Source organism: Lentzea sp. NPDC092896 (assembly GCF_044754905.1).
Lineage (GTDB): Bacteria > Actinomycetota > Actinomycetes > Mycobacteriales > Pseudonocardiaceae > Lentzea.
This window is the reverse complement of the sequence record NZ_JBIVPX010000013.1, coordinates 55,736-111,551: the sequence shown is the minus strand read 5'-3', so window position 1 is coordinate 111,551 and position 55,816 is coordinate 55,736. Positions and strand designations below refer to the sequence as shown.

At 68.3% G+C, this 55,816-nt stretch carries 56 protein-coding genes (2 of these 56 cut by a window edge); 20 read left to right on the top strand and 36 right to left on the bottom strand.

Annotation, left to right across the window (positions count from 1 at the left end; genetic code table 11):
* A protein-coding gene (locus ACIQF0_RS42785) for an ADP-ribosylglycohydrolase family protein (protein WP_401039866.1) crosses the window boundary here: on the bottom strand, positions 1 to 182 show its beginning. 715 nt of this gene lie to the left of the window's left edge; only the first 182 of its 897 coding nucleotides appear in the window; the start codon lies at positions 180 to 182; its stop codon lies beyond the left edge, outside the window.
* A 37-nt stretch (positions 183 to 219) separates the two neighbouring features.
* On the opposite strand from ACIQF0_RS42785, the gene ACIQF0_RS42780 reads away from it, so the two are divergent.
* Positions 220 to 1,020 (top strand): LysR family transcriptional regulator, encoded by an 801-nt coding sequence (locus tag ACIQF0_RS42780; protein ID WP_401039863.1) that lies wholly within the window; start codon positions 220 to 222, stop codon positions 1,018 to 1,020.
* On the opposite strand, the gene ACIQF0_RS42775 is transcribed toward ACIQF0_RS42780, so the two are convergent.
* Positions 995 to 1,546: a hypothetical protein gene (locus ACIQF0_RS42775; RefSeq protein ID WP_360043321.1), complete on the bottom strand. Its 552-nt coding sequence runs from the start codon at positions 1,544 to 1,546 to the stop codon at positions 995 to 997. The two genes, ACIQF0_RS42780 and ACIQF0_RS42775, sit on opposite strands and share 26 nt — an antisense overlap.
* A 99-nt stretch (positions 1,547 to 1,645) precedes the next feature.
* Here ACIQF0_RS42775 and ACIQF0_RS42770 point away from each other — a divergent pair, with 99 nt between their 5' ends.
* Positions 1,646 to 2,167, top strand: a complete 522-nt coding sequence (locus ACIQF0_RS42770; RefSeq protein ID WP_401039860.1) for an HNH endonuclease — start codon at positions 1,646 to 1,648, stop codon at positions 2,165 to 2,167.
* A gap of 44 nt (positions 2,168 to 2,211) precedes the next feature.
* Here the strand turns inward: ACIQF0_RS42770 and ACIQF0_RS42765 are convergent, their stop codons facing one another.
* The 3 genes from ACIQF0_RS42765 to ACIQF0_RS42755 all read right to left on the bottom strand — a co-directional run bounded on the left by ACIQF0_RS42765 (position 2,212) and on the right by ACIQF0_RS42755 (position 6,121).
* Positions 2,212 to 5,040, bottom strand: a complete 2,829-nt coding sequence (locus tag ACIQF0_RS42765; protein ID WP_360043315.1) for a vitamin B12-dependent ribonucleotide reductase — start codon at positions 5,038 to 5,040, stop codon at positions 2,212 to 2,214.
* Positions 5,041 to 5,105: 65 nt separating this feature from the next.
* The gene (nrdR, locus tag ACIQF0_RS42760) at positions 5,106 to 5,576 is read right to left on the bottom strand and encodes a transcriptional regulator NrdR (protein ID WP_030464916.1); all 471 of its coding nucleotides are present in this window, start codon (positions 5,574 to 5,576) and stop codon (positions 5,106 to 5,108) included.
* 272 nt (positions 5,577 to 5,848) lie between these two features.
* Positions 5,849 to 6,121: a hypothetical protein gene (locus ACIQF0_RS42755; RefSeq protein ID WP_401039857.1), complete on the bottom strand. Its 273-nt coding sequence runs from the start codon at positions 6,119 to 6,121 to the stop codon at positions 5,849 to 5,851.
* Positions 6,122 to 6,355: 234 nt separating this feature from the next.
* Between ACIQF0_RS42755 and lexA the strand changes: the two genes are divergently transcribed.
* A complete protein-coding gene (gene lexA, locus ACIQF0_RS42750; RefSeq protein WP_401040044.1) occupies positions 6,356 to 7,033 on the top strand; it encodes a transcriptional repressor LexA in 678 nt (225 codons plus the stop codon).
* Here the strand turns inward: lexA and ACIQF0_RS42745 are convergent.
* The gene (locus ACIQF0_RS42745; RefSeq protein ID WP_401039855.1) at positions 7,017 to 7,757 is read right to left on the bottom strand and encodes a helix-turn-helix domain-containing protein; all 741 of its coding nucleotides are present in this window, start codon (positions 7,755 to 7,757) and stop codon (positions 7,017 to 7,019) included. The genes lexA and ACIQF0_RS42745 overlap by 17 nt on opposite strands.
* Before the next feature lie 108 nt (positions 7,758 to 7,865).
* On the opposite strand from ACIQF0_RS42745, the gene ACIQF0_RS42740 reads away from it, so the two are divergent.
* Complete coding sequence (locus ACIQF0_RS42740; protein ID WP_401039852.1) at positions 7,866 to 8,996, top strand: cytochrome P450; 1,131 nt, start codon at positions 7,866 to 7,868, stop codon at positions 8,994 to 8,996.
* 40 nt (positions 8,997 to 9,036) lie between these two features.
* Here the strand turns inward: ACIQF0_RS42740 and ACIQF0_RS42735 are convergent, their stop codons facing one another.
* Genes ACIQF0_RS42735 through ACIQF0_RS42725 form a run of 3 tightly spaced genes read right to left on the bottom strand, consistent with a single transcriptional unit; the run spans position 9,037 to position 11,973 of the window.
* Entirely contained in the window at positions 9,037 to 9,951 is a 915-nt protein-coding gene (locus ACIQF0_RS42735; protein WP_360043303.1) for a hypothetical protein, read from the bottom strand.
* A gap of 35 nt (positions 9,952 to 9,986) precedes the next feature.
* Positions 9,987 to 11,447: a GTPase HflX gene (gene hflX / locus ACIQF0_RS42730; protein ID WP_401039849.1), complete on the bottom strand. Its 1,461-nt coding sequence runs from the start codon at positions 11,445 to 11,447 to the stop codon at positions 9,987 to 9,989.
* Positions 11,448 to 11,472: 25 nt separating this feature from the next.
* Positions 11,473 to 11,973, bottom strand: coding sequence for an ArsR/SmtB family transcription factor (locus tag ACIQF0_RS42725; RefSeq protein ID WP_401039846.1), 501 nt, complete (start codon positions 11,971 to 11,973; stop codon positions 11,473 to 11,475).
* Positions 11,974 to 12,027: 54 nt separating this feature from the next.
* Between ACIQF0_RS42725 and ACIQF0_RS42720 the strand changes: the two genes are divergently transcribed.
* Positions 12,028 to 13,269, top strand: a complete 1,242-nt coding sequence (locus tag ACIQF0_RS42720; protein WP_401039844.1) for an MFS transporter — start codon at positions 12,028 to 12,030, stop codon at positions 13,267 to 13,269.
* On the top strand, positions 13,262 to 14,155 hold the full coding sequence (locus ACIQF0_RS42715) for an SMP-30/gluconolactonase/LRE family protein (RefSeq protein WP_401039841.1): 894 nt from the start codon (positions 13,262 to 13,264) through the stop codon (positions 14,153 to 14,155). The genes ACIQF0_RS42720 and ACIQF0_RS42715 overlap by 8 nt, the downstream gene beginning before the upstream one ends.
* Positions 14,156 to 14,189: 34 nt before the next feature.
* Here ACIQF0_RS42715 and dapF read toward each other — a convergent pair whose 3' ends face one another.
* The 3 genes from dapF to ACIQF0_RS42700 are packed head-to-tail and all read right to left on the bottom strand — an operon-like array spanning position 14,190 to position 16,251.
* Positions 14,190 to 14,984, bottom strand: coding sequence for a diaminopimelate epimerase (dapF, locus tag ACIQF0_RS42710; RefSeq protein ID WP_401039838.1), 795 nt, complete (start codon positions 14,982 to 14,984; stop codon positions 14,190 to 14,192).
* On the bottom strand, positions 14,972 to 15,880 hold the full coding sequence (gene miaA, locus ACIQF0_RS42705) for a tRNA (adenosine(37)-N6)-dimethylallyltransferase MiaA (protein ID WP_401039836.1): 909 nt from the start codon (positions 15,878 to 15,880) through the stop codon (positions 14,972 to 14,974). The genes dapF and miaA overlap by 13 nt, the downstream gene beginning before the upstream one ends.
* Positions 15,877 to 16,251, bottom strand: a complete 375-nt coding sequence (locus tag ACIQF0_RS42700; RefSeq protein ID WP_401039834.1) for a hypothetical protein — start codon at positions 16,249 to 16,251, stop codon at positions 15,877 to 15,879. Before ACIQF0_RS42700 ends, miaA begins: the two co-directional genes overlap by 4 nt.
* Before the next feature lie 479 nt (positions 16,252 to 16,730).
* Between ACIQF0_RS42700 and ACIQF0_RS42695 the strand changes: the two genes are divergently transcribed.
* Entirely contained in the window at positions 16,731 to 18,080 is a 1,350-nt protein-coding gene (locus tag ACIQF0_RS42695) for a DUF349 domain-containing protein (protein WP_401039831.1), read from the top strand.
* 75 nt (positions 18,081 to 18,155) lie between these two features.
* Here ACIQF0_RS42695 and ACIQF0_RS42690 read toward each other — a convergent pair whose 3' ends face one another.
* Entirely contained in the window at positions 18,156 to 18,605 is a 450-nt protein-coding gene (locus tag ACIQF0_RS42690) for a hypothetical protein (RefSeq protein ID WP_360043276.1), read from the bottom strand.
* Positions 18,606 to 18,619: 14 nt separating this feature from the next.
* Positions 18,620 to 20,101, bottom strand: a complete 1,482-nt coding sequence (miaB, locus tag ACIQF0_RS42685) for a tRNA (N6-isopentenyl adenosine(37)-C2)-methylthiotransferase MiaB (RefSeq protein WP_401039828.1) — start codon at positions 20,099 to 20,101, stop codon at positions 18,620 to 18,622.
* Positions 20,102 to 20,231: 130 nt separating this feature from the next.
* On the opposite strand from miaB, the gene ACIQF0_RS42680 reads away from it, so the two are divergent.
* Positions 20,232 to 21,146, top strand: coding sequence for a TAXI family TRAP transporter solute-binding subunit (locus tag ACIQF0_RS42680; protein WP_401039825.1), 915 nt, complete (start codon positions 20,232 to 20,234; stop codon positions 21,144 to 21,146).
* A gap of 10 nt (positions 21,147 to 21,156) precedes the next feature.
* Here the strand turns inward: ACIQF0_RS42680 and ACIQF0_RS42675 are convergent, their stop codons facing one another.
* Positions 21,157 to 22,542, bottom strand: coding sequence for a sensor histidine kinase (locus ACIQF0_RS42675; protein WP_401039823.1), 1,386 nt, complete (start codon positions 22,540 to 22,542; stop codon positions 21,157 to 21,159).
* A 57-nt stretch (positions 22,543 to 22,599) separates the two neighbouring features.
* Positions 22,600 to 23,274: a response regulator transcription factor gene (locus ACIQF0_RS42670; RefSeq protein WP_319964593.1), complete on the bottom strand. Its 675-nt coding sequence runs from the start codon at positions 23,272 to 23,274 to the stop codon at positions 22,600 to 22,602.
* A gap of 159 nt (positions 23,275 to 23,433) precedes the next feature.
* Between ACIQF0_RS42670 and ACIQF0_RS42665 the strand changes: the two genes are divergently transcribed.
* The 4 genes from ACIQF0_RS42665 to ACIQF0_RS42650 all read left to right on the top strand — a co-directional run bounded on the left by ACIQF0_RS42665 (position 23,434) and on the right by ACIQF0_RS42650 (position 26,690).
* Positions 23,434 to 24,162, top strand: a complete 729-nt coding sequence (locus ACIQF0_RS42665) for an amino acid ABC transporter ATP-binding protein (RefSeq protein ID WP_319978680.1) — start codon at positions 23,434 to 23,436, stop codon at positions 24,160 to 24,162.
* 39 nt (positions 24,163 to 24,201) lie between these two features.
* A complete protein-coding gene (locus tag ACIQF0_RS42660) occupies positions 24,202 to 25,092 on the top strand; it encodes a glutamate ABC transporter substrate-binding protein (RefSeq protein ID WP_360043265.1) in 891 nt (296 codons plus the stop codon).
* A 78-nt stretch (positions 25,093 to 25,170) separates the two neighbouring features.
* Positions 25,171 to 25,818: an amino acid ABC transporter permease gene (locus tag ACIQF0_RS42655; RefSeq protein ID WP_401039820.1), complete on the top strand. Its 648-nt coding sequence runs from the start codon at positions 25,171 to 25,173 to the stop codon at positions 25,816 to 25,818.
* Complete coding sequence (locus ACIQF0_RS42650) at positions 25,815 to 26,690, top strand: amino acid ABC transporter permease (protein ID WP_401039817.1); 876 nt, start codon at positions 25,815 to 25,817, stop codon at positions 26,688 to 26,690. Before ACIQF0_RS42655 ends, ACIQF0_RS42650 begins: the two co-directional genes overlap by 4 nt.
* Before the next feature lie 49 nt (positions 26,691 to 26,739).
* On the opposite strand, the gene ACIQF0_RS42645 is transcribed toward ACIQF0_RS42650, so the two are convergent.
* Genes ACIQF0_RS42645 through ACIQF0_RS42635 form a run of 3 tightly spaced genes read right to left on the bottom strand, consistent with a single transcriptional unit; the run spans position 26,740 to position 27,849 of the window.
* Positions 26,740 to 27,204, bottom strand: coding sequence for a hypothetical protein (locus ACIQF0_RS42645; RefSeq protein ID WP_401039814.1), 465 nt, complete (start codon positions 27,202 to 27,204; stop codon positions 26,740 to 26,742).
* Positions 27,189 to 27,554, bottom strand: a complete 366-nt coding sequence (locus tag ACIQF0_RS42640) for a hypothetical protein (RefSeq protein WP_093599744.1) — start codon at positions 27,552 to 27,554, stop codon at positions 27,189 to 27,191. Before ACIQF0_RS42640 ends, ACIQF0_RS42645 begins: the two co-directional genes overlap by 16 nt.
* Before the next feature lie 19 nt (positions 27,555 to 27,573).
* Entirely contained in the window at positions 27,574 to 27,849 is a 276-nt protein-coding gene (locus ACIQF0_RS42635) for a hypothetical protein (protein WP_360043252.1), read from the bottom strand.
* 124 nt (positions 27,850 to 27,973) lie between these two features.
* Between ACIQF0_RS42635 and ACIQF0_RS42630 the strand changes: the two genes are divergently transcribed.
* Positions 27,974 to 28,630, top strand: a complete 657-nt coding sequence (locus ACIQF0_RS42630) for a LuxR C-terminal-related transcriptional regulator (protein WP_401039812.1) — start codon at positions 27,974 to 27,976, stop codon at positions 28,628 to 28,630.
* On the opposite strand, the gene ACIQF0_RS42625 is transcribed toward ACIQF0_RS42630, so the two are convergent.
* The 4 genes from ACIQF0_RS42625 to ACIQF0_RS42610 form a co-directional block, all read right to left on the bottom strand.
* Positions 28,617 to 29,366, bottom strand: coding sequence for a succinate dehydrogenase/fumarate reductase iron-sulfur subunit (locus ACIQF0_RS42625; protein ID WP_360043246.1), 750 nt, complete (start codon positions 29,364 to 29,366; stop codon positions 28,617 to 28,619). The two genes, ACIQF0_RS42630 and ACIQF0_RS42625, sit on opposite strands and share 14 nt — an antisense overlap.
* Positions 29,363 to 31,231, bottom strand: a complete 1,869-nt coding sequence (locus ACIQF0_RS42620; RefSeq protein ID WP_401039809.1) for a fumarate reductase/succinate dehydrogenase flavoprotein subunit — start codon at positions 31,229 to 31,231, stop codon at positions 29,363 to 29,365. The genes ACIQF0_RS42625 and ACIQF0_RS42620 overlap by 4 nt, the downstream gene beginning before the upstream one ends.
* A 9-nt stretch (positions 31,232 to 31,240) precedes the next feature.
* Positions 31,241 to 32,005, bottom strand: a complete 765-nt coding sequence (locus ACIQF0_RS42615; RefSeq protein ID WP_360043241.1) for a hypothetical protein — start codon at positions 32,003 to 32,005, stop codon at positions 31,241 to 31,243.
* Positions 32,006 to 32,089: 84 nt separating this feature from the next.
* Positions 32,090 to 32,380, bottom strand: coding sequence for a hypothetical protein (locus ACIQF0_RS42610; RefSeq protein WP_360043238.1), 291 nt, complete (start codon positions 32,378 to 32,380; stop codon positions 32,090 to 32,092).
* Between the two features lie 227 nt (positions 32,381 to 32,607).
* Between ACIQF0_RS42610 and edd the strand changes: the two genes are divergently transcribed.
* The 4 genes from edd (at position 32,608) to ACIQF0_RS42590 (ending at position 38,867) form a co-directional block, all read left to right on the top strand.
* Entirely contained in the window at positions 32,608 to 34,464 is a 1,857-nt protein-coding gene (gene edd, locus ACIQF0_RS42605; RefSeq protein ID WP_360043235.1) for a phosphogluconate dehydratase, read from the top strand.
* Between the two features lie 365 nt (positions 34,465 to 34,829).
* Positions 34,830 to 35,453 carry a bifunctional 4-hydroxy-2-oxoglutarate aldolase/2-dehydro-3-deoxy-phosphogluconate aldolase gene (eda, locus tag ACIQF0_RS42600; RefSeq protein ID WP_401040040.1) on the top strand — a complete coding sequence of 208 codons (624 nt, stop codon included), beginning with the start codon at positions 34,830 to 34,832 and terminating at the stop codon, positions 35,451 to 35,453.
* Between the two features lie 265 nt (positions 35,454 to 35,718).
* On the top strand, positions 35,719 to 37,632 hold the full coding sequence (locus ACIQF0_RS42595; RefSeq protein ID WP_360043232.1) for a PEP/pyruvate-binding domain-containing protein: 1,914 nt from the start codon (positions 35,719 to 35,721) through the stop codon (positions 37,630 to 37,632).
* Complete coding sequence (locus ACIQF0_RS42590) at positions 37,632 to 38,867, top strand: MFS transporter (protein ID WP_401039804.1); 1,236 nt, start codon at positions 37,632 to 37,634, stop codon at positions 38,865 to 38,867. Before ACIQF0_RS42595 ends, ACIQF0_RS42590 begins: the two co-directional genes overlap by 1 nt.
* Here ACIQF0_RS42590 and ACIQF0_RS42585 read toward each other — a convergent pair.
* The 3 genes from ACIQF0_RS42585 to ACIQF0_RS42575 all read right to left on the bottom strand — a co-directional run bounded on the left by ACIQF0_RS42585 (position 38,827) and on the right by ACIQF0_RS42575 (position 42,585).
* Positions 38,827 to 41,367, bottom strand: a complete 2,541-nt coding sequence (locus ACIQF0_RS42585) for a LuxR C-terminal-related transcriptional regulator (protein ID WP_401039802.1) — start codon at positions 41,365 to 41,367, stop codon at positions 38,827 to 38,829. The two genes, ACIQF0_RS42590 and ACIQF0_RS42585, sit on opposite strands and share 41 nt — an antisense overlap.
* 247 nt (positions 41,368 to 41,614) lie before the next feature.
* The gene (locus ACIQF0_RS42580) at positions 41,615 to 42,055 is read right to left on the bottom strand and encodes a zf-HC2 domain-containing protein (protein ID WP_401039800.1); all 441 of its coding nucleotides are present in this window, start codon (positions 42,053 to 42,055) and stop codon (positions 41,615 to 41,617) included.
* Between the two features lie 2 nt (positions 42,056 to 42,057).
* Positions 42,058 to 42,585 carry a sigma-70 family RNA polymerase sigma factor gene (locus tag ACIQF0_RS42575; protein WP_093599776.1) on the bottom strand — a complete coding sequence of 176 codons (528 nt, stop codon included), beginning with the start codon at positions 42,583 to 42,585 and terminating at the stop codon, positions 42,058 to 42,060.
* Between the two features lie 260 nt (positions 42,586 to 42,845).
* Between ACIQF0_RS42575 and ACIQF0_RS42570 the strand changes: the two genes are divergently transcribed.
* A complete protein-coding gene (locus ACIQF0_RS42570; RefSeq protein ID WP_401039798.1) occupies positions 42,846 to 44,075 on the top strand; it encodes a DUF4142 domain-containing protein in 1,230 nt (409 codons plus the stop codon).
* A 259-nt stretch (positions 44,076 to 44,334) separates the two neighbouring features.
* On the opposite strand, the gene ACIQF0_RS42565 is transcribed toward ACIQF0_RS42570, so the two are convergent.
* Genes ACIQF0_RS42565 through ACIQF0_RS42555 form a run of 3 tightly spaced genes read right to left on the bottom strand, consistent with a single transcriptional unit; the run spans position 44,335 to position 47,032 of the window.
* Positions 44,335 to 45,468, bottom strand: a complete 1,134-nt coding sequence (locus ACIQF0_RS42565) for an AAA family ATPase (protein WP_401039795.1) — start codon at positions 45,466 to 45,468, stop codon at positions 44,335 to 44,337.
* On the bottom strand, positions 45,461 to 46,228 hold the full coding sequence (locus tag ACIQF0_RS42560) for an RNA ligase family protein (protein WP_401039793.1): 768 nt from the start codon (positions 46,226 to 46,228) through the stop codon (positions 45,461 to 45,463). The genes ACIQF0_RS42565 and ACIQF0_RS42560 overlap by 8 nt, the downstream gene beginning before the upstream one ends.
* 42 nt (positions 46,229 to 46,270) lie before the next feature.
* On the bottom strand, positions 46,271 to 47,032 hold the full coding sequence (locus ACIQF0_RS42555; RefSeq protein WP_401039790.1) for a hypothetical protein: 762 nt from the start codon (positions 47,030 to 47,032) through the stop codon (positions 46,271 to 46,273).
* Positions 47,033 to 47,218: 186 nt separating this feature from the next.
* Between ACIQF0_RS42555 and ACIQF0_RS42550 the strand changes: the two genes are divergently transcribed.
* Positions 47,219 to 48,019, top strand: a complete 801-nt coding sequence (locus tag ACIQF0_RS42550; RefSeq protein WP_360043208.1) for a serine protease — start codon at positions 47,219 to 47,221, stop codon at positions 48,017 to 48,019.
* 58 nt (positions 48,020 to 48,077) lie between these two features.
* Here ACIQF0_RS42550 and ACIQF0_RS42545 read toward each other — a convergent pair whose 3' ends face one another.
* From ACIQF0_RS42545 to ACIQF0_RS42515, 7 genes are all read right to left on the bottom strand, one after another.
* The gene (locus ACIQF0_RS42545) at positions 48,078 to 48,878 is read right to left on the bottom strand and encodes an alpha/beta fold hydrolase (protein WP_401039787.1); all 801 of its coding nucleotides are present in this window, start codon (positions 48,876 to 48,878) and stop codon (positions 48,078 to 48,080) included.
* Between the two features lie 110 nt (positions 48,879 to 48,988).
* Complete coding sequence (locus ACIQF0_RS42540) at positions 48,989 to 49,444, bottom strand: MarR family transcriptional regulator (protein WP_360043202.1); 456 nt, start codon at positions 49,442 to 49,444, stop codon at positions 48,989 to 48,991.
* Positions 49,445 to 49,531: 87 nt separating this feature from the next.
* A complete protein-coding gene (locus ACIQF0_RS42535) occupies positions 49,532 to 50,041 on the bottom strand; it encodes a regulatory protein RecX (RefSeq protein WP_360043199.1) in 510 nt (169 codons plus the stop codon).
* Positions 50,042 to 50,052: 11 nt separating this feature from the next.
* Positions 50,053 to 51,099, bottom strand: coding sequence for a recombinase RecA (gene recA, locus ACIQF0_RS42530; RefSeq protein WP_090073224.1), 1,047 nt, complete (start codon positions 51,097 to 51,099; stop codon positions 50,053 to 50,055).
* 147 nt (positions 51,100 to 51,246) lie between these two features.
* On the bottom strand, positions 51,247 to 51,441 hold the full coding sequence (locus ACIQF0_RS42525) for a DUF3046 domain-containing protein (protein WP_360043196.1): 195 nt from the start codon (positions 51,439 to 51,441) through the stop codon (positions 51,247 to 51,249).
* A gap of 9 nt (positions 51,442 to 51,450) precedes the next feature.
* Positions 51,451 to 52,713, bottom strand: a complete 1,263-nt coding sequence (locus tag ACIQF0_RS42520) for an MFS transporter (protein WP_401039783.1) — start codon at positions 52,711 to 52,713, stop codon at positions 51,451 to 51,453.
* A gap of 53 nt (positions 52,714 to 52,766) precedes the next feature.
* Positions 52,767 to 54,629 carry an Hsp70 family protein gene (locus ACIQF0_RS42515; RefSeq protein ID WP_401039782.1) on the bottom strand — a complete coding sequence of 621 codons (1,863 nt, stop codon included), beginning with the start codon at positions 54,627 to 54,629 and terminating at the stop codon, positions 52,767 to 52,769.
* Between the two features lie 109 nt (positions 54,630 to 54,738).
* Here ACIQF0_RS42515 and ACIQF0_RS42510 point away from each other — a divergent pair, with 109 nt between their 5' ends.
* Positions 54,739 to 55,816: the 5' portion of an ATP-dependent helicase gene (locus tag ACIQF0_RS42510; RefSeq protein WP_401040038.1), read on the top strand. 3,467 nt of this gene lie beyond the right edge of the window; only the first 1,078 of its 4,545 coding nucleotides appear in the window; the start codon lies at positions 54,739 to 54,741; its stop codon lies beyond the right edge, outside the window.

Below are 55,816 nucleotides of genomic sequence, written 5' to 3'. Positions count from 1 at the left end.
CAGGCCATTTCGGTGTCGTCGGTCCACTCCCACGGGCCTCGTGGCGGCTTGCCGGCCACGAGGTCGGGCAACGAGCGGCCGACCATGAAGAACTGTGCGCCCAGAGCGTCGCCGACGGAGAGCCCGTCGAGCGAGGCGTATGCGAGGTCCAGGCGCGCACGAGTGTGCAGAACTATGCGCATCACCTGCGATTTTACCGGTTTGGCCTACCCTGGGCACATGGATTTGGACCTGCGGAAGCTGCGGTACTTCGTGGCGGTCGCGGAGCATCTGAACTTCGGCCGCGCCGCCGAGGCCCTGCACATCGCGCAGCCGGTGCTGTCGCGGCAGATCCGCGCGCTGGAGACCGAGCTCAAGGTGCGGCTGTTCGATCGTTCCTCGAAAGGGACGGCGCTGACGCCTGGTGGCGAACAGCTCTTGAGCGACGCACGGCCGTTGCTCACTCAGGCTTCGGCGCTGCTGCGGCGCGTGGGAGTGGCGGACACGTTCACCGTCGGGTTCATGCCGGGACTGATCGTCACGCCCGCCGCGCGGCTGCTGGCGTCGCGGCACCCCGGTCTGCGGGTCGACGTGCGGCGCACGACGTGGGACGACCAGGTCGAGGTGATCCACGACGGACGCGTCGACGCCGGCTACGTGCGGCTGCCGGTGCCGGCGGACGGGCTGAGGATCGTGCCGTTGTTCGAGGAGCCGCGCGTCGCCGTGCTGCCGGCGACGCATCGGTTGGCGGGCAAGGAAAGCGTGCTGGAGGCAGACCTGTCCGGCGAGCGGCGCGTGCAGCACGCGAACACGCCGGGGATCCGGTCCGTCGAGGAGAAGCTGGAGCACGTCGCGTTGCACGGCGGGGTGGCGATCCTGCCGTTGTCGACGGCGACGTTCTACTCGCGCGAGGATCTCGTGCACGTGCCGATCGAGGACATCGCGCCGAACGAGGTCGCGCTGGCGTGGTCCGCGCACCGGCACACGCCGCTCATCGCCGAGTTCGCGGACATCGTCAGCGCGACAGCCCCGCAGGGGTGAAGACGAAGCTGTCGCGGAAGCCGCCGTCGCCGCGCCGGGTCGCCATCAGCCGCATCTCCGGCATGAAGTGGAAGAACACCAGCGACCCCGACCGGTCCGGGTAGCCGAGCGTCTTCGAGTACTTGGGATTCGTGCCGCCCAGCCACAACGGCGGCTCGCCGTACTCGGCGATCACGTCGTCGAGCAGGCAGTCCCGCTCGCCCAGCACACCGGGGATGCGGCTGTCGGCGTCGAGCGACAGCCAGCCCTGGCGGTGCGCGAGATCCGCGTACACCGACGCCATGACGTCCTCGCTGCGGTGCCCGAGCGCCTCGTGCACCGCGCCGCTGACCATCGCCGCGTTCGCCGCGCCGCGCTTCACCAGCGCGTCCAGCTCGATCTGCCACCGGTCCGTGCGGTCGTCGGCGAACGCCAGCGCGTCCAGCAGGGTGAGGATCACCGCCTCACCGCCGTACATGCCGGGACGCCGGACAGCGGCGTTGAGCTGACCGAGCAGGTAGCGGCGTAAGTCGTCGAACGAACGCATCTCTCCCCCTTAATGCGAGATGTTCTATCAGTTGCGGGTAGGCGAAACGGAATCGCCTTCATGACCGACAGGGGAGTCAAAGACTGGGGAGAGGACCACATGAGCATCAGCAACCGGCAGATCGTCGCGTACTGGGTCGAGCACGAGGTCGAACTCAGCCTCGACTGGAGCACCGCCCACGAACGCTGCTGGCGCTGCGGTTACAGGTCCTCACTGGAGCAACACCTTGTCGTGCCTGCGTCAATGGGTGGCAGTCGCACCACGGACAACGTGGTGCTGCTGTGCGGGCGCTGCGTCGGCGAGTCGCCGAGCCACGTCGATCCGCAGTACCTGTGGCGGTGGCTGCGCGCGACGTCCACGTCGTCCAGCGACACGTACTGGACGCTGCGCGGCTGGGAGGAGTTCGAGACGATCTTCGGCCGCAAGCCGCTGGAGTGCTTCAAGGAGGCGGAGGTCGACCACCGCTCGTTGAACGCCGAATGCCGGGCGCTGGCGGCGGACGAGTTCGCGAAGACCGTCGTTCGCTTCGGGGAGGGCCGGCTCAACCCGTCGACGATCGCGTGCGTGATCGCGGAGATCGAGAAGAAGCTGGCGGACCGTCACGGCATCAAGCTGCCGTGACGGTCCGTCGCATCAGTTACTGGTTCTAGCTCCAGCTACAGCGATCAGCTGCAGCCGGACGTGCTGCCGCAGCCCTCGCACAGGTAGCACGAGCCGGCCGGACGCATCTTCGTGCCGCAGGTCATGCACAGCGGCGCGTCAGCAGCCTTGCCCAGGTGCAGTTCCAGCAGCTCAGTGGAGCTACCGACGTGCTTCGGCGTCTCGACGGCGGCCTCGACCTGCTTCGGAGCGGCCTCCACCGATCCACGCAGACCCTCGAGGTCCACGTCGGACGACACGGGCGCGCCGTACTCGCCGGCCACCTGCGCCGAACGCTCGTCGGCGGTGAAGATGCCGAGCTGCGCGCGCTTGTCGTAGGACAGGTAGTCCAGCGCCAGGCGGCGGAACAGGTAGTCCAGCACCGACGTCGCGATGCGCACGTCCGGGTCGTCGGTCATGCCCGCCGGCTCGAAGCGCAGGTTCTGGAACTTCGAGACGTAGAACTCCAGCGGGATGCCGTACTGCAGACCCACCGAGATGGACATCGAGAACGCGTCCATCACGCCGGCCAGCGTGGAGCCCTGCTTGCCCAGCTTGACGAAGATCTCGCCCAGGCCGTTGTCCGGGTAGGAACCGGCGTGCAGGTAGCCCTCGGCGCCACCGACCGTGAACGACACGGTCTGCGACGGGCGCTTCTTCGGCAGGCGCTTGCGGACCGGGCGGTACTCGACGACCGTTTCCGCGGCCTTCGCCTCGGCGCCCTTGTTCGCGCCCTTGCCGGCCGACAGCGGCTGGCCGACCTTGCAGTTGTCGCGGTAGATCGCGAGCGCCTTCAGGCCGAGCTTCCAGCCCTGGTAGTAGATCTCCTCGACGTCGGCGATCGTCGCCGCCTCGGGCATGTTGACCGTCTTGGAGATCGCGCCGGACAGGAACGGCTGCGTGGCCGCCATCATCCGCACGTGGCCCATGGGCGCGATCGAACGCTCGCCCATGGCGCAGTCGAAGACCTCGTAGTGCTCGCGGCGCAGGCCCGGCGCGTCGACGACGTGGCCGTGCTCGCCGATGAACTCGACGATCGCCTCGACCTGCTCGTCCAGGTAGCCCAGGGACTTGAGCGCGCGCGGCACCGTCTGGTTGACGATCTGCATCGAGCCGCCGCCGACGAGCTTCTTGAACTTGACCAGGGCCAGGTCCGGCTCGATACCGGTGGTGTCGCAGTCCATCATCAGGCCGATGGTGCCGGTCGGGGCCAGCACGGACGCCTGGGCGTTGCGCCAGCCGTTCTTCGCGCCGATCTCGAGCGACTGCTGCCACGCCTCGGTCGCGACCTTGTGCGTCGCCGAGTCGTTGCCGCCGTAGGTGCGGATCAGGTCGTTGGCCGCGGCGTGCTTGCGCATGACGCGCTGGTGCGCCGTGGCGTTGCGCTTGTAACCGTCGTACGCGCCGACCATGCCCGCGAGCTCAGCGGAACGACGGTACGAGACACCGGTCATCAGCGAGGTGATGGTCGCGGCGAGCGCGCGGCCGCCCTCGGAGTCGTACGCGTGGCCGGTGGCCATGAGCAGCGCGCCGAGGTTGGCGTAGCCGATGCCGAGCTGGCGGAACTTGCGGGTGGTGTCCGCGATCGGCTCGGTCGGGAAGTCCGCGAAGCAGATCGAGATGTCCATCGCGGTGATGATCAGCTCGACGGCCTTGGCGAACGTGACGGCGTCGAACTTGCCGTCGTCGCTCAGGAACTTCATCAGGTTCAGCGACGCGAGGTTGCAGCTCGAGTTGTCGAGGTGCATGTACTCCGAGCACGGGTTGGACGCGGTGATGCGGCCCGACTCGGGGCAGGTGTGCCAGTCGTTGATCGTGTCGTCGTACTGGATGCCGGGGTCGGCGCACTCCCACGCGGCCTTCGCGAGCTTGCCGAACAGCTCCTTGGCGTCGACGCGCTCGATGACCTCGCCGGTCTGACGGCCGCGCAGACCGAAGTCGTTGCCGCTCTCGTAGGCGTGCATGAACTCGTCCGACACGCGGATCGAGTTGTTCGCGTTCTGGTACTGCACCGACACGATGTCCGCGCCGCCGAGGTCCATGTCGAACCCGGCGTCCCGCAGCGCGCGGATCTTGTCCTCTTCGCGCGCCTTGGTCTCGATGAACTCCACGACGTCCGGGTGGTCGACGTCGAGGACGACCATCTTGGCCGCGCGGCGAGTGGCGCCACCGGACTTGATGGTGCCCGCGGACGCGTCGGCGCCGCGCATGAACGACACCGGGCCCGACGCGGTGCCGCCGGAGGACAGCAGCTCCTTCGAGGAACGGATGCGCGACAGGTTCAGGCCGGCACCGGAGCCGCCCTTGAAGATCAGGCCCTCCTCGCGGTACCAGTTGAGGATCGACTCCATCGTGTCGTCGACCGCGAGGATGAAGCACGCGCTGACCTGCTGCGGCGAGCTGGTGCCGACGTTGAACCACACCGGCGAGTTGAAGCTGAACACCTGGTGCAGAAGCATGTAGGTGAGCTCGTGCTCGAAGATCTCGGCGTCCTGCTCACCGGTGAAGTAGCCGTGCTCGCGGCCGGCACCCACGTAGGTCTTCACGACGCGGTCGATCAGCTGGCGCAGCGACTGCTCGCGCTTCTCGCTGCCGACGGCACCGCGGAAGTACTTGCTGGTGACGATGTTGGTGGCGTTCACCGACCAGAACTCGGGGAACTCGACACCGCGCTGCTCGAAGTTCACCGAGCCGTCGCGCCAGTTCGTCATGACGACGTCGCGGCGCTCCCAGGTGACCTCGTCATAGGGGTGGCGGCCTTCGGTGGTGTAGACGCGCTGAATCTTCAGCGCGGCAGGCTTCGCAGCCGCCCGTGCGGCTGTCTTCTTGGCTGAGCCGCCGACGGTCTCGGTCACGGTGGATCTCCCTCGTGCTGGTGCTTAGAAAAGATGGTTGTCTCACGCGCTCTGGTGCGCGTGGATCACTGCTCGGCCGGTGCTTCCTCGGCTCTCGCAGTGCGAAGATCAAGAATTTCCTTCTCGAAGTCCTCTACGGACGAGAAGGACCTGTAAACGCTCGCGAAGCGCAGATAAGCGACCTCGTCGAGCTCACGCAGGGGGCCGAGAATGGCGAGGCCTACCTCGTGACTGGCGATTTCCGCGCATCCCGTCGACCGGATCGACTCTTCCACCCGCTGGGCGAGTTGCTGGAACGCGTCCTCGTCGACCGGGCGGCCCTGGCACGCCCTGCGCACACCGACGACCACCTTGTCGCGGCTGAACGGCTCCGTCACGCCGGAGCGCTTGACCACGGCGAGAACCGCTTCTTCGACCGTGGTGAACCTGCGGCTGCAGCTGTTGCAGGAGCGGCGACGACGGATCACCTGTCCCTCGTCGACCTCACGGGAGTCGACCACCCGCGAGTCCGAATGACGGCAGAACGGACACCGCACGCCACCTCACCCCTTCCCAGCGCAGCACTCACCGCAGCAGCCACACTGGTCGGGTTACCCACAACCTGTGGACTACTTGCAACGGTGGAACCACTAGATGTAGGGGTAGAACCTAGATCGCAGCGGACGCCGACGCAACTCGACACGGCGCGTCGCGTGTCACTCTGTTGGAGGAACCGCGAGCGATCAGCGGTGATTACGCAACGACGCCCGCACATGACGGAGCGAACACGTCACGCCGGGCGCCGGAAACACAAGATGTAGGGGCAGGCCTACGGGGCGACCCCCGCCTGCTGTAGGTAGAGCACGCCGAGCGCGACGACCGTCAGAGCGCTCAGCACGCCGACCGCGATGAGTTCGAACACCGACTCGCGCTTCGGCCGGACCTCACACGAACTCGACTCGCGCGACACGGGAACAGCGACCGGGCGCGGCTTGGTCGCGGGCCTGCGCGGCATGACGCGGGGACCCGAACGGAGTGGACGTCCCGCTGCGACGTCCGCGTCTTCGACTACCCGCATCCGCTTCTCGACGAGAACCGCCATCACGACCTCCATCGCAGGTCAACCACCATGATCGAACAGGGGTTCGATCGAACGTCCGTGCGAATTTCTACCAGACCGACTCTCCGAACGCCACAACACGCGCCCAAATACCTCGAACAGGTGTTTGATCTGTGCAGCAAACACGACTACCGTCGACCACGAAGATCGACGGAGGCCGGATTCCCATTCGAACTGGGGGCGGCGAGGAGGACAGCGACCGTGGCAGGCAAGACGATCGACCCGGATCCCGCTCTTGTGGACACACAGGTGGCCGAGATCGCGGGAAACGCCGGCCTGACTCTGCGTCAGCGCAAGGTGCTCGACGTGATCCGCGATTGGGTCGACCGTTTCGGCTACCCGCCGAGCGTGCGCGAGATCGGTGAGGCCGTGGGTCTCACGTCGACCTCGTCGGTCGCCTATCAACTGCGCGCGCTGGAGCGAAAAGGTTTCCTGCGCCGCGACCCGAACCGCCCGCGCGCGGTAGGGATGCTGCCCAACGAGATCGACGCCGGTCTCGACCCGATGTCCAAGCCGACGCCCGCCTACGTGCCGATGCTCGGCCGGATCGCGGCCGGTGGCCCGATCCTGGCCGAGGAGTCGATCGAGGACGTGTTCCCGCTGCCACGCGAGATCGTCGGTGAGGGTGAGCTGTTCCTGCTGCGCGTCGTCGGTGACTCGATGATCGACGCCGCGATCACCGACGGCGACTGGGTCGTGATCCGCAAGCAGCCCACCGCCGACCAGGGCGAGATCGTCGCCGCCATGATCGACGGCGAGGCGACCGTGAAGACGTTCAAGCGCAAGGACGGCCACGTGTGGCTGATGCCGCACAACACGGCCTACCAGCCGATCAACGGCGACGAGGCCACCATCCTGGGCAAGGTCGTGACCGTGCTCAGGCGTCTTCCGTAACCTCGCCGCGGGCCCGCTTCTTCTTCTCGAAGAAGTCGAGCCACTTCTGCCGGGTGGACTCCATGTCCACCACTACGAACGCGAAGAACTGGCCCATGTCCTTGAGACGGGCTCCCACCGGGGTGCCGAGACCGAAGATCTCGGCACCCTCCAGTCCTGTGTGCGCCCAGACCGAGTTGCGCTGCGCGCTCGACAGCCACGCCCGGTACCAGAGGTCGTCGCCCAGGAAGTAGCGCACGCGCTTGCCGTCGCGCTCGCTGTGCAGCAGGTCGATCTCCTGCAGGTAGCTCGTCGACCGCGAGACGGTCGCCGGGCTCACCGACAGCCGCAGCACCAGTTCCGTCGCGGACAGGCTGCCCTTGTCGGTCATGAAGATCTCCGCGAGGATCCGCGCCGCCGTGAGCGTCAGCCCGGTCTGCCGGAACACCCCGACCAGCCTCAGGTGGAACTCCTGCACCTCCCCCGGACTGCGGTCGAACGAGTACGCCTCATCATCGACGTCGAGATCGTCGACGGCAGGCATCCGGCGCATCGCCCGTTCACTCGCCGCCCGGTGCGCGGCACCCGGCCGGTAGTTGTTGTGGCCGCCGTTGCGGGTCACCTCGCGCTGGATCGTCGAGGCAGGCCTTTGCAACCGCCTCCCGATCTCGGAGTACCCCAGCCCGTCCCAGAGGAACTGGGCGATGAGCTGCCGTTCTTCTTCATCTAGGCGCTTACCAGGCACAACACCATGGTGCCTTGCACCTCAAGCCATTGCAATGAGTCTTTTGACTTCGTCCGCAAACGTTTTTAGCTTGCAGGGAGGGGAAAGACCTCGTTGCAAGGGGGAGCAATGGCCTTGAGTCCGATGACGTACCCGGACGGGCATGTCGGCTGGCGCGCGCACGACCACGCGACTGTGCGCGCGGTGCTCGCGGACGGTCGGTTCAGCATCCGGCCGGATCTGATGCACAACCCGTTCGGGCCGGGGAGTCCCGGTGACGCGCCGCCGTCGCCTCCCGGTGCGTTCACCGATCACGACCCGCCGGAGCACACCCGCTACCGGAGTCGGCTGACCGGTCAGTTCACCGTGCGGCGGATGCGGTTGCTCGCCGAGCGGCTCGAGGTGATCACGGCGGAGCATCTGGACGCGCTGGCGGCGCAGGGATCGCCGGCGGATCTGGTCGAGCACTTCGCGGTGCCGGTGCCGGGCCTGATGATCTGCGAGCTGCTGGGGGTTCCGTACGAGCGGCGCAGGGAGTTTCAGCAGGACGCGATGGTGCTGACCGGGGCCAGCGGTGGTGCCGGAGCCGATGAAGCCGTGGCGATGTTCGAGGCGTTCGAGCGGCTGCAGCGGTTCATGCTGGAGATGGTCGCGGCGAAGCGGACGGAGCCGACGGATGACGTGCTGAGCGATCTCGTCCACGCGGAGTCCGGCGAGTCGGGTGGGTCACCGCTCACCGATGACGAGATGGCCGCGATGGGCATGGCGTTGCTCGGGGGCGGGCTCGACACGACGACGAACATGCTGTCGCTCGGCGCGCTGGAGTTGTTGCGTGAGCGGGCACGGGTGGAGGCGATGCTCGCCGATCCCGGTGCTGCCGTCGAGGAGCTGCTCCGATATATCAGTTTGACGCCCGCTACGGCGCGCACCGCGGTGGAGGACGTCGAGATCGACGGCCTCGTCGTGCGCGCGGGTGACACGGTGTTCGTCGAGTTGGGGTCCGCGAACCGCGATCCGGCTCGGTACGCCGATCCGGACGTTCTCGACCTGGCTCGGGGAACGGCGGGGCATCTCGCGTTCGGTCACGGCATCCACCAGTGCATCGGCCAGCACCTCGCGCGGATCGAGTTGAAGATCGCCTTTCCCGGGCTCTTCACGCGGTTCCCGCAGCTGCGTCTGGCCGTGCCCGAGGACGAGTTGCCGCACCGGGCGAGCCTGGTGATGGGCGGACTGGAGCGGATGCCTGTCGCCTGGGACTGAGTCAGGCCCGAGAGTCAGGCCCGAGGATCAGGCCCGAGGATCAGGCCCGGCGGCGGAAGCGCAGGCCGATGACCAGGGCGGCGACGAGCACGATGCCGCCCAGGGTCAGTGCCAGGGGCCAGTTCTGCCAGGAGCCGCCCGGTGAGTCCGAAGGGGACGCCTGGGGCTGGTCTTCGGCCGGCGGGGGCGTCGTGGTCGTCGGCGGGGGTGGCTGGGCCAGGGCCGCGGCGCCCGCCACGGCGCGGATCGGGGTGCCGGCGCCCTCGGAGGCCGAGAGCAGGGTGCCGTCCGGGTCGAAGGCGATGGCCTCGCCCTGGGGTTCGTTCGGCAGCGGGACCCGGACCGGGTCGCCGGACAGCGCCTTGACGACGTCGCCGTCGGGGACCGGGTAGAGGTAGGCGTCGGTGTAGGTGCGCAGAGCGATGACGGAGCCGTCGGGTGTGGAGGCGGCGCCGGTGACCAGGCGCGAGTCGAGGGTGCCTTCCAGCGGGCCGCCCGGGGTGTCCGTCGTTGACAGCGACACGCGCGCCACCTGCTCCAACGGCACCGATATATCAGTTCGGAGCGGAGCCGTCGGGCGATATACCAGCGCGGAACCGAGCGGTTCCTTGGTGATGATGTACGGGGTGCCGGACTTGTCGATGAGCAACGCCTCGGCGTCGTGCTTGCCGTCCGGGTACGTGACGCGGAACCGCTCCACGGCGCCCGAAGGCGAGACCTTGTGCAAGGCGACCGTGGAGCGGGACTTGTTGTTGTCGCCGGTGTCGGACGCCCAGAGGGTGCCGTCCGGCGTCATCGCCAGGTCTTCGACGTCGTAGGGGTCGACGGGCGCGGTGATCGTGCGTGTCACCACGCAGTCGCGGCCCATGACCTGGATGCGCAGCGTGCCGTTGTCGCTGTCGCTGACGGCGAAGAACTGCTTGCCGTCGGACGTGAGCCCGGAGAGCTCCTGCATTTCTACCGGGCACACGTCCACGGGTGGAGGCGGGATCAAGCAGGCGTCCCGTTCGTCGCGAACTCCTCGAGCACGCCGGCGAGGTCCGGGCGCACGCGGGCGCTGAGCAACGTGCCCGACTCCGTGTGCTTCTCGGACAGGATCTCGCCGTCACGGTGCACGCGGGCGACGACCTCGCCACGCGCGTACGGCACGAGAGCCTCGACCACGACCTCTGGACGTGGCATCAGCTCCGCGATGCGGACCTTCAGCTCCTCGATGCCGAGGCCCGAGTGCGCCGACACGAACGACGCGTCCGGGAACAGGTGCCGCAGCCGGGCCATGCCCAGGTCGCCGACCGCGTCGATCTTGTTCACGACGAGCAGCTCGCGCGGCATCGGCGTGTCGCTCTTGTCGTTGATCTCGGAGAGAACCTCGCGCACGGCCTTGACCTGCTTCTCCGGCATGCCGTCGGAGCCGTCGACCACGTGCACGAGCAGATCGGACTGGCCGACCTCCTCCAAGGTCGAGCGGAACGCCTCGACCAGCTGGTGCGGCAGGTGCCGGACGAAGCCGACCGTGTCCGTCAGCGTGTACGGCAGGCCTTCCGGCGTCAGCGCGCGGCGCGTCGTCGGGTCGAGGGTGGCGAACAGCGCGTCCTCCACCAGGACACCGGCGCCCGTCAGCGCGTTGAGCAGCGACGACTTGCCCGCGTTCGTGTAGCCCGCGATGGCGATGCTCGGGATCTCGTTCGCCGTGCGGCGGCCCCGCTTGGTCTCGCGGATGACGCCGATCGCGGCGATCTCGCGGCGCAGCTTCGAGATGCGCGCGCGGATCCGGCGACGGTCGGTCTCGATCTTCGTCTCACCGGGACCGCGCAGACCCACACCGCCGTTGCCGCCACCGGCACGACCACCGGCCTGCCGCGACAACGACTCACCCCAGCCGCGCAGGCGCGGCATCAGGTACTGCAGCTGGGCCAGCTCGACCTGCGCCTTGCCCTCCTTGGACTGCGCGTGCTGCGCGAAGATGTCCAGGATGAGCGCGGTGCGGTCGATGACCTTGACCTTGAGCTTCTCCTCCAGCTGACGCAGCTGGCCTGGCGAGAGCTCGCCGTCGCAGATCACCGTGTCCGCGCCGGTCGACTGCACGACGTCGCGCAGCTCGGAGACCTTGCCGGAGCCGATGTACGTCGCCGCGTCGGGCTTGTCCCGCCGCTGCACGACGCCTTCGAGCACCTCGGAACCGGCGGTCTCGGCGAGGCGGGCGAGTTCGGCCATGGAGGCGTCGGAGTCCGCGGCCGTGCCCTCGGTCCACACCCCGACGAGCACGACCCGCTCCAGGCGGAGCTGCCGGTACTCGACCTCGGTGATGTCCTCGAGCTCGGTGGACAGTCCCGCGACACGGCGCAGCGCGGCGCGTTCGACGCGTTCGTAATCACCCGTGGAGAAGTCGTCCTCCTCCCACTTGGCGTCGAACTCCGGGTCGAACTCTGTGCTCTGGATGTTTTCCGTCATTTGCCCTTCATCGTCCCACGGACAGTTAGTCCCCCGGATACACCGCGAGGTAGATCGCCACACGGGGAACATCCGGCTTGACCGGTTGCGCGGCCAGCTCATCCATCAACGACGCGAGCCGCTGCTTTAGTTCCTCGGGGTCGACGGTGACGACCAGACGGCTCTGATCCACGTCACTGAGCCCGATGTCGGCAACCTCGCCGAGGAAAGCGTGCAGCATCGCCTCGCCGACGGCGACCGCATTTTCGCTGTTGTCGAGCTGCCAAGACAGTCCTGTCGACCGATAGGGGATCTCTTTCGCGCCCCTGTTCCCCGCGCGGGGCGGCATCGCCTCCAGGAATCCGGTGGCGACGAGCTTGCGCACGTGGTGCAGGGTCGTGGCCGGGTCCCTGCCCAGCCGCTGGGCCAGCTCCTTGTTGGTGAGCGGGCGGTCGAACGTCATGCGGATCATCCGCAGCCGCAGGTCAGAGCTCAGCGCCGCGGCTTCGTCGCTCGTCGCGGGACGTCGCTTCCGGGGGAGTGGCACGAGCACAGTCTAAGTGATTGACAGTTTCCAATCACTCAGCGCAGACTTTCCGCCATGGCGCTTTGGGGGCACCCCGACTTCCGCAGGCTCTGGACGGGCGACACGATCAGCCAGTTCGGCGCGACCGTCGGCATGACGGTCATCCCGCTGCTCGCGGCGGGCGTGCTGAACGCGACACCGTTCGAGATGGGCCTGCTCGCCGCGGCGAGCACGATGGCGTTCCTGGTGATCGGCCTGCCCGCGGGCGTGTGGGTCGACCGGATGCGCCGCAAACCGCTGATGATCGCGATGGACGTCGTCCGCGCCGCCCTGATGCTGAGCGTGCCGGTCGCGTGGTGGCTGGGCCTGCTCGGCCTGACGCAGCTGATCGTGGTGAGCCTCGCGGTGGGTGTCTGCACGGTGTTCTTCGACGTCGCCTACCAGTCCTACCTGCCCTCGCTGGTCGGACGCGGCCAGCTCGTCGAGGGCAACTCGAAACTGCAGGCCAGCCTGTCGGTCGCGGAGGTGTCGGGACCCGCCATCGGCGGCTACGCGGCCCAGTTCCTGGGCGCGGCCAACAGCGTCCTCGCGACCGGACTGGGCTACCTGAGCTCGGCGTTCTTCCTGGTCAGGATCAAGACGGTGGAGCCGGCGCCGGAACGCCACCCCGACCCGCACCTGCGCCGCGAGATCATGGAGGGGCTGCGGTTCGTCTTCGGCAACGTCACGCTCCGCATGATCGTGGCCTGCACGGGCACCTCGAACTTCTTCCACGGCATCCAGAACGCCGTGATGATCCTGTTCCTGCTGCAGACCGTGAACCTGAGCGAGGGAACGGCGGGCCTGGTGCTCAGCGCGGGTGGCGTCGGGGGTGTGCTCGGCGCGGCGTTCGCCTACCGGATCGGCCTGCTCGTCGGCCAGGCCAGGATGATCTGGCTCATCCCGGTCCTGACCTGGCCCTTCACCCTGGCGCTGCCGTTCATCTCGGACGGGTGGGGCCTCGTGCTCCCGATGGCCTGCCTGGCGGTGAGCACGTTCGGGATCGTCGTCTACAACGTCGGCCAGGTGAGCTACCGCCAGTCGATCTGCCCTGATCACCTGCTGGGCCGGATGAACGCCTCGATCCGCTGGGTGGTCTGGGGCGCGACGCCTCTGGGCGCGCTGCTCGGCGGAGTGCTCGGCTCCTGGATCGGGATCGTGCCGACGATGTGGGTGTCGCTCGTCGGCTCGGTGGCCGGGATGGTGTGGCTGCTGCTCTCGCCGCTGCGCTCTATGCGGGACCTGCCGGCCACGTCTAGCGTCGAGGCCCATGGCTGATACCTCGGTGCTGCGGGACGGTCTCCACTTCGGCGAGGGGCCGCGACGCGGTCCTGACGGTCGCCTCTACTACTCCGACTTCTACGCGGGCGAAGTGCACGCCCTCGACCTCACGACGGGCGACGACGAGGTCGTCGTCGCCTTCGACGGCCAGCCCTCGGGCCTCGGCTGGCTGCCCGACGGACGCCTGCTCGTCGTGTCGATGCTCGACCGCACGGTGCGCAGGCTCGAAGGCGGTGGCGAAAACGGCGGGGACCTCGTCCTGCACGCTGATATATCGGACATCGCGACCTTCCACGCGAACGACATGCTCGTCGACTCCGAGGGCCGCGCGTACGTCGGCAACTTCGGCTTCGACCTGCACGGCCTGATCGACGACGTCGGTATCGCGCGACTGCTCGAACCCGACTTCGAACCGCCGGGCGCCGCGCTCGCGCTCGTCCAGCCCGACGGGTCCGTCAGCGTCGCCGCCGAGGACCTCAAGTTCCCGAACGGCATGGCGCTGCTGCCCGACCCGACCGGCGAGTCCGAGAGCGGCACCGTCCTGGTCGTCGCCGAGACCGTTGCATTCCAGCTCACTTCGTTTTCGGTCGACCGCAACGGATCGTTGCAAAACCGCAGGGTGTGGGCCGACGTGAAGGAGTTCGGGATCGCGCCGGACGGGATCGCGGGCGACGGGGACGGCGTGTGGGTGGCTGCCGCGTTGCAGCCCGCGGTGTTCCGGGTGACCGAGGGCGGCAAGATCACCAACAAGGTGGAGACGACGCAGACGTGCTTCGCCGTCGCGGTCGTCGGCGACAAACTCGTGTGCCTGACCGCTCCGGACTCGAACCCGAGCGTGGTCAGGCCCGACCGGCTCGGGAAGATCGAGATCTACCCGCTGTAGCCGATATCCGATATATCAGTTGGGCTGTGCCGGATCAGGCAAGGGCATCCCACCAGGACTTGTCGAGCTCGCCGCGGGCGACGAGCACGGCAGGTCCGGTGAGGGTCGACGTCGTCGGCTCGATGGTGACGGACACCTGGCCGCCGAGGACGTCGACGGTCGCCGAGCCCGTCGACCTGCCCTGGCCCGCGAGCCAGGAGGCGACGGACGCGACCGTGCCGGTGCCGCACGAGCGGGTCTCGCCGACGCCGCGCTCGTAGACGCGCATGCGCAGCGCGTCGGCCCCGATGACGTTGATCAGTTCGACGTTGACGCCGTGCGGGAACATCACCGGGTCGAAGCCGGGCGGCACGGTGAGGTCGAAGTCCTCGACCGGGATCTCGGTGACGCACGCGAGGTGCGGGTTGCCGACGTCGACCGCGAAGCCGCCGATGCCGGTGCCTTCGACGGCGGCGATGGACGTGCCGGTGACCCGCGCGGGGCCCATGTCGTTCGTGACGGAGCCGTCCGGGTGCGTGGTGACCGTGCGGTCCCCCGCGCGCGTACCGACGACGAACGTGCCCTGCGGCTGATGGCCCGCGTCGACCAGGTAGCGGGCGAAGACGCGCAGGCCGTTGCCGCACATCTCGGCGATGGAGCCGTCGGCGTTGCGGTAGTCCATGAACCACTTGCCGCCCGTGCGCACGACGCGCAGCACGCCGTCCGCGCCCAGGCCTCGCTGCCGATCACACAGCGCCTGCACGCGGGCGACGGTCAGGTCCAACGCGTCATCGAGGTCGGGCAGGACGACGAAGTCGTTCTCCGTGCCGTGCCCCTTCACGAACTCCACGGGACAAGGTTACCGGCGGCCTCCAAAAGATCAGGCCGAGCACCGTCGAGCCAGGTGATGCGCTGGTCACGCCGGAACCACGACCGCTGCCGGCGCACGAACCGGCGGGTGGCGCGTTTGGTCTCCTCCGCGGCGAAGTCGATCGTGCAGGCTCCGTCCATTGCGGACAGCACCTGCTGGTAGCCCAGCGCGCGCGACGCGGTCTTGCCGTCGCGCAGGCCGAGCCGGACCAGGGCGCGCACCTCGTCTTCCAGGCCGGAAGCGAACATGGCGTCCACGCGCTGGTCGACGCGGGTGTCCAGTTCGGACACCTCGCGGTCGACGCCGATCTGGACGGTGCCGTAGCGGGCGGGGCCGGGCTTGGGGAGGTTGGCCGAGAACGGTTGCCCCGTCAGCTCGATGACCTCCAGCGCGCGCACGATGCGGCGGCCGTTGGACGGCAGGATCGCGATCGCGGCGGCCGGGTCGAGCTCCTGCAGGCGCCGGTGCAACGCCTCCGAGCCCGCCGACGCCAGTTCCGCCTCGAAACGCAGGCGCACCGCGTCGTCGGTGCCGGGGAACTTCAGGTCGTCCAGCACCGCCTGCACGTAGAGCCCTGAACCCCCGACGAGGACAGGCGGACGTCCGGCGGCGAGCAACTCCTCGACGACGGCCCGCGTCTCGCGCTGGTAGGCGGCCACCGACGCGGTCTCGGTGACGGACAGGACGTCGAACAGGTGGTGCGGAACGCCACGACGCTCAACCAACGGCATCTTCGCGGTGCCGATGTCCATACCGCGGTAGAGCTGCATGGCGTCGGCGTTGACGACCTCTCCCCCGAACCGCTCCGCGAGCGCGACGGCCAGGTCGGACTTGCCGGTCGCGGTGGGTCCGACGACTGCGATGGGGGTGATCACGGGCGCTCCCAGACAGCGACGTGGTAGCCCACGCCGAAAGGTGCGAAGAACTCGGCGGACGAGCCGCGCCACGGTCCTGGCACGCCCGCGAGGACCTGCCACGCCGCACGGCCCTGCGCGCCCAGTTCACGGGCGAGGTCGAGGTCGAGACCGAGAAGGCCGTCCACGTCGGCATTTGCCAGCAGACTGTGGACCAAAGAATCAAAAGGTCCCGAACGCTCGTCGTCCGACCCGGGCGAACGCGGGCCGTGCCGGGTGGAGCCGTCACCCAGGACCAGGAGCCCGGATTCCGGCGACGAGGCGAGTTGTTGTCCAAACGAGACACAGTCGGAAGCGGGCAGGTCAGGCGGCACGAGTTCGACGCGTGACACCTCGACTCCGCAGTGTTCCCGAAGCCACGCGGTGATTAGCACTGGCAACGGAATCCGCGCATCCGGCGGCAGGTCACCGCCGAGTGACACAGGCACATCGACCCCATAACCGAGAAAAGTTCCCGACAACGGCGGCGAGTATGTCGAGGGGCCGCTGTCGTCCACGGCGACCGCGACCCACGGACCGGGCAGTTTTCCTGCTGCGGCAAGGGTTGCGGCCCGCACGGGCTCGGTTTCTGCGGCGGCTCCCACGACCAGTTCTGGGACCAGAAGAGGTGGGTGCGGCACCACCGCGGCACGGGTGATCACGACCGACGAGGCTACCTATCGTGGACTCCCAGTACCGAGTCGAGCTCTGACCTGTTTGAATGCGCGCGGGGAACTGGGGACGGGAGACCCTCCAGCGCCCGTATTGCATCGGCCCCGCCAACGGCGGGGCGCCCGTGGCAGGCACGGGCGTCAGATGGGAGGAACCGGCGATGTCGGAGCAGGACAGCACACCGGAGGCCGTGGCCGAGACCACTCCAGTGGCGGTCGCAGCCGAGGGTGGGGTCGAGGAAACGCCGAAGGAGACCGCACCGCAGGCGACGCCTCCGGCCGTCCCCGTGGCGTCGGACCACCCTGACCGCTGGGGGCGCGTGGACGCCGACGGCACCGTGTACGTGAAGACCGAGGACGGCGAACGTGCTGTCGGGTCGTGGCAGGCCGGTGAGCCGGTCGAGGGCCTCGCGCACTTCGCGCGGCGCTTCGACGACCTGCGCACCGAGGTCGAGCTGCTCGTGTCGCGGCTCAAGTCCGGCGCCGGCGACCCCAAGCACGCCCTGACCAGCGCGAAGCACGTCAAGGAGCAGCTCGCCGAGGCCGCCGTCGTCGGTGACCTCAAGGCGCTGGCCGCCCGCGTCGAGCACGTGCTGGTCCAGGCGGAGGCCGGCATGGAGAAGGCGAAGGAGGCCAAGGAGGCCGCCCGAGCCCAGTCCGTGGCGCGCAAGCAGGCGCTCGTCGACGAGGCCGAGTCGATCGCGAACGAGTCGACGCAGTGGAAGGTCGCGGGCGACCGGCTGCGTCAGATCCTCGACGAGTGGAAGACCATTCGCGGCGTCGACCGCAAGACCGACGAGCAGCTGTGGCGCCGGTTCTCGAAGGCGCGCGACGCGTTCAACCGCCGTCGCGGCTCGCACTTCGCGGACCTCGACCGCCAGCGCTCGGTGGCGAAGACCTCCAAGCAGTCGCTGGTCGAGGAGGCCGAGAAGCTCGTCGACTCCGACGACTGGGGCACCACGGCCGGTCGCTACAAGGAGCTGATGGTCGAGTGGAAGGCCGCCGGGCGTGCGCCCAAGGAGGCCGACGACGCGCTGTGGCAGCGGTTCCGGGCCGCGCAGGACGCGTTCTTCCAGAAGCGTTCCGAAGCGTTCAGCGAGCGGGACGCCGAGTTCTCGGCCAACGCGAAGCTGAAGGAGGAGCTGCTGGCCGAGGCCGAGGGCATCGACCCGTCGGGCGACCTCGAGTCGGCGCGCAACGCCCTCTACAAGATCCAGGAGCGCTGGGACGCGATCGGCAAGGTGCCGCGCGAGCGCATCCGCGAGCTCGAGGGCAAGCTCCGCAGCATCGAGGAGAAGGTCCGCGGCGCGGTCGACGCCCAGTGGCGCCGGTCCGACCCCGAGGCCGAGGCCCGCGTGGCCCAGTTCCGCGAGCGCGTGGAGCAGTTCGAGGCGCAGGCCGCGAAGGCCCGTGCCGCGGGCGACAAGCGCCGCACCGAGCAGGCCGAGGCGCAGGCGGCCCAGTGGCGCGAATGGCTCGCCGCCGCTGAGCAGGCCCTGGCGACCCGCTAGGTCAACCAACGTCTGAGGGCCCCTCTCCGCACGGGAGAGGGGCCCTCAGACGTTTCTAGCGGGTACTGCGCCCGTTCACAGCTGGGGCGGGCGCGAGGCCGCGATCTGCACCCACTTCACCAGCAGGAGGATCACCGCGATCACCGCGATGATCAACCCGATGCCGGGCCCGGGACCGATCGTCTTGTTGCTCGTCGTCGTCTGCTGGGTCCAGATCGACAGCACGCCGATGATCGACCCCGCGAACAGCCCCAGCGAGCACACCCACGTGAGTCCCCAGCGCCGCACCGCGAGCGTGATGCCGGAACCGAGCACCCCGATGCCGAGAGCGAGGTACGAGAACAGCTTCGGGAGGAACAGCGACGACTCGCCCAGCACGACCTGCAGGCCGGTGAACTCGCCGATCCACGGCAGGACCAGCGACACCAGGATCGCGAGCACCGCGACCGAGATCGTCAGCGCGCCCGTTCCCGGGTCGATGCGCCTGGCCGCCTCGTGCTCCACCGCGTCGATCTCTTTGCGCAAGAAGTCCTCATCACTCACTGTGCCGCGCACCCCGACACGACGGGCAACGGCTCGGGCGCTCCGAACGACGGCAGACCGAGGCCGATGCCCGCGGTCTTGGGCTTGATGCCGGCCTCGGAACGGTCACCGGCCTTGGTGCGGCGCCACGACAGCGGTTCGCCGTCCGCGACGAGGTAGTGCGGGGCCGCGTACGTCACGACGGTCTCCACGACGTCACCAGGACGCGGAACGATCGCACCGGGCGCGAAGTGCACGAGGCGTCCGTCGCGCGCACGGCCGCTCATGCGGTGGGTCTCGGCGTCGCGCTTGCCCTCACCCGTGGCGACGAGGACCTCGACCGTGCGGCCGACCTGCTCGATGTTCAACGAGTGCGTCATCTCGTTCTGCAGTGCCACGAGCCGGTCGAAGCGCTCCTGCACGACGGCCTTGGGCAGCTGGTCCGGCAGGTCTGCCGCCGGGGTGCCGGGGCGCTTCGAGTACTGGAACGTGAACGCCGACGAGAACCGGGCCTGGCGCACCACGTCGAGCGTGCCCTGGAAGTCCTCCTCGGTCTCGCCGGGGAAGCCCACGATGATGTCGGTGGTGATCGCGGCGTCCGGCATGGCGGCGCGGACCTTGTCGATGATCCCCAGGTACTTCTCGGTGCGGTAAGAGCGGCGCATCGCCTTGAGCAGGCGGTCCGAACCGGACTGCAGCGGCATGTGCAGGCTGTGGCACACGTTCGGCGTCTCGGCCATGGCGGCGATGACGTCGTCGGTGAAGTCCTTGGGGTGCGGCGAGGTGAAGCGCACGCGCTCCAGTCCGTCGATGTCACCGCAGGCGCGCAGCAGCTTGCCGAACGCGAGCCGGTCGCCGAACTCGACGCCGTAGGAGTTGACGTTCTGCCCCAGCAACGTCACCTCCAGCACGCCCTCGTCCACGAGCGTCTGCACCTCGGCCAGCACGTCGCCGGGGCGGCGGTCCTTCTCCTTGCCGCGCAACGACGGCACGATGCAGAACGTGCAGGTGTTGTTGCAGCCCACCGAGATCGACACCCAGCCCGAGTAGGCCGAGTCGCGCGAGGCGGGCAGCGACGACGGGAACGTCTCCAGCGCGTCGAGGATCTCCACCTGTGCCTCGGAGTTGTGGCGGGCGCGTTCGAGCAGCACCGGCAACGACCCGATGTTGTGCGTGCCGAACACGACGTCCACCCACGGGGCGCGCCGGACGATCTCGCTGCGGTCCTTCTGCGCGAGGCAGCCGCCGACCGCGATCTGCATGCCGGGGTTCGCCGTCTTCTGCGGGGCGAGGTGGCCGAGCGTGCCGTACAGCTTGTTGTCGGCGTTCTCGCGGACCGCGCAGGTGTTGAAGACGACGACGTCGGCCTGCTCGTCCTCTTCGGCACGCGCGTAGCCCGCGTCCTCCAGCAGACCGGCGAGCCGCTCGGAGTCGTGCACGTTCATCTGACACCCGAACGTGCGGATCTGGAAGCTCTTGCGAACCTGCGCGGTACTCACACGAACACGATAACCCCTGGTCAAACGCCCGAGTTTCGCGGACCGCACAAAGCGTGTCCCATTCGCACCGTGACCAGGCAGGACCTTCGTCGGGTGCAAGGGCCGGGCACCCCCGTGGCACGATGCGCTGGTGCTGGGACGACTGCATGCCGCCGTGAGCCTGTTGACCGCCGCAACGGTCCTGACGGGCTGTAGCAGCACGGTGACGGACATCAAGATAACGATGGCCACGGGCAGCGAGGGCGGCGTCTACTACTCGCTCGGCAACGGTCTCGCGGACATCTGGAGCGGGCGTCTCGGCATCGTGCGGCCCCAGGTCGTGCAGACGGCCGGTTCCAAGGACAACGTGACCCGGCTGATCAACAACCAGGCCCAGGTCGGCTTCTCCCAGGCGGACGCGCTCGAGGGAATGCCGGGCTCGGACCGGTTGCGCGCGCTGGCCCGCATGCACGACGACTACCTGCAGGTCATCGTCCGCGCCGACCTGCCGGTGGCGAAGCTGCGCGACCTGTCCGGACTGCGCGTGTCGATCGGCGCGAAGGAGTCCGGCGTCGAGATCATCGCGACCAAGCTGCTGCGGTCCGAGAACGTCACGCCGCAGACCGTGAACCTCGGCCTCGACGACTCGGCCGGCGCCATGCAGGAGGGCAGGCTCGACGCGTTCTTCTGGTCCGGCGGCCTGCCGACGCGCCGGATCACCGACCTCACCAAGGGACTCGGCGTGCGGATGCTCGACCTCAAGGACGAGCTGCTGAAGTTCCGCCAGCAGTACCCCGTCTACGGATCGGCGACGCTGCCCGCCTCCACCTACAACCTGCAGTCCGGTCCGGTCATCACGCTCGTCGTGCGCAACTTCCTGCTCGTCAACGAGTCGATGCCCGACGACGTGGCCGAAGCGCTGGTGCGGCAACTGTTCGAGGGGCAGCCCGACCTGGTGAGGGCGCACTCGGCGGCGCGCACGATAGAGCAGCGGTCCGCGATCGAGACATCACCGGTGCCGCTGCATCCCGGCGCCATGCGCTACTACCGCGAGGCCAAAGTCTGACTCCCGGGGTTCAGACGGCCGGCAGTTCGACCACGACCTTGAGCCCGCCGTCCTCGGGCGACTCCAGCTGGACGGTGCCGTCGACGCGTTCGACCACCAGCCGCACGATCGAGAGCCCCAGCCCGGAGCCGGGCACGTTCTGGTGGGCGGGGCTGCGCCAGAACCGGTCGGTGGCCCGTTCGAGCTCGTCGGGCTGCAGACCGGGCCCGTGGTCGGCGACGGAGAGCCGGATGACGCCGTCGGACTTGCGCGCGTCCACCACGATCAGCGTGCCCTCGGCGGTGAACTTCAGAGCGTTGTCGAGCAGCGCGTCCAGGATCGTCTCGACACCGCGCGGCGGGACGAGGGCCATGCCGACGCGTTCCCCGTCGAGCACGAGATGCACCTCCTTCGCCGCCGCGGCCGCCGACCACGCGGACAACCGCGCCGCCACGGACTTGTCGACGTCGACCGGCACCGGGTCCACGGAACTGGACTCGGCGCGCGCCATGGAGAGCAGCTCGTCGAGGATGCGGTTGAGCCGGTCGGTCTCGCTGATCGCCTCGACCTGGTGCACCTCCCCCTCGCCGTCGACGTGGCCCTCCAGGTTGGACAGCCGGAGTTTCAGCGCCGTCAACGGGTTGCGAAGCTGGTGTGACGCGTCCGCGACGAAGGCCCGTTGTGCGGCAAGCACATCGCTCACGTTCGCGGCCATCTGGTCGAACGACCGCGAGAGGTGCCGCAGTTCGGGCGGACCGCTCTCCGCCCCCACCGGCGGCACGGGCCGGCCCGACACCACCGCGGCGAGGAGCTTCCCGGTCGCCTCGTCCAGCGCCTGCACCGGCCGCAACGTCCAGCGCACCACCGGCAGCGCCAGCAGCACCGCGAGCGCCAGCACCAGCAGGCTTCCCGCGAGCAGCAGCGCCCACCACGCGAGCACCTCGAAGCGGGTCTTGGCCGTCGGCGAGAACGTGATCACCGCGCCGCGCACCTCGCCGTCGACCAGGACCGGTTCGGCGAGCACCACCTTCGCGTCGCTCCACGGCGCGAACAGCTCGGGAGCGACCGGCAGGCGCCCGGCCAGCGCCTTGCTGATCAGGTCCTGCACGGCCGGGTCACCGAGCGCGATGTCGTTGCGCGAGGCCACCAGCGGCACGGTCGGCGCGTCGCGGTCCACCACGGCCACACCGATGTCGTACAGCTCGTCGTAGCGCTCGAGCTCCGGCCGCAGCAGGTCCGGGCTGCGGTCGATCAGCGGCCGCTGCGCCAGCGAGGCGAACCGGCTGGTGTCGGTGAGCCGGTCGAGGAACATCTCCTGCTGTTCCGCGGCCGCCACGTTGCGCCCCAGCGGCACGCCCAGGCCCACCAGGACGAGCACGATCAGGGCGAGCACCACGCCCAGCAGTCGGGACCTCACCGGGCGTCACCCCACCCGGCCGCGACACGCCGACGACAAAAGATCACCCAATTGAGATCACACCTGCCCCAGCCGGTACCCGACGCCCCGCACGGTCTCCAGCAACGCGGGCCTGCCGAGCTTCGTCCGCAACGTGGCGACGTGCACGTCGAGCGTCCGGTTCGCACCGGACCACGTGCGGCCCCACACCTCGGCGAGGATCCGCTCCCGCGTGCACACCGCGCCACCCGCCGCCATCACCAGCGCGAGCACCTGGAACTCCTTGCGCGACAGGGCGACCGACTCCCCCGCGACCGTGACCTCGTGACGCCCCAGGTCGACCCGCACGTCGCCGGTCTCGAACACCTCTGTGGACACCGCTCCCACGCCGACCGGGTCCGCGCCGCGGCGACGGCGGACGGCGTGCACGCGCGCGACGAGTTCGCCCACGTCATAGGGCTTGACCAGGTAGTCGTCGGCCCCGGCGTGCAGGCCGAGGATCCGGTCGTCGATCTCCCCTCTCGCGGACACCACGATGATCGCGACGTCCGACGCGGCCCTGATGGCACGGCACAGCGTCACGCCGTCCATGTCGGGCAGGCCGAGGTCGAGCAGCACCACGTCGACGCCCGCGAGGCGGTCGAGCGTGCCGCGGCCCGTGGCCTGCCGGTCCACGTGGAAACCCCGTCTGGTCAGGGCTGGGACCAAGGCCTCTGCGACCCTGTCGTCGTCCTCGACGAGCAGCACGCGCACTTTCGCTACCTCCCGGGCAACCGATGTCTGCCTGTGACAGAGTTGAGACCCTAAGTCTTGCTCAATGTCCTGGACTGGTGTGGTGGCGGACACCTAGGTTTCCGCCAACGCCGACGACCCCCAATGGAGGACTGGATGACTGCCGCCTCTGCACCGCCGATGATTCGTGTGGCGGGTGTGGACAAGTTCTTCGGCCCGTTGCACGTGCTCAAGAACGTGGAACTGGAAGTGCCGAAGGGGCAGGTAGTGGTCGTGCTGGGGCCGTCGGGTTCCGGTAAGTCGACCCTGTGCCGGACCATCAACCGCCTCGAACCGATCGATTCCGGTGTCATCGAGGTCGACGGGCAACCGCTTCCCGCCGAAGGAAAAGAACTGGCCCGCCTGCGCGCCGACGTCGGCATGGTGTTCCAGTCCTTCAACCTTTTCGCGCACAAGACCATCGTCGAGAACGTCATGCTCGCGCCGACGAAGGTGCGCAAGACGCCCGCCGCCGAGGCGCGCAAGACCGCGATGGAACTGCTCGAGCGGGTCGGGATCGCCAACCAGGCCGACAAGTTCCCCGCTCAGCTCTCCGGTGGGCAGCAGCAGCGTGCGGCGATCGCCCGCGCGCTCGCCATGAAGCCCAAGGTGATGCTGTTCGACGAGCCCACGTCCGCGCTCGACCCGGAGATGGTCCAGGAGGTCCTGGACGTCATGACGGGCCTGGCCAAGGACGGGATGACGATGCTGGTCGTCACGCACGAGATGGGCTTCGCCCGCAAGGCCGCGGACCGGGTGATCTTCATGTCCGACGGCGAGGTCGTCGAGGATTCCACCCCGGAAGCGTTCTTCTCGGCGCCGAAGTCCAACCGCGCGAAGGACTTCCTTGGCAAGATCCTGACTCACTAGTAGTCAGCCCACTTTCGAACGAATGGCAGGAGAAGGACGATGAGGGTTCGCACCCTTGCGGCGGTGCTGCTGACGGGCGCACTGGCCCTGACCGCGTGTGGCAAGGAGGGCAGCCCGACCGACTCGGCGGCGCCCGCCGGCCTGTTCGAGGTCGCCAAGGACGTCAAGGTCGACGGTTCGCCCACGTTCGAGAAGGTCAAGTCGCGCGGCAGCCTCGTCGTCGGCGTCAAGGAAGACCAGCCGGGTCTCGGTTACAAGGACCCGACGACGAACAAGTACAGCGGTTTCGACATCGACATCGCGCGTCTGGTCTCCGCGAAGCTGGGCTTCGACCCCGAGAAGATCCAGTTCAAGACGATCCAGTCGGCCGCCCGCGAGCAGGCGCTGATCAACGGTGACGTCGACTACTACGTCGGCACCTACACGATCAACGCCGGCCGCAAGGAGAAGGTCGCCTTCGCGGGCCCGTACTTCGTCGCCGGCCAGGACCTGCTGGTGAAGAAGGACAACGCCGACATCACCGGCCCGGAGACCCTCAAGGGCAAGAAGGTCTGCTCGGTCACCGGTTCGACCCCGATCAAGAAGATCCGGGAGAACAACTACACCGAGCCCGAGAACATCCTGGAGTTCCAGGGTTACTCGCAGTGCGTCACGAAGCTGCTCAACGGTGAGGTCGACGCGGTCACCACGGACGACGCGATCCTCAAGGGCTACGCGGCCGCCGAGGAAGGCAAGCTGAAGGTCGTCGGCAAGACGTTCTCCAGCGAGCCCTACGGCATCGGCCTGCCCAAGGACGACAAGGCCCTGCGCGACAAGGTGAACGACATCCTGCAGGCCGCGCTCGACGGTGGCGACTGGCAGAAGATCTACGACGGAACGCTCGGCAAGTCGGGTTCGACGGCGACGAAGCCGACGATCGACCGCTACTGAGGCTGATCACGTGGCCGGTGGATCCCACGTGGGTCCACCGGCCGTTCCTTTGAAGGCGGACGGACGGCAAGGAAACCGATGAGCGTCCTCACCAACAACCTAGATCTGTTCCTGCGTGCATTCGGCCAGACGTTGCAGCTCTTCGCGATCTCCGCGGTGCTGTCGCTGGTGCTGGGCACGATCCTCGCCGCGCTGCGAGTCAGCCCCGTGCCGGTCTTCCGTGGCATCGGCACGACCTACGTGACGGTCCTGCGCAACACGCCGCTGACGCTGGTCTTCGTGTTCTTCCTCTTCGCGTATCCGCTGCTGGAGATCGTGAAGATCGAGCCCTACACCGCGGCGATCATCGCGTTGTCGCTCTACACGGCGGCTTTCGTCTGCGAGGTCGTGCGGTCGGGCATCAACACCGTGCCGGTCGGCCAGGCCGAGGCGTCCCGCGCGCTCGGGCTCACGTTCACGCAGATGCTGGGCAACGTCGTGCTGCCGCAGGCGTTGCGCTCGGTCGTCCCGCCGATGACGAGCACGATGATCGCGTTGCTGAAGAACACGACCGTCGCGTCGGGTTTCGCCGTCTTCCAGGCGGGTTCGATCCGCGACTCGCTGTCGGAGCAGGGTGAGAACGTCCTGTTCGGACTCCTCTGGGTGGCGATCGGGTTCGTCGTCCTGGTGATGCCGCTGACGTACGTGCAGCAGGTCTTCGAGAAGCGGTGGAGCGTGGCCCGATGAGCATGGTGCTGTTCGACGTCCCGGGCCCGAAGGCCCGCTTCCGCCACAGGATCATGGCCGTGGTCGGCATCGCCGCGGTGATCGCGGCGATCGCGTACGTGATCATGCGTTTCGTCGCCACCGACCAGTTCACGACGCGCAGGCTCGACTGGATCAACTACAAGCAGATCCAGCTGTCCCTGGTCGAGGCGATCGGCAACACGCTCAGCGCGTTCGCCGTCGGCGCGGTGCTGGCGCTCGCGTTCGGCGCGATCTTCGCGGCGGCGCGGCTGTCCGACCACGGGTGGGTGCGCGCTCCCGCGGCGGTGATCGTCGAGGTCTTCCGCGCGATCCCGCTCGTGATCATGATGTTCTTCTTCTACTACGGCCTTCCCGTGGCCGGGGTGAAGCTGACCGCGTTCACGGCGGTCGTGATCAGCCTGATGCTCTACAACGGCTCGGTGCTCGCGGAGATCTTCCGCGCGGGCATCAACTCGCTGCCGAAGGGGCAGAGCGAGGCCGCGTACGCGCTGGGCATGCGCAAGACGCAGGTGATGACGTTCGTGCTGCTGCCGCAGGCGTTGCGGGCGATGCTGCCGACGATCATCAGCCAGCTCGTCGTGCTGCTGAAGGACACCGCGCTCGGCTTCCTCATCACCTTCGAGGAACTGCTGCGCTGGGGTACCCGCATCGGTGGTGACGCGGTCAACTTCAGCCGTCCGATGATCTCGGTGATGATCGTGGTCGCCCTGATCTACATCGGACTGTGCCTGTTGCTGTCGTGGCTCGCGAACTACCTCGAGAAGCGCAACCGCCGCAACAAGAAGGTCATCAAGCTCGACAACGACGACGCCGAGCAGATCCAGATCGCGGCGTCCTCGAACGCCGTCTGACGCTGGTTCGCACGACGGGGGCGTGTCCACTTCGGACACGCCCCCGTCGCTATTTCCAGAGCACCGACTCGCAGTTGTTCGTCACGTAGTCCGCGGCCAGTGAGCCGTCGCCCTGTCCGGCCTTCGCGGCCGTCTCCCTGGCGTAGCGCTGCCCGTCGGGGTCCTCGGGTGAGAACGTCGGCAGCACCTCGCCCATCACCTTCAGCGCGGCCGCCGCGGCGGTCTGGTCGCCGCGCCTGCGGGCGTCCTCCCAGCCGAGGTACCAGGCGCACGAGTTCGTGATCTCCAGGACGATCCGCTCGCTGCCCGGCGGCGCCTTGTCCGGTCCCGGCCCCGACTTCTCCGCGAGCACGTCGAGGTCGGGTTTCCTGCCGTCCGGCCAGGTGAACTTCGCCGAGCCGTCGCGCATGTCCCGCGTGTACCGCTGCTGGTCGACGAGCTGAGGTTCTGCCGGTGGTGCGGCGCAACCGGCCAGCAGGGCGAGCGCGAGCAGTCCGGTCAGTTGCCGCTCCACCACAGCGTTCCTCCAACGGTGCCCGAGGTGTACGGGCTGTTCGAGGCGAGGCAGAACTTGGTGCCCGCCTTGAAGTTCGTGCCGACGTGCTTGCGGGTCTCCTCCATCCGCACGAACGCGCCGCGCGTGTTGCGGTCGCCGCACTTGTACCAGGCGAGCTGCATGACACCGCCGAGCGCGACCTGGGCGTCGATGTTCGACCCGGCGACGGTGATCGTGCGCGCGGTGGTGAACCAGGTGATCTGGTTCTCCTTGAACGGCACCGTGATCGTCGTCGACGCCGCCTGCGCGGGCGTGGCCGACAGCATCGCGAAGCCCACGGCGAGCAGGCCGGCGAGAGCGCGTTTCATCGAGAGTCCCTTCGGAAGGTCAGACGTTCCAGTCGACGACACCGCACCAGCCCTCGCCCGCCTGACTCACCACGTCGAGGCAGAACGTGGTGCCGGCGCGGAAGTTGGCGCCGAGCAGCCGGCGCGAGCGATCTCCCGCCGGGAACAGCACGGGCCTGCCCGCCACCCGGTGGTCGCCGTCGCGGGACCACCGGATCTCGAGATCGACGGGACTGTTCGTGACCCGGAGGTAGACGTCCGAGCCGTCCACGGTGATCGTCCGGACGGCGAGCAGATCGGCCGATGCGGTTCGCATGGCGCCGAACGTAGCGACGCGAGCGGAACCGGGTCGTCTCACGAAGAGTGGATCTCCCGTCAACTTTCGCGGTACGCTCCTGGTGGGGGATCTACCGCGGTGACGTCACAAGAATGAGGGCATTGTGACGCGCGTACTCGTAGTCGACGACCAGCCGTTGTTCCGTGCCGGCCTGGTCGCCTTGCTGAACGCCGCACCCGGTCTGACCGTCGTCGGCGAGGCGGGCGACGCAGCCACCGCCTGCGCGCTGGCCGGGCCGTCGAGGCCGGACGTGATCCTGCTGGACATCCGCCTGCCGGGGCTGGCGGCGCTCACCCGTGCCGCGACGTCCGCGCGGGTGCTGGTGCTGACCACCTTCGACCTGGACGAGTACGTCCACGAGGCGTTGCGGCTGGGCGCGGCAGGGTTCGTGCTCAAGGAGTCCGAACCGGCGAGGCTGATCGCCGCCATCACCGCCGTCGCCTCCGGGGAGATGCAGTTCAGTCCCACGGTGATGCGCAGGCTCGTGGCGGCCTATCTGAGGGGCGACACGGCCGCCTCGCCGTGGAGTTCGGTCGGGCTGGACGAGCTCACGGACCGCGAACGCGAGGTGCTGCGGCTCGTCGGCACAGGCCTGACGAACACGGCGATCGCGACCAGGCTGACGGTCACGGAGGGCACGGTGAAGACGCACCTCAACCGCGTGATGACGAAGCTGCGGCTGACCAGCCGGGCTCAGGCCGTCGTGATGGCCTACGAGTCCGGGCTGGTCATACCGCAGGCCGTCGCTAAGACCGCTTGAACAGCTTGTTGCCGAGCCAGACGATCGGGTCGTACTTGCGGTCGGCGACGCGCTCCTTCATGGGGATGAGCGCGTTGTCGGTGATGTGGATGTGCTCGGGGCACACCTCGGTGCAGCACTTGGTGATGTTGCACAGGCCGAGCCCGTGGTCGTCCTGTGCCTGGTCGACGCGGTCCGCGGTGTCGAGCGGGTGCATCTCCAGTTCGGCGACCCGCATGAGGAACCGCGGCCCCGAGAACGCCTCCTTGTTCTCCTCGTGGTCACGCACCACGTGGCAGGTGTTCTGGCACAGGAAGCACTCGATGCACTTGCGGAACTCCTGCGAGCGCTCGACGTCGACCTGCTGCATCCGGTACTCGCCCGGCGCCAGGTCCTTCGGCGGCGCGAACGACGGGACCTCGCGCGCCTTGGTGTAGTTGAAGGACACGTCGGTCACGAGGTCGCGGATGATCGGGAACGTCCGCATCGGCGTGACCGTGATCGTCTCCGACTCGTCGAAGATCGACATCCGGGTCATGCACAGCAGGCGCGGGCGTCCGTTGATCTCCGCCGAGCACGAGCCGCACTTGCCCGCCTTGCAGTTCCACCGGACTGCGAGGTCCGGTGTCTGCGTGGCCTGCAGCCGGTGGATGATGTCGAGGACGACTTCACCCTCGTTGACCTCGACGGTGAAGTCCTCCAGCGCACCGCCGGAGTCGTCACCGCGCCACACCCGGAACTTCCCCTGGTAGCTCATGACAACTCCTCGGCGGTGAGGTACTTCTCCAGCTCGCTGCGGTCGAACAGGTCCAGCAGGTCGTTCCGGATCGGGATCTGCGGCTTCTCCGTCACCTCGGCCCCGTCACCGGACGTCTTGCACACCAGCAGTTTCCGGCGCCACTCGGCGTCCATCACGGGATGGTCGTCGCGGGTGTGGCCGCCGCGGGACTCGGTGCGCAGCAACGCCGCCTTCGCCACGCACTCCGACACCAGCAGCATGTTGCGGAGGTCGAGGGCGAGGTGCCAGCCGGGGTTGAACTGCTGGTGTCCCTCGACGGTCAGCGCCTGCGCGCGTTCCTTGAGCTTCTCCAGCCGTTGCAACGCTTCTTCCATCTCCCCGGCTTTGCGGATGATGCCGACGAGGTCGTTCATCGACTGCTGCAGTTCCATGTGCAGCGTGTACGGGTTCTCGCCGCCCTCCTGCTGGAAGGGTTTGAGGGCCGTGGCGCGTGCCTCGGTGACGAGTTCTTCCGACACCACAGGACGTTCGGCCATCGCCCGCACGTACTCCGAGGCGCCCGCACCCGCCCTGCGCCCGAACACGAGCAGGTCCGACAGCGAGTTGCCGCCGAGCCGGTTCGAGCCGTGCATGCCGCCGGAGACCTCGCCGGCGGCGAAGAGCCCTGGCACGGAGGACGATCCGGTGTCCGGGTCGACCTCGACGCCGCCCATCACGTAGTGACAGGTCGGGCCGACCTCCATGGGCTGCGCGGTGATGTCCACATCGGCCAGTTCCTTGAACTGGTGGTGCATGGACGGCAGCCTGCGCCGGATCTCCTCGGCGGGCAGACGTGTGGACACGTCGAGGAAGACGCCGCCGTGCGGTGACCCGCGGCCGGCCTTGACCTCGGAGTTGATCGCGCGGGCGACCTCGTCACGCGGCAGCAGTTCCGGAGGGCGCCGGTTGTTCGCCTGGTCGGTGTACCAGCGGTCGGCCTCTTCCTCGTTGTCCGCGTACTTGTCCTTGAACACCTCGGGGATGTAGTCGAACATGAAGCGCTTGCCGTCGGAGTTCCTGAGCACGCCACCGTCACCGCGCACGGACTCGGTGACGAGGATGCCCTTGACGGACGGCGGCCAGACCATCCCGGTGGGGTGGAACTGGATGAACTCCATGTTGATCAGCGAGGCCCCCGCGCGCATCGCGAGCGCGTGACCGTCGCCGGTGTACTCCCAGGAGTTCGAGGTGACCTTGAACGACTTGCCGATGCCGCCGGTCGCGAGGATCACTGCCGGTGCCTCGAACAGCACGAACCGGCCGGACTCGCGCCAGTAGCCGAACGCGCCGGCGACCTTGTCACCGTCCTTGGCCAGGTCGGTGACGGTGAACTCCTGGAACACCCGCAGGCGTGCCTCGTAGTCGCCGAACTCCTTGAAGTCCTCCTGCTGCAACGACACGATCTTCTGCTGCAGCGTGCGGATCAGTTCGAGGCCGGTGCGGTCGCCGACGTGCGCGAGCCGCGGGTACTCGTGGCCGCCGAAGTTGCGCTGCGAGATCCGGCCGTCCTTGGTGCGGTCGAACAGCGCGCCGTACGTCTCGAGTTCCCAGACCCGTTGCGGCGCTTCCTGTGCGTGCAGTTCGGCCATGCGCCAGTTGTTGAGGAACTTGCCGCCGCGCATGGTGTCGCGGAAGTGGACCTGCCAGTTGTCGCTCTCGTTCGCGTTGCCCATGGCGGCGGCGATCCCGCCCTCGGCCATGACGGTGTGGGCCTTGCCGAACAACGACTTGCAGAGAACGGCGGTGCGCAGGCCGTGCTCACGGGCCTCGATCGCGGCTCGCAGACCGGCACCACCCGCGCCGATCACGAGAACGTCGAACGAATGCCTTTCCAGCTCGGGCAAAACCACTCCTTAGTTGATGAAGCGGAGGTCGGAGATCGTTCCCGAGGCGACCAGCGCGACGTACAGGTCCGTGAGGCAGACGAAGATCAGCGAGGCCCACGCGAGTTGCATGTGCCGGTTGTTCAGCTTCGAGATCTGCGTCCACATCCAGTACCGGACCGGGTGCTTGGAGAAGTGCTTGAGCCGCCCGCCCGCGATGTGGCGGCACGAGTGGCACGACAGCGTGTACGCGCCCAGCAGGCCGACGTTGACCAGCAGGACGAGGTTGCCGAGGCCCACACCGGTGCTGAACGCGGAGACCGCGTCGTAGATGTTCACCAGCAGCAGGAGCGAGGCCGCGTAGAAGAAGTAGCGGTGCAGGTTCTGCGCGATGAGCGGGAACCTGGTCTCACCGGTGTACTTGCTGTGCGGCTCGGCCACGGCGCACGCGGGCGGTGACGCCCAGGCCGCGCGGTAGTAGGCCTTGCGGTAGTAGTAGCAGGTGATCCGGAATCCCAGCAGGAACGGGATGATCAGCAGCGGCGGGGTCAGGAAGCCTGGCAGCGCCGGAAACCACTGACCGAAGTGCGACGCCGCGGGGACGCACTCCTCGGTGAGGCACGGCGAGTACATCGGTGTGAGGTAGTGGTACTGGTCGACCCAGTAGTAGTCCCCCTGGAACGTGCGGAACGCCGCGTAGATCGAGATGAGCAGCAAGCCGACGAATGTCGTCAGCGGCGGCAACCACCATCGGTCCGTGCGCAGAGTCCTGGCGGCGATCTCTGCCCTCGCCATTACTCACCTTTCTGGGGGTCCACGTCGTTGTGGAGGAACGACTACGGCCCCCGCGTCAGGCGGGGGCCGCGTGTTCAGCTCGGCTCAGGTCCGGTTGCGGTAGCCACCGAGTCCTTCGTCGTCTGCGTCCTTCCAGAGCGACTCGTCGTAGGGCGTGTCTGGCACGACCACGACCTCGCGTTCCACTTGAGGCGCTTCGCGCTGCCTCGGGGTGCTCAGGTCGACGAGTTCGGTGGCGTCGATGTCCATGCGTTCCACGTCGTTGGCCAGGCGTTGAACAGCCGCCACGTCGCCATACCTGGCGCGCAGGTTGCTGACGGCATGCCGCATCTGACCGATGACCCGGCGCAGCTCGACGATCTCCGTGGCGTTCATGGGACACCTCCGTTCCAAGGTCGTGCCCCGCACTCTGCCCAATCTCAAGCCATGTGACAAGCACCACACGCCAAGATTCAAAACTGGTCGGGTCCCATCAACTGAATCGTTTTTGTGTCCGCGACCAGCCATGACTTACTGTGTGTGGCGTCACGCCCGTCCGTGGGACGCCACCGTTGTCGTCTCGTAAGGGCCCCACCACGGCCCGTGATGACCCGGAGACCCCCATGACCGAACTGCATCCTGTTCTGACAGAGGTGACACGCCGGATCGCCGCCCGAAGCGCCGATTCGCGTCGCGTGTACCTCGAGCGCGTGGCCGCCGCCGCGCAGGACGGAACGTCCCGGTCCGGCTTCGCGTGCAGCAACCTGGCGCACGGCTTCGCCGGAATCACCGGCGGCGACAAGGCGGCGCTGCGCGCGCTGCGCAAGTCCAACGTCGCGATCGTGTCCTCCTACAACGACATGCTGTCGGCCCACCAGCCGTTCCAGGAGTACCCGTCCTGGATCAAGGACGCGGTCCGCGCTGTGGGCGGCGTGTCCCAGTTCGCGGGCGGCGTGCCCGCGATGTGCGACGGCATCACCCAGGGCCGTGACGGCATGGAGCTGTCGCTGTTCAGCCGCGACGTCATCGCCATGTCGACCGGCGTGGCCCTGTCGCACGAGATGTTCGACGCCGCCGTGCTGCTGGGCGTCTGCGACAAGATCGTGCCGGGCCTGCTGATCGGCGCGCTGTCGTTCGGGCACCTGCCGGCGATCCTGGTGCCCGCGGGCCCGATGTCGTCCGGCCTGTCGAACAAGGAGAAGGCGCGCGTCCGGCAGCTCTACGCGGAGGGCAAGGCCTCGCGCGACGACCTGCTGGAGGCCGAGGCCGCCTCGTACCACTCCCCCGGCACCTGCACGTTCTACGGCACCGCGAACTCGAACCAGATGGTCGTCGAGGTCATGGGCCTGCACCTGCCGGGCGCCTCGTTCGTCCCGCCGGGGACAACATTGCGCCGCGCCCTGACCGAGCACGCCGGCCGCCGCGCCGTCGAGATGGCCAAGGGCGAGGGCTACACCCCGATCGCGCACATCGTCGACGAGAAGGCCGTGGTCAACGGCGTTGTGGCTTTGCTGGCGACCGGCGGCTCCACGAACCACACGATGCACCTGGTCGCCATCGCCGCCGCCGCGGGCATCGACCTGAGCTGGGACGACCTGAACGACCTGTCGGCGATCGTGCCGCTGATCGCGCGGGTCTACCCGAACGGCAGCGCCGACATCAACCACTTCCAGGCGGCGGGCGGCGTCCAGTTCGTCGTCGGCACCCTGCTCGACGCCGGCCTGCTGCACGCCGACGTCAACACCGTCGCGGGCCACGGCCTGAACCGCTACCGCCAGGAACCGATGCTGGCCGACGGCGAACTGATCTGGGTCGACGGTCCCGGCCGTTCCCTGGACCTCGAGGTCCTGCGCCCGGCCACGGACCCGTTCGCCTCCGACGGCGGCCTGCGCATGCTCACCGGCAACCTCGGCCGCGCGGTCATCAAGGTCTCGGCCGTGGCGACGGAGAACCACGTCGTCGAGGCCCCCGCCCGCGTCTTCACCACCCAGGAGGCGTTCCAGGAGGCCTTCAAGGCGGGCGAACTCGACCGCGACGTGGTCGTCGTCGTCCGCCAGCAGGGCCCCCAGGCCAACGGCATGCCCGAACTCCACAAGCTGACGCCACCACTCGGCGTGCTGATGGACCGCGGCCACAAGGTCGCCCTCGTGACCGACGGCCGCATGTCCGGCGCCTCGGGCAAGATCCCGGCCGCCATCCAGCTGACCCCGGAAGCCGCTGTCGGCGGCCCGCTCGGCCGGGTCCGCGACGGCGACGTCGTGCGACTGGACGCCACCGCCGGAACCCTGGAGATCCAGGTGCCCGCGGAGGAACTGGCGACGCGCCCCCTGGTGGACTTCCCGCCGACGAGCCGCGAGTGGATGGGCACGGGCCGCGAACTGTTCGCCGCGCTACGCCGTAGCGTCGGACCCGCCGACCGCGGCGCGACGGTGTTCGGCCCCATCACCGCCGACCACTTCGCCCCGGTCACCCACCACTAGCCCGCTGTCCCCGACACCCGCACCACCAATATATTGGCCCCGGCACCACCGCTGACCTGCCCCTTAGCAACGAGTCTTTGGACTTCGTCCGCAAAAGACCCATTGCAAAGGGGCGGTCCAGCACGACCACCCAGCACGTCCACACAGCTCGACCGCAGCTCGACCACAGCCGACCGACCAGCCTCGCCGCCCCTGCCCACCCGCCTTTGCAATGAGTCTTTTGACTTCGTCCGCAAACGTTTTTTGCATCCGGGTGGGCAGGGACGAGCACGAGGTCGGCCTGCGATATATCGGTTTTCGATCAAGAGATCTGGCCAAGAGATCTGGCAAGGAGTGCACTCGTGACCAACGGTGACAATCTTCGGGTGACCACCGGGGCAGACCTGCTCGCGTTGTCCCCCGTCATCCCCGTCGTCGTGGTCGACGACGCCGACCACGCCGTGCCGCTCGCCCAGGCGCTGCTGCGCGGTGGCGTCCGCGTCATCGAGCTCACGCTGCGCACCCCTGCCGCGCTCGCCGCGATCGAGAACGTCGCGCGCGAGGTGCCGGAGATCGTGATCGGCGCGGGCACCGTCACGGCGCCGGAGCACGCGGAGCAGGCGGCGAAGGCCGGGGCGGCGTTCCTCGTCACCCCCGGCACGACCGACCGGGTGCTCGACGCCGCCGACGCGACCGGGCTGCCCTACCTGCCGGGCGCGGCGACGGTGTCCGAGGTGCTGCGGCTGGCCGAGCGCGGGCTGACCGCGCTGAAGTTCTTCCCCGCCGAGGCGGCGGGTGGCGTCGACTACCTGAAGTCGATCGGCGGCCCGGTCCCGCACGTGCGGTTCTGCCCGACGGGCGGCATCACGCCGCAAAGCGCGCCGAGCTACCTCGCGCTGGCCAACGTCGGCTGCGTCGGCGGCTCGTGGCTGGCCCCGAAGGACGCCCTCGTGAAGGGCGACTGGGAGCGGATCGAAACCCTCGCCAGGGAGTCCGTCCAGCTGGGGTAACCCAGATCACGGACCGGAAGTTCGGCTCACATCACGAGACCGGCGTCCCACCACGTTGGATTCTTCACCCAACGGGAGGTGACGCCGGTCTCCAATTGACGGGAGCTTGAGAGAAAGTGAACCGAACGGCCGCCAAATGAGATTTCCACTGGAATAACCCCAAACTCCCGGGTGTCACACTTGCTCGTTGCAATGACGCACGAGAGGAGCAGGTGTGGCTGTCCAGGAAGCCGACGTAGCGGGGTTGGTCGGGGAACAGCTGACTATGTCGGCATTCAACCAGCTGTCCGGCAGTCTGGGTGGTTATTCATTCGTCAAGGTGGTGGTCGACCGGCACAACGGGACGATCCACTTCCTGAACAACGCGCGTCACGAGTTCCACGCGCTCTACATCGGTACCGAGATCCTGGGCATCGCCGAGAGCGAGATGCGGGCACGGATCGACGAGTTCAACCAGAGCTTCTACCATGCCTCTGACCGGCGGTTCTTCCTCGGCATCCTGTCGCTGCACAAGCGCGAGGACCGGCGGATGTTCTCACTGGAGACGGTCGAGGTCGACACCATGTCGGCGGACATGATCGAGTTCTTCTACGCCGAGGTGCGCAAGAACGTCGACGCCGCCGTGCCGTTGTTCTTCAAGCCGGCGAACCATCTCCAGGAACAGGAGGTGGCGGAACTGCCCGTGGAAAGGCTTCCACGGATCCTGGCGCACGAATTGTTCTCGACGGCCGAGTTCGTCGCGTTGAACCCCGGCGTCACGAAGGGCCGGTTGCGCGCATTCCGCAGCGAGCAGGAGTACCGCGAGAACACGCTGGAGTGGTTCGACATCGTGGTGATGCACCGCGTTCCCGACGACATTCCGCGGCTCGCCGGCATCATCAACGCGGGGCACACCACTCCCCTGTCGCACACGAACGTCCTCGCGACCGGCTGGTCCATCCCGAACGCCATCCAGATCGGCGCGTTCGACCTGATCGATCGGGAGAACCTCGACGGTCAGTGGGTCGAGTACGAGGTGTCCCCGCGCGGCGCCGAGGTCGGGCTGCGGCTGATCGACGAGCCGCAGGACGCCGGCCAGCGGCCTGCCTGGTACGCGCAGCGCGTCACGCTCGGCGAACCCGAGCACACCTACAACCCGATCCTCGCGCTCGGCAAGATCCGCTACAACGACAGCCACCGCTACGGCACGAAGGCCGCGAACCTCGGCGAGCTGCACCACGTGCTCGCCTCCGAGTCGCCGCGCCGCCTGCTCGGGTTCTTCTCGGTGCCGCGCCCGCCGCGCGACAACCTCATGCCCTACCTGGCGAAGCTGCTCAACACCGAGAGCGACGACCTGCTCGGTGCGGCCCAGCAGCTGCTCGCGGAACGGGTGCGGGTCCCGCGCGGTGTCGCTCTCCCGTTCTCGATGCACCAGGGTTTCCTGGAATCGTCGCCGAAGATCCAGCAGGCCATCGGCAAGCTGAAGATGGCGCTGGAGCTCAACGCCCGCGAGATCGAGCCGTTGTGCGTCGAGCTGCAGCAGCTGATCCGCAAGACCCGCGTGCCGGACTACCTGCTGTCCGAACTGGACACCGCCCTGGTCGAGAACCTCGCGGGCGTGCGGACCTTCGTGGTGCGCAGCTCGTCGAACGCCGAAGACCTCGCCGGGTTCTCCGCCGCGGGCATCTACGAGTCCTACAACCACGTGACCAGCGCCGAGAAGATCGTGGAGTCGGTCAAGGAGGTGTGGGCGTCGCTGGTGTCCGCGCGCAGCGTCAGGCTGAGGCAGCAGGCGGGCATCTCGCTGGACGACTGCTTCATGGGCGTCGTGGTCCAGGAGCAGGTCAGGGCGGACTTCGGCGGGGTCATGGTCACCACGAACCCGATGAACCGCAACGACTTCCGCAACGTCTACGTCAACGTCTCGCCGAACGTCACCGACGTCGTCGAAGGCTCGAAGCAGCCGATGCAGTACCTCTACTCCACTGTGGAGGGTGGCGGCCGCACGGTCTCCCTCGGTGACGCGAAGGAAGACCTGGGCGTCAAGGCCCACGCGCAGCTGCAACGGCTCGCGATCGTCGGGCGGCTGCTGCAGTCGCACTTCTCGCCGGACTACACGTTCGACTCGCCGGTCGACATCGAGTGGCTCGCCACCGACGACGTCCTGTACGTCCTGCAGCTGCGGCCGTACTCGATCTGATGCCGGGTCTTCGCGTACCGGCGACTCCGGAAGTGGCGCGTGCCGTCCGCCTGACGTACGGCTTCCAGTTCTTCTTCGGTCTGCTGCTGTGGATCCCGGTCTTCTACGAGTACCAGAAGCAGCTCGGCCTGAGCGACGCCGAGATCTTCGGCATCCAGTCGATCTACTACATCGCGTTCTGCCTGCTGGAGATCCCGACCGGCATGGTCGCGGACCGCTTCGACTACCGCACGTCGCTGTGGCTCGGGGCGAGCGTGCTGGTCGTCGCGAACCTGGTGCCGGTGCTCGCTGGCAACTACACCGGGTTCCTGGTCCACTTCCTGCTGATCGCGCTGGCGAGGTCGTTGATCTCCGGCGCCCAGAGCGCGTATTTGTACGAGTACCTCCACGCGCACGACGCCGGGCACCTCTACCTGAAGGTCGAGGGCGTCGGGCGGTCGTACAGCCTGGTCGGCAAGATCGTGTACTGGCCGGTGATCGGCCTGCTGATGCAGTGGAACATGCCGTCGCCGTACTGGCTCACCGCGATCAACGCCGCGATCGCCGTCGTACTGGCGCTGCGGCTTCCGCCGATTCCCGGCTGGCAACGGCCGGAGGGCAAGACGGCGAAGCTGCTCGCGGGCGTCGGTGGCGCGTTCGGTTCGTTGAAGACGTCGCGCTGGCTGCTGTTGCTGATGATCCAGGGCATCGCGATGTTCACGCTGGTGCGGATCCTGCAGGTGAACCTGTTCCAGCCGGTGCTGGACTCGAAGGACGTGCCGGTCGGCTGGTACGGCTCGGTGCTCGCCGCGATGACGATCTTCGAGGCGATCGCGGCCGCCCGCCCGCACTGGCTGTCACGCAGGATCGGACCGGCCAGATCGGTGTTCCTCCTGACGATCGTGATGGCGCTGGCGATCGGCTTCATCGTGCCGTCCGGCGGTGTCGTGACGATCGTGTTGCTGTGCCTGTTCTCCGTGACGGCGGGCATGAGCTTCCCCATCCAGAAGAAGCTGCTCAACGACGCGATCCCGGACTCCCGTTACCGCGCAACGCTTCTGTCGATGGAGTCCATCATGGACCGAGCTGTGTGCGCGGTCGTCGCGGTCGCGCTCGGCGCCTACCTCACGGGCGGCAGGCTCGACGAGTTCCTGGTGCTGTCGTCGGTCGTCACGGTGATCGTGATGGCGTTGCTGGCGGGTCTGCTGATCGCGGTCAGGACCACAAGGCGGCGACGAGCTCAGCTCGTCCCGTGATGCCGAGCTTGCGGTAGGCGCTCGACAGGTGCAGTTCGACGGTGCGGCGGGTGAGGTGCAGGGCTTCGGCGATCTGCCGGTTCGTCAGGCCCTGCGCCGCCATCCGCGCGACCCGGTTCTCCTGCTTGGTCAGGCCCTGCACCTGGTCGTCCTCGTCACGGACCTCGTCGCCCGCGAGCTTGGCCAGCGGGTGCGCGCTCAGGTGACGGGCCAGTTCGAACGCCTTGCGCAGGTGCGGGGCCGCTGCCTCGGTGCGGCCCTTGCGGCGCAGGTGGTGGCCGAGCCAGTAGGACGACTGGGCGTGCAGCAGCCGGTGCGGTGACGAGCCGAGAATCTGTTCCGCCTCAACGAGAACGTCGATGTCGTCGGTGCTCATGCCGACGCTCATCATCGCGGTCCCGATCACCCTCGGGGAACCCCACCGCTTGGCCAGGTCGAGTTCCTCGTGCGCGAGCCGGGCGGCGTCGTCACGGTTGCCGAGCGCCAGGTACGCGCGCACGGCGTGGTGACGCCAGGCGATCAGCGCGGGGTTGGGCATCTCCCGGGTGGCAAGTCGCCGGCCAGCCTCCAGCAGGTCCTCCAACCCGCCCTCCGCGTGGCAGGACGCGAGCTTGAGCCGGCCGCGGGCGTAGACGATGTTGATGTGCTGCAACAGATCGCCGTCCTCGGCGACGAGCGGGGCGGCCTCGTCGAACTGCCCCATCTCGATGCAGACCTCGGCCAGCTTCGCGGTCGCGAGCACGACGGCCGGGCAGTCCATGTTGCCGGTCGAGACCGGCGGCGTCAGGAACGTGTACGCGCGGGCCAGGTCGCCGCTGTTGTGGAAGGCCGCGGCGCGGGCGATCATGCTGAGCATCCCGCGGCGCAGGTGCGGGTCGTGCGAGACCGGCGCGGTGCTGTGCGAGAGCCAGAACTTGTTGATGTGCTCGGGATCGTCGCCGAGCACCGGCACCAGGAACGTGAAGATGTAGGGCTCGCCGAAGACGTCGACCCACTCGCCGTCGAGTGCTTCCAGCGCGTACTCGACGGCTTCGGGGTAGGAGTCGCCGCTGCGGGCGTTGCCGACCGCGAGCAGCGCCGACCGGGCGCGCTTGAGGTTCGGGTCCTGCGGGACGTCGCCGACGAGATCCTCGAAGTACTTGCCAGCGCAGTTGGCCATGCGCGCCTCGCGGTTGGCGGCCAGGAGATAGGTGGTGCAGACGAGGTTCCAGACCAGGTCGCGGTCCTCCGGCAGCAGCCGCGCGACGGCCATGATCGCGAGCGAGACGGCGAAGTGCGCGTCCGAACCCGTGCACATGCTCTGGTTCAACGCCAGCGTGACGTTGGCGGCGAGGTGCGGGTCCTCGCATCGCATCAGGGCGTCCCGGACGCGGTCACGGCCCAGTGCGTTGTCCAGCAGGTGTTCCGTGTGGCCGAGCTCGACCTCGATCGCCAGGCGGTCCTCGTCGGACAGGTGTTCCTCGAGCGCTCGTTCCAGGTGCTCGACGCCGCCGACCTCGCGCAGCAGGTCGACGGACCACGGTAAGCGGACGGATCTGGCCTTCAGCACGTGCTCGGCGACGCGCCCGTCCGGGGCGTCCGACTCGAACAGCAGCCAGGCCGCGCGGGCGTGCGCGGCGGAGCGGACCGCGATCGGCATGTCGGCGAGGATGCTGTTGCGCACGAACGGATACCGGAACGTCAGCGGGTCGGTGTCGGCGAGCACGCCGAGCCGGACGAGCATGTCGACGGCGGGCAGCGCGTCGAAGCCGGTGAGCGCGGACAGCAGTTCGAGGCCCGCGTCACCGTCCAGAACGGCCGCGGATCGGGCGACCTCGGCGGCTCCGGTGTATTCGCGCAGCCTCATGCCGATCATCTCGCCGACCGCCGCCGAGCCTTCGCCTTCCTCACGGAGCAGGGCCTGGAGCAGATAGGGGTTGCCGCCGGTGAGCTCGTGGCAGCGCTGCGGGTCCCGGCCGGGGAGGGCTTCGGTGAGGCTGGCGATGGCCGCGACGTCGAGCCCGTCGAGGTCGATCCGGTGCGGGTGGGCGCCGGCGATCTCGGGCAGCGTGACCTCGTCGATGGCGAGGTTTCCCTGGGACGCGCCCAGCGCGATGACGACCGGCATGTGCTGCAGCCGTGGGCGCAGATAGGCGAGCGCGCGCTTGGAGAAGGTGTCGGCGACGTGCACGTCGTCGATGACCATGAGGATCGGCGCCTTGCGCGCGGAGTTCGCGGCGCGCGCGTACAGCTCTTCCAGGTCGTGCTCGTTGGCGAGGCACGGCGCGAGCTGGCGCACCACCGCACCGGGGAGATGGCTCTCCAGGCGGGCGCTCTTGGCCAGGCGGACGGTGAACCCGCGGCCGCGGGCCTCGGCGGCGATGGCGTCGAGCACCGCGGTCTTGCCGATGCCGAACCCGCCGGTGACGACCACGCACGAGCCCGTTCCCCGAACAGCGTCGTCCAGCAAGCGTCCGAGAGTCGCGAGTTCCGCGTCCCGGCCGAGTAGTGGAGATGTCACCTCTGTCTACCCCTGCCTTCGGTACCGAGAGGACCGCAGGTCGAAGGTTTCGGTGGTTCCTTCGGTGGCGACCGTAAAGACCTGCGCTTCGTCGTCGGGCAAACTTACCCACAGGTAACGGCTAGCGGAACTGTGAGCTGTTCGCAGTTGTGAGTGGGAGCGAGCGATGATCTTGGCCAGGCTGATGCGCGGATGGCTCCGCCTCGCCTGCTTGTTCGCTGCTCCCCTGACCGTGCCACCGCGAGAGTTACACGCGACCGAGCAGCCCAAACGGCTCGGCGTGCGCGGACTGCGCGCGAACGAGACTGCTGACCTCGATCGGGTTCTCGGCCTGCGAGGACAGCGACTCCACGACGGACAACACCGCGGCGATGGCCACCACGACGCCCGCCGCCACCAGCAGGATGCTGCGGGCGATGGGGCACGGCTGGCGCCCGCCGGGCGGACACTCCCGCAGCACCGGCCGCAGCGCCGGCGCGAACATGCCGAAGTCGGCCACGTCGCGCCGGCAGTCTTCGCACCCGGCTAGGTGCCGGGAGAACCTCACGTGCTCGGCCGGGTCGAGCACGCCTAACGCGTACGCCGCGACATCACCGCACGGCCCTTCCGGGCTCGTGCGGTTTTCGTCGTCTTGGTCTTGTCCTGCTCCTGCTCCCACGTGCTCGTGATGTGGTTGACGGGTCACCATCACTAGCTCCTGTCCTGCAGCGCCCGGCGGATCGTGTGCATCGCCTTGTACAACCGGGACTTGACGGTTCCTTCCGGGACTCCCAGAACGATCGCGGCCTCCTTCACCGTTCGCCCCATGACATACGTTTCGTAGATGGCTGAACGATGTTCTTCACTCAATTGGCGTACTACATCGGTAATGACCATCACCGAAAGTGTCTGTTCGGTGTCGTCCGGAGATTCGGCGATGTCCGGACGCAACAATTCCACTTCCTGCGGGCGCGCCTGTCGGCTTCGCCATCCGTCGATCACAATGCGACGAGCCACAGTACAAAGCCAACCGCGCAACATCCCCGGTTCACGAACGAGATGTGCGGAGTTCTGCCAAGCCCTGATCAACGTCTCCTGAACAACATCTTCCGTCCACTGGCGGTCGTAGTTGGTCAGGCACAGGACCTGCGAGAACAGCATCCGCTGAAACTGCCCGTAGAGCAGCGTGAGCAATTCTTCGTCCTGGTGGGCTTGTGCGACCTTGCCCTGATCACCCATGAAGCTGACGACCTCCCCAGATATCGGCGACGGGTTCGCTTCGGGCGGCAGACCTAGCGACTCGGTGGCCGAGCATGGAATCCACCGGATCCTACATCGCGAACGCGAAATCCTCTCGGGTACGTAAATTCAGTCCAAATGGTTCGCAATTTGTGATGTGATGCACGTCACATCGACATCTGCGCACGTGTCGTGAACTTGGACCCCACCTGCGCGTATCACCTTTGAAGGCAGCTCGATCGCGGGAGGGAACGGGCACTATGCGTCACCGGTTGGGCACGCTGGGACAGCACGCAGCGCTGTTTACCATCCTGTCTGTCGTATTTCTGGGGGCTTTCATCGGAGCCGTCCCGGCAAATGCGCAATCGACAGAAGTACAGCCATCGGACCGCTCATTCATGGTATCTCTGCGCCAAGCAAACTCTTGGTTGATACCGGTGAGCAAAGAAGCTCCGGCACGCACCACGAATTCAGGGATAAGCAACGCCGGGCGGGACATCTTCGAAGGGCATTCACGACTGGACATCGATCTCCTGAAATCCGCCGAAGGACTCGGCGTCGTCCTGCCGAACGACGTCAGCAGTGAGCACCAGGCGCTCATCGACGAGATGGCGCAACGCACCGGGGACAACCACGACCGCGCCTACGCGACGATCGTCCGGCAGACCCAGGGCGGCCTTCTCGTCATGGCCGTGCAAACGCGGGCAACAACGCAGAACACCACAATTCGCACGCTCGCCCACCAGACGGTGCAAATGCTGATTCGTACAATGACGGTCCTGGAGAACACCGGCAGGGTCGACCCGTCGGCGCTCGAATTGGTGACGGCCAAGGCTCAGGTGAACGCGGTCCGCGTCATCGGCCAGAACGTGGAACCGTCGGACCGGGAATTGCTCGTGATGCTCACCCAGCATTCGCTTTGGCAGAAACCGGTGAGCCGCGAGAGCTCCGACCGCGCCCGCGACGCGAAGGTCCGCAAGGTCGCGGGCCAGCTCGCCTCCGAGCACACCCAGCTCGCCCAGGCGGTCACCGAGGCCGCACGGCAGATCGGCGTGGACCTCCCCGCCGAACCGACGACGGAACAGAAGTCGTGGGCGAACGCCATCTCGTCCAGCTCGGGCGACGAACTCGACCGCATGTACGCGAACCTGTCCCGCGCCGCCGACGGCTCGCTCATCACCCAGGTCGCCCACGCCCGCGCGACGACCAAGAACGTCCCCGCGCGCATCGCCGCGCAGACCGCCCTGACCCTTCTGCTCAAGCACATGCTCCTGCTGGAGGGCACCGGCCTGGTGAAGGCGAACTCGCTGCAGATGACGAACGTCCCGCCCATCGCCCAGCAGAAGTCCAACAGCAGCCCACCGCCCCAGCCCGACGACTCGTCCACGAGCGTCGGCTTCCTCACCGGCATCGCCGTGCTCGTCGTCGCCGCGGCCGGCACCCTCTGGCTCGTCCGAGCCATCGGCCACCACGGCGAACACCGCCGCTGACCGCTTGCCCACCGATATATCGGCTGTCGCCCTCGCCAACCGATGTATCAGCGCCCGGCGGGCCTCCGCAGCCCGCCGGGCGCACCTCATCTACCCCTTTGCAACGAGTCTTTTGACGACGAAGTCCAAAGAGTCGTTGCTAAGGGGCAGGTCAGCAGGGGTGACGGGTTGACATAATCAGGGTGAAAGGCCAACAGGCCGCGCAGCGCCGGACCTGGGCGAACCGATATATGGATCTTGGAGAGCTGCCCGCGGCGGCTTACTTACGTGTCGAGGGTTGTGCCGTGTCCACCAGTTCGACGGTGTGCGCCTCGGTGGGGTCGACCGCCTCCCACTTGCCGGCGAGCCGGTCGATCACAGCGGCCGGGACCGGTTCCGGACGGGCGCTGTTGCGGGCGTGGATCACGTTCTTCGGCGCTTCGAGCCCGACCAGTGTGATCCGGGCGTGGTAGTCGGCGGCGAGTCCGATGCAACGCTCGCGCAGTTGCTGAGAGATGTTGGTCGCGTTCCAGACGAACCGCTCCCCTGCGCGCAGCAGCACGCGGGCTTCCTCGAACGCGGCGGCGGCCACGGTCCGTTGGTCGCCGTCGGGCGCGATTCCGAGCCGGGAGCGCACCGCGTCGAGGCTCACCACACGCCAGCCCGGCCGGTGCTGGGCGATCCAGTGGTCCTTGCCGACGCCTGGCAGGCCGGACAGCACGGTCACCTCGACCCGCGTGTCGTCATAGGCGGCGTAGTCCGGGTCGCGGCCGGGCGTGCGGAAGTACTGGAAGCGGGCGTGGTCGGACGGGAAGGCGCGCGGCCGGTCGAGGCAGTCGCGTTCGCGGCAGTACTCCTCGAACAGCGCGATGTTGTCCAGCACCGAGCCGGCGTCGCCGCAGATCCGGCCGAGGATGTCGGCGCGGGCGAGCGTCGCGAGGTCGTCGTTGCGCGCGAGCAGGCTCACCCGGAACGCGATCCGGTCGAGGTCGGGGCGTTCCAGTGCCCAGAACGGCACCTGGTGGTGCCGCACCAGCGCGGCGACGTGCTCGCGCCAGGCGATCGGGCATCCCATCTCCCACAGCAGCTTGCGCGCCAGCAGATCTCCAGCGCGCGAGTGTCCGTGCGCGGTGATGCGGCCGTCTGCGATCTGCGTGCGGAACGGCTTCGCGGCGTCGTGCAGCAGCACCGTCGCGAACAACCGCACGCGATCCGCCAAAGGACGCGCTCGCCATTCGGGCAGCGACACCAGGGCCTCGCAGGCCATCCGGGTGTGCGTGGCGACGTCGCCTTCGGCGTGGTGCACCGGGTCCTGCGGCACGCCTTCGAGCGCACGCACCCACGGGAACGCCGAGCGCACGGCGTCCCAGTCGAGAGTCCATTGCGGACCGGCGGGGCAGAGTTGCTCAAACACGGGCCACCACCCGGTTCGGCAGGATCGGGCGGTCCTGCCAGTGGCTGCCCGAGTCCAGCACGGCGGTGACGAACGTCGGCCGCACCCACTTGTAGCGCTCGACCGTGCGCCCGTCCTCCTCCACCTTGATGTAGAGGCCTTCCATGTCGTCGTCCGAATCCGTCTCCGCGACAACGACTTCCGGGTCCTGCCCCGCCGCCCGTGCCGCCTCCACCAGCGCGGCACGCCACCCCGGAGTGCGGCACAGCGACGGGCCGATCAACGCGGTCAGGTCCTTCAACCGACGCAACGGCCCCTCGTGCAGCACCGGCACGGACACCACCGGCGTGCCCGCGAGCACGCGGCGACGTTCCGGTGTGGACAGGAACTCCCCGGAAGTGCGGTCGAGCAGGTCGAACTCGCAGAAGTGGTGCGGCAGCGCGTCGTAGAACACGGTGTGCTTGGCGTACAACCATTCCCCGTAGAGCACGTACCGCGTGCCGAGCCTCTCCCACAGCACGCCCTGGTGCGTCGCGGCCCACGCCTTCAACGGCGCGAACTGCCGTTCCCGCGGCCCGCCCATCAGGAAATGGCCGCGTGACTGGAGTTTCAGCACACCGCCGGAGTCGAAGCTGATGCCCGCGTTGGCACCGTCGAGCTTCTCCTCGACGACCAGGTGCCGCCCCGCGATCGCGCGGAACGGCACCTGGTCGAGGTCCTCGTCGCCCGGTTGCAGGCGCGAGCCCTCGAGGTGGGGCGTTCGCGGGTACTTGCGCAACATGCCCCGATTTGTATCCCGTTCGCGCGCCCGCGAGCGAACGGTTTACGCCTGGCCGACGAACGCCGCCTTGTCCGCGTTGAAGGTCGGCTCGAACACGAGCTGCATCTCACCGGGCTGCGCGCCGACCGAGTACGCGACGTGGAAGGTGTAGGTCTTGCCCGGCAGCACGGTCGCCGAGTCGAACGTGCTGTCGCAGCCGCCGCTGCTGTCGAACACCATGTCGGCCTTCTGCCCGTTGAACTGCGCGTCGGTGCCGACCGACATCAGCGCGGTCTCGAACGCGGCGCTCGTCCCGTTGGTGATGGTGATCTCGAACTTCACCGCGCGGGCGATGTTCGAAGGCGACGCGTACTGGCCGGGCGTGCACGCGACCGGAGCGGCGACGTCGACGGAGAGGCCGTTCGCCCACGAGTACCGCTTGCCCCAGGTGGGGCTCTCGGCGATCGCGTCCTGTTTGGCGGTCTCACCGGGCGCGCCGACCTGCCCCTGGTTGACCTCACCGTTGAAGATCTTGTCGAGCTCCTTGACCGCGGCCTGCTGCGCCACCACGGTCAGCACGATCGCCAGGACACAAAGGACGACACCGACCGCCGCGAGCACCTTGCGGGTGCCGAACAACGCGATGACGCCGAGCACGATCCCGACGAACGCGGCGACCGCGGTGAGGTTGTTGAAGAAGATGACCCACGAGCTGACGATGCCGACGATTCCGAGGATCACCGCGGTCCAGGCGAGCGCACCGAATCTCGTGGGCTTCGGCGGTGCGGCAGGAGGCGGGGCGTAGGCGGGCGTCGGATAGGTCATCACGGCTCCTGGCGGTTGCGGTGTGTGACCACGACGTCGATTGGTCCGCTTTACCCGTTAGCCCGATCACCGCAGTGTCACTCGATCGAGTTGCCGACGGCTGGTCGACCGACTTCCGTTGGTAGCGGGACGGCTACGATCCGTACAGGCTTGGTGCTGGATGCCATCCCGAAAGGAACCCTGCACATGGCACGACGACTCGTCGGAACCCTGCTCGCGACGATCGCCGCACTCGGAGTGATGACGGCCCCCGCACAGGCCGCCGTCGATTTCACCGGCATCGTGGCGCTCAACAACTGCTCCGGCTCGCTGGTCCGCCTGCCGGACTCAGGCCCCGCGGACAAGGCGCTCGTTCTCACGAACGGGCACTGCGTCGAACTCATGAAACCCGGCCAGGTGATCGTCGGCCGGACTGTGTCGCGCAGCTTCAGCCTGCTCAACGGGGCCGGGTCGAAGATCGCGACCCTGACGGGCACCAAGCTCGTCTACGCGACGATGACCGGCACGGACGCGGCGCTATACCAGCTCAACACGACCTACGGACAGATCCAGCAGCAGTACGGCAGCCGCGCGCTGGAACTGTCGGCCTCGCACCCCGTGGCGAAGACGGACATCCGGGTCGTCTCCGGTTACTGGAAGAGGATCTACTCCTGCCAGATCGACGGCTTCGTCCACCAGATCAGGGAAGCCGACTGGACCTGGCGTGACTCGCTGCGCTACACGTCGTCGTGCAACACCATCGGTGGTACCTCGGGTTCGCCGATCATCGACAACGCGAGCGGCAAGGTCGTCGGCGTCAACAACACCGGCAACGAGAGCGGTGGCCGCTGCACGATGAACAACCCGTGCGAGGTCGACGCCGGCGGGCAGATCACCGTCCGCAAGGGCATCAACTACGGCCAGCAGACCTTCGACTTCGTTTCCTGTTTCGGCCCCGGCACGACGCTGAACCTGGCGCTGCCCGGCTGCACGGTCGCGAAGCCCTGAGGAAACGTGGAGAAGCCGGGACGCCCCTGCCCGCGTCCCGGCTTCTCCACGTTCGGCACTACTTCGCGGCGCGTGCGATCAGGTCGGCCACGGTGTCCGGCTGCGACACCGCCACCGAGTGCGAGGCGCCCCGGACCTCGACGACCGCACGGGCGTGAGCGCGCTCGGCCATCCACTTCTGCGCGGCGATCGGGATGTTCTTGTCCTTGCCCGCCACCACGAAGTACGACGGGATGGTGTGCCACGCGGGGTCGCCGGCCTTCTCGGTCAGCGCGGTGTCGTTGATCGGCCGCTGCGTCGCCGCCGCCAGCGTCGCGTCCTTGCGGGACACGTCGGCCGCGAACTGCTGCCAGTACTTGTCCTGCTGGATCGTCAGGTCCTTGCTGCCGTCACCGATGTCGATGGCCGACAGCGTGTCGCCGAGGGTGCTGCCCGGGAACTTGTTCGACAGTTCGAGGGCGCTCTCGCCCTTCTCCGGTGCGAACGCCGCGACGTAGACGAGCGACTTCACGTTCGGGTTCCCGAGCGCGGCCTGCGACTGGACCATGCCGCCGTAGGAGTGTCCGGCGAGGACGATCGGGCCGTCGATCGAGGCGAGCACCTTGCGCAGGTAGTTCGCGTCACCGGTGACGGACCTGAGCGGGTTCGCGACCGCGACGACCGGGAATCCCTTGCGCTGCAGGCGCTCCACGACGCCGTTCCAGCTGGACGCGTCGGCGAACGCACCGTGCACGAGCACGACGGTCGGCTTCTTGGTGCCCTGCTTCTCGGTCTGCTCCGCGGCACCGGCACCGGACGGAACAACGGCGGCCAGCGCCAGCAGCGTCCCCAGAACCGCGAACACCTTGCGAACTCGCATTGGTCTCTCACTCTCTCGTCGGGCACCGTGGCGGTGGTGCATCGCGCTCGATTAGGTCGTGCACGATGTAAGTTACCCGACGAGTTACCTCGCACGCGATGTGTTTCAGCTCACTGGCGCTCGGCGCCGTGCCTGACGCGGTTCAGCGCCTTGCGGAGAACGGTGATCTCCTCGAGGGTCATGCCGAGCGCCTTGCCGAGCTGGTTGAACATCTCGGCGCCGATCCACCGCAGGTCACGGCCCTTGTCCGTGAGCTGGACGAGCACCGAGCGCTCATCGTCGGGGTGCGTGACGCGCACCAGCAGGCCGCTCTTCTCCAACCGCTTGATCAACGGCGAGAGCGTGCTGTACTCCAGGTCCAGTTCCTGCACGAGCTCCCGGATCGGCCTCGAGTCCCGCTCCCACAGCAGCAGCATCACCAGGAACTGCGGGTAGGTGATGCCCGCCTTGTCGAGGATCGGGCGGTAGAAGCCGGTGACCGCTCGCGACGTCGTGTAGAGGTCGAAGCAGAGCAGGTCGGAGACCGTGGGGGTCACGGCGGACGGCGCGTCGGGAGTAGTGCTCACGCTTTTCAGGCTACTCGGCACCCACCACCGCAGCGGCGTGATCGGTTACGGCACGCCAACGGACACGCGGACGGGACCCGCCCTGGCCTACGACCAGGGCTCGTCCAGTGCCGAGGCCTCCGCCCCCGCGGTACGCAGCTCATCACGCACCACGCGATAGGCGAGGCCTTCCGCGTAACCCTTGCGCGCCAACGCACCCACGAGCCGGCGGATCTTCGCCGTCTCGTCCACGCCGGACATGGTGCGCAGGCGTTTGCGGACCAGTTCGCGGGCACGCTCTTCCTCGGCCTCGCTGTCGACCGCGGCGACGGCCTCGGCCACCACCTCGTCCGCCACGCCCTTGCGACGCAGTTCCATGGCCAGGGCACGACGGCCCAGGCCGTTGTACGTGTGCCGGGAACGCACCCACATCTCGGCGAACTGCGCGTCGTCGATCAGGCCGGCGCGGTCGAACTTGCCGAGGACGATCTCGGCGACACCGGGGCTGATCTCCTTGCGCAGCAGGGCGTCGTACAGCTCCTGCCGGGAGCGGGCCCGAGCGGTGAGCAGCGCGTAGCAGATGTCCCGCGCCTTGCGCTGCTCCTCAGCCTCGTCCAACCCTCACGACCTCAGAACTCGACCGGCGCGACGGGAACCGTCTCGTCGGCGTCGAGGGTGGCGCCGATGCCGAGCTTGTCCTTGATGCGCTTCTCGACCTCGTTGGCGATGTCCGGGTTGTCCAGCAGGAACTTGCGGGCGTTCTCCTTGCCCTGCCCCAGCTGGTCGCCCTCGTAGGTGTACCAGGCGCCGGACTTGCGCAGGATGCCCTGGTCGACGCCCATGTCGATGAGCGAGCCCTCGCGGCTGATGCCCTTGCCGTAGAGGATGTCGAACTCGGCCTGCTTGAACGGCGGCGCGACCTTGTTCTTCACGACCTTGACCCTGGTGCGGTTGCCGACGGGCTCGCCGCCGTCCTTCAGGGTCTCGATGCGGCGGACGTCCAGACGCACGGAGGCGTAGAACTTCAGCGCCTTACCACCGGTCGTGGTCTCCGGGGAGCCGAACATCACGCCGATCTTCTCGCGCAGCTGGTTGATGAAGATCGCGGTCGTGTTGGAGTTGCTGAGCGCACCCGTGATCTTGCGCAGCGCCTGGCTCATCAGGCGGGCCTGCAGGCCGACGTGGTTGTCGCCCATCTCGCCCTCGATCTCGGCGCGCGGCACGAGGGCGGCGACCGAGTCGATGACCAGGATGTCGAGCGCGCCGGAGCGGACCAGCATGTCCGCGATCTCGAGCGCCTGCTCACCGGTGTCGGGCTGCGACACCAGCAGCGCGTCGGTGTCGACGCCCAGCTTCTTCGCGTACTCGGGGTCGAGGGCGTGCTCCGCGTCGATGAACGCCGCGATGCCACCGGCCTTCTGCGCGTTCGCCACGGCGTGCAGCGCCACGGTCGTCTTACCCGACGACTCCGGACCGTAGATCTCGACGACCCGGCCACGCGGCAGGCCACCGATGCCGAGCGCCACGTCCAGGGCGATCGCGCCGGTCGGGATCACGGCGATCGGGGCACGGCCCTCTTCGCCGAGCCGCATCACGGAGCCCTTGCCGAACTGCTTGTCGATCTGCGCCAGGGCCAGCTCGAGCGCCTTGTCCCGGTCGGGTGCTGCGGGTGCCATCTTGGGTCCACCTTTTGTCGTCTGCCGTTGCTTCGTCATGTTGGACCTGACGCTACTGGCGGGGTCTGACAATTCTGCGAAGCCGGGGGTCGGGGCCACTGTAGCCGAACACGTGTTCGAGCACACGCGACACTCCCGACGCCCTGTTCAGCGGCGATTTTCCGGAACATCGAACGCTTCGCAGACCGCGATCCAGACTTCCTTGGCCTCGGTTCCGGCCTCCAGCGCCTCGTCCGCGGTACGGCCCCCGAGCGACGACAGCACGTGGTCGCGGGCGATCATCTCGGCCCTGACCTGGCCGAACTCCCCCGCCATGAGTTTGCGGAACATGGTGATGCGCACCGGGAGACCCTAACGAACGGGCCTGCGCAGCGATGCGAAGAGGCACACGACGAGCAGCGGCAGCGCGGTGAACCCGACGATCAGCCCGAGCGCCGCGTACGACCACGCCGTCACGACGACGCCGGACACCGCTCCCCCGACGGCGGCGCCGACGTTCATCACCAGATCGGAGAGTCCCTGCGCGGCGGGCCTGTCCTCGACCCGCACGGACTCGGTCAGCAACGCGGATCCCGCCACCATCCCGGCCGACCAGCCGAACCCGAGCAGCGCCAGTCCCGCGGCGAGCTGCGGGGCGTCGTGCGAGGGCGCCATTCCCGCGACCCCGGACGCCGCCACCACCAGCGACGCGCCGATCGCGAGCACCGGTACGCGGCCCAGCCGGTCCGCCATCCACCCGAACAACGGGCTCGCGGCGTACATCGCGGCGACGTGCAGGCTGATCACGATGCCGACCACGCGCAACGACGACCCGGCGTGGTTCATGTGCACCGGAGTCATCGACATCAGCCCGACCATCGCGGTGTGGCACAACGTCACACCGACGAGTGCGAGCCGGGCCATCGGGCCGAGCGTCGCCCAGACCTTGAGGCCGCGAGGGCTCTCGCCACTGGCGCCACCGGCGCAGCAGTCCGGAGATTCAACCGGTCGTGTGCTCTTCACGACGACCAGCGGGTCCGGTCGCAGCCCGAACTGGATCACCAGCACCGCGGCGCCGAGCACGACGGCCGCCAGCAGGAACGGCCCCACGCCGGCGGGCAGGCCCAGGGAGGCAGCCGCTCGTCCGGCGGGGTCGGCGAGGTTCGGGCCGATGATCGCGCCGATCATGGCCGCCCACACGACACGGGAGAGTTCGCGCGCACGGCGTTGCGGATGCGCCAGATCCGTTGCGGCATAACGAGCCGCGTAGTTCGCGCTGGACGCCCCTCCGAACAGGAGGAGACCCACCAGCAGCACCTGCCACAGGCCGAAACCGACGGCTACGGCGGCGATCAACGCGCCGAGCCCGCCCATGCCGTAGCCGAGGATGAGCGCGGGACGCCGCCCGCTGCGTTGCGCGAGCCGGGCACCGGGCAGGGCGAGCACCGCGGCACCGGCGACGGCCGCGGTCTGCGCGAGCCCGCCGACGGCCTCGGACCCGGACAACGACGCGGCGATCAGAGTGCTGAACGCGAGGCCGATCGTCACCGCCGCCGACCCCAGGATCTGGGTGCCGGTCAGCACGCGGACGACCTTGCGCTGCACGCGTTCGACCTGCGGCGCGACGGTCACCATGATCACGATCGTGACACGGCCGGACCGCTCGCCGACAGGTCCATCAGGGGCGCTTACTCGCCCGGTTGCACGGACTTCTCGAAGAAATCGGCCATTTCGTCGGCCTTGAGCTCGTCCGCGTTCTCCTCGGCGGTCTTGGTGAGGATGCCGAACATGGGACGGCCCTTGGCGGTGAACACCAGCACGCCGGTGCCGCTCGACGTGGCCGCGCGGTAGTCGCCCTCCAGGCCGTTGCCGGTCCAGTCGGCCTCGACGCGGTCGGTCTGGAACGACTTCGCGATGGTGGCCGCGTTGTTCTCGGCGCCGGTGACGCTGTCGGTGAGGATGTACTGGACCGCGTAGCCGTCGCGGATCGTGCAGCTCACGACCGTGCCCTTGATCTCCTCCATGCCGGTGATCTGCGCGGAGTCGGCCTTCTCGCAGCCGCCGCCGTCCGGCACGGTGCCCGCGAGCTGGCGCAGGCACTTCGTGAAGCCCTGGCCGTCCTGCGCGGTGTCGTCCTTGCACTCGTCGGCGCTGGGCAGGCTCGGGCCGGACAGCGCGAAGGCCGCGCCGATCACGCCCGCCACCACGAGGACCGCCGCGCCGGCACCGATGAGGACCTTCTTGTTGTCCTTCTTCTTCGGGGCCTGCTGCGGGAAGTTCGCCGGGTAGCTGCCGCTGACGTTCGGGTTCACCGGGTAGGTGCCGCTCGCCGAGTACGCGCCGCTCGGGTACGACCCACTCGGGTACGAACCGCTTGGATACGAGCCGCTCGGGTAGGAGCCGCTGACCACCGGGTTCGGGCCGCTGACGTTCGGGTTCACCGGGTGCGGGCCGCTCACGGCGGGGCTGACCGGCGCGGTCACGACCGTGGGCGGCTCGACGTAGCGGGGCTTGTCGTCCTCGGGCTTGAGCGTGATCGTCGCCCGGTCCACGACCTGCGCGCCGGTCGCGACGATCGTCTCCGGGTGGTCGGGGTTGGTCGGGACGATGCCGACCTTCTCCGCGATGATCTGCGCGACCAGCGGCATCCGGCAGGACCCGCCGACGAGGTAGACGTGCTCGGGCGTGACACCGGCCCGGTGCACCGTGGAGATGAGCAGCTCGGTGGTGCGGATCAGGCTCGACCGGACCAGCGCCTCGAGTTCGGCGCGGGTGATGACGACCTTCTCGAACGGCTCCGGCATCAGCACCTCGACCTGAGGCAGCTCGGAGAGGTCCTCCTTCGCGAGGCGCAGTTCCTCGCGCAGGCCGAGGCGGGCGCGGTGGTCGTCCACCGTGACCGGGCGCATCAGCCGTTGCCAGCCGGCCGGGTCCTTGTGGGAGACCGTGCGGCCAATGTGCTCCAGCAGCGCCTGGTCGACGTCGAGGCCACCGACGTCGCTGAGGCTGCCGTCGGCGAGGATGCGGTGCTGGGCGTCGAGCACGGAGACGTCGAACGTGTCGGCGCCGAAGTCGTAGACGGCGAGCGGGCGGCCACCGCTGAACGAGGCGACCGCGATGGCCTCGGGAACCGGCACGAGCTCGCCGGTCATGCCCGCGAGCCTGGCCGAGGACAGCAGCTTGTTGCGCCTGCTCGGGCCCCACTCCGCCGGGTGCGTCAGGCGGATCTCGTCGAGGTGCTCGCCCTTGAGCAGCGCGGTGACGGCCTCCAGCACGCGGGCGTAGATGGCCGCGAGCGCGTCGTTGACCGGCAGGTTCTGCTCGCCGAGCTTGAGCGTGGCCTTGTCGATGTGGCGCTTGGGGTTCGCCTCGTAGCGCGACGGGTCCTGGCGCGAACGCCGCTCCGCTTCTCTGCCGACGCGCAGGGAGCCGTCCTCGTCGAGGTAGACGGACGAGGGCATCGTCGGCCCACCGTCCACATCCACCACGCCGTGGTCGGACAGCACCGCAACCGTGTTGGCGGTGCCCAGGTCGACGGACAGGACGCGCACCGTGCTCCCCTCGCAGACGTACTGCGGTGATCGTGCCACAGAGGGCTTCGCCGGGTGCTCGGACCTGCGCGATCAGAAATTGTCGGACCCCGGCGTCATGATGGTCTCCATGGACGTGATGGAGGCATTCTCAGCGGCGACCAGGCAGTGGTTCGCCGGGGCCTTCGCCGCGCCCACCCAGGCGCAGACAGGGGCGTGGGCGGCCGCGGCGGCGGGCGAACACGCGCTGGTCATCGCCCCGACGGGCTCGGGCAAGACGCTGGCAGCGTTCCTGTGGGCGCTGGACCGGCTGGCTTCCTCGACCACCCCCTCGGAACCGAAACGGCGCTGCCGCGTGCTCTACGTGTCGCCGTTGAAGGCACTGGCGGTGGACGTCGAACGAAACCTGCGCGCTCCGCTGACCGGCATCCGGCAGGCCGCTCACCGGCTGGGGGTGACGGAACCGTCGATCACCGTGGGCATGAGGACGGGCGACACGTCCCCGGAGGAACGGCGGGCGTTCGGGCGCACTCCGCCCGACGTGCTGGTGACGACGCCGGAGTCGTTGTTCCTGCTGCTCACGTCGTCGGCACGCGAGTCGTTGCGCGGCGTGGAGACGGTGATCGTCGACGAGGTGCACGCGGTGGCGGGCACGAAACGCGGCGCGCACCTGGCGTTGTCGCTGGAACGGCTGGACGTGCTGCTCGACCGGCCGGCGCAGCGGATCGGGCTGTCGGCGACGGTGCGGCCGGTCGAGGAGATCAGCACGTTCCTCGCCGGTGGCCGGCCGGTGTCGGTGGTGCAGCCGAAGACCCCGAAGGTCATCCAGGTCGAGGTGGAGGTGCCGGTCGAGGACATGGCGCTGCTCGGCCAGCCGACGGGTGAGGTGTCGGGGTCTGCCGCCGGAGCCGAGCAACGCACGTCCATCTGGCCGTCGGTCGAGGCACGCATCCTGGAGCTGGTGCGGGCACACCGGTCGACGATCGTCTTCGCGAACTCGCGGCGGCTCGCGGAACGGCTGACCGCGCGCCTCAACGAGCTCGCAGAGGAAGCGACCGAGCTGGAGTCCTTCCCCGCCGAGGCCATCGGCCAGTCGGGCATGACGGTGCAGAAGACCGCGTCCGTGGCCCGCGCGCATCACGGCTCGATGTCGCGGGAGCAGCGCACGGCCGTGGAAGAGGACCTGAAGACCGGGCGGCTGCCGTGCG

Excerpts from the sequence above, each read along its gene's own strand:
- ACIQF0_RS42780 (WP_401039863.1), top strand. The coding sequence starts at position 220 with ATGGATTTGGACCTGCGGAAGCTGCGGTACTTCGTGGCGGTCGCGGAG.
- ACIQF0_RS42775 (WP_360043321.1), bottom strand. The coding sequence starts at position 1,546 with ATGCGTTCGTTCGACGACTTACGCCGCTACCTGCTCGGTCAGCTCAAC.
- ACIQF0_RS42770 (WP_401039860.1), top strand. The coding sequence starts at position 1,646 with ATGAGCATCAGCAACCGGCAGATCGTCGCGTACTGGGTCGAGCACGAG.
- ACIQF0_RS42755 (WP_401039857.1), bottom strand. The coding sequence starts at position 6,121 with ATGGCGGTTCTCGTCGAGAAGCGGATGCGGGTAGTCGAAGACGCGGAC.
- ACIQF0_RS42740 (WP_401039852.1), top strand. The coding sequence starts at position 7,866 with ATGGCCTTGAGTCCGATGACGTACCCGGACGGGCATGTCGGCTGGCGC.
- ACIQF0_RS42735 (WP_360043303.1), bottom strand. The coding sequence starts at position 9,951 with ATGCAGGAGCTCTCCGGGCTCACGTCCGACGGCAAGCAGTTCTTCGCC.
- hflX (WP_401039849.1), bottom strand. The coding sequence starts at position 11,447 with ATGACGGAAAACATCCAGAGCACAGAGTTCGACCCGGAGTTCGACGCC.
- ACIQF0_RS42720 (WP_401039844.1), top strand. The coding sequence starts at position 12,028 with ATGGCGCTTTGGGGGCACCCCGACTTCCGCAGGCTCTGGACGGGCGAC.
- ACIQF0_RS42715 (WP_401039841.1), top strand. The coding sequence starts at position 13,262 with ATGGCTGATACCTCGGTGCTGCGGGACGGTCTCCACTTCGGCGAGGGG.
- ACIQF0_RS42695 (WP_401039831.1), top strand. The coding sequence starts at position 16,731 with ATGTCGGAGCAGGACAGCACACCGGAGGCCGTGGCCGAGACCACTCCA.
- ACIQF0_RS42665 (WP_319978680.1), top strand. The coding sequence starts at position 23,434 with ATGATTCGTGTGGCGGGTGTGGACAAGTTCTTCGGCCCGTTGCACGTG.
- ACIQF0_RS42660 (WP_360043265.1), top strand. The coding sequence starts at position 24,202 with ATGAGGGTTCGCACCCTTGCGGCGGTGCTGCTGACGGGCGCACTGGCC.
- ACIQF0_RS42655 (WP_401039820.1), top strand. The coding sequence starts at position 25,171 with ATGAGCGTCCTCACCAACAACCTAGATCTGTTCCTGCGTGCATTCGGC.
- ACIQF0_RS42650 (WP_401039817.1), top strand. The coding sequence starts at position 25,815 with ATGAGCATGGTGCTGTTCGACGTCCCGGGCCCGAAGGCCCGCTTCCGC.
- ACIQF0_RS42640 (WP_093599744.1), bottom strand. The coding sequence starts at position 27,554 with ATGAAACGCGCTCTCGCCGGCCTGCTCGCCGTGGGCTTCGCGATGCTG.
- ACIQF0_RS42635 (WP_360043252.1), bottom strand. The coding sequence starts at position 27,849 with ATGCGAACCGCATCGGCCGATCTGCTCGCCGTCCGGACGATCACCGTG.
- ACIQF0_RS42625 (WP_360043246.1), bottom strand. The coding sequence starts at position 29,366 with ATGAGCTACCAGGGGAAGTTCCGGGTGTGGCGCGGTGACGACTCCGGC.
- ACIQF0_RS42615 (WP_360043241.1), bottom strand. The coding sequence starts at position 32,005 with ATGGCGAGGGCAGAGATCGCCGCCAGGACTCTGCGCACGGACCGATGG.
- ACIQF0_RS42610 (WP_360043238.1), bottom strand. The coding sequence starts at position 32,380 with ATGAACGCCACGGAGATCGTCGAGCTGCGCCGGGTCATCGGTCAGATG.
- edd (WP_360043235.1), top strand. The coding sequence starts at position 32,608 with ATGACCGAACTGCATCCTGTTCTGACAGAGGTGACACGCCGGATCGCC.
- ACIQF0_RS42595 (WP_360043232.1), top strand. The coding sequence starts at position 35,719 with ATGTCGGCATTCAACCAGCTGTCCGGCAGTCTGGGTGGTTATTCATTC.
- ACIQF0_RS42590 (WP_401039804.1), top strand. The coding sequence starts at position 37,632 with ATGCCGGGTCTTCGCGTACCGGCGACTCCGGAAGTGGCGCGTGCCGTC.
- ACIQF0_RS42580 (WP_401039800.1), bottom strand. The coding sequence starts at position 42,055 with ATGGTGACCCGTCAACCACATCACGAGCACGTGGGAGCAGGAGCAGGA.
- ACIQF0_RS42575 (WP_093599776.1), bottom strand. The coding sequence starts at position 42,585 with ATGGGTGATCAGGGCAAGGTCGCACAAGCCCACCAGGACGAAGAATTG.
- ACIQF0_RS42570 (WP_401039798.1), top strand. The coding sequence starts at position 42,846 with ATGCGTCACCGGTTGGGCACGCTGGGACAGCACGCAGCGCTGTTTACC.
- ACIQF0_RS42560 (WP_401039793.1), bottom strand. The coding sequence starts at position 46,228 with ATGTTGCGCAAGTACCCGCGAACGCCCCACCTCGAGGGCTCGCGCCTG.
- ACIQF0_RS42555 (WP_401039790.1), bottom strand. The coding sequence starts at position 47,032 with ATGACCTATCCGACGCCCGCCTACGCCCCGCCTCCTGCCGCACCGCCG.
- ACIQF0_RS42550 (WP_360043208.1), top strand. The coding sequence starts at position 47,219 with ATGGCACGACGACTCGTCGGAACCCTGCTCGCGACGATCGCCGCACTC.
- ACIQF0_RS42545 (WP_401039787.1), bottom strand. The coding sequence starts at position 48,878 with ATGCGAGTTCGCAAGGTGTTCGCGGTTCTGGGGACGCTGCTGGCGCTG.
- recA (WP_090073224.1), bottom strand. The coding sequence starts at position 51,099 with ATGGCACCCGCAGCACCCGACCGGGACAAGGCGCTCGAGCTGGCCCTG.
- ACIQF0_RS42520 (WP_401039783.1), bottom strand. The coding sequence starts at position 52,713 with ATGGTGACCGTCGCGCCGCAGGTCGAACGCGTGCAGCGCAAGGTCGTC.